This is a genomic window from Cohnella terricola (genome assembly GCF_007786475.1).
Classification (GTDB): Bacteria; Bacillota; Bacilli; order Paenibacillales; family Paenibacillaceae; genus Cohnella; species Cohnella terricola.
Genome location: NZ_VNJJ01000006.1, coordinates 115344 through 172373, shown reverse-complemented (window position 1 = coordinate 172373; position 57030 = coordinate 115344). Strand labels below are relative to the sequence as shown.

General features: G+C 51.6%; 58 protein-coding genes and 2 pseudogenes (2 of these 60 running past the window's edge). 39 read left to right on the top strand and 21 right to left on the bottom strand.

From position 1 onward, the window contains the following. The 5 genes from FPZ45_RS12765 to hmpA all read left to right on the top strand — a co-directional run. Positions 1 to 640: the end of a glycoside hydrolase family 3 protein gene (locus FPZ45_RS12765; protein ID WP_144702079.1), read on the top strand. 2150 nt of this gene lie to the left of the window's left edge; only the last 640 of its 2790 coding nucleotides appear in the window; its start codon lies beyond the left edge, outside the window; the stop codon is at positions 638 to 640. Between the two features lie 198 nt (positions 641 to 838). Then, complete coding sequence (locus FPZ45_RS12760) at positions 839 to 2248, top strand: ABC transporter substrate-binding protein (RefSeq protein ID WP_144702076.1); 1410 nt, start codon at positions 839 to 841, stop codon at positions 2246 to 2248. A gap of 63 nt (positions 2249 to 2311) precedes the next feature. After that, on the top strand, positions 2312 to 3286 hold the full coding sequence (locus tag FPZ45_RS12755) for a carbohydrate ABC transporter permease (protein ID WP_144702073.1): 975 nt from the start codon (positions 2312 to 2314) through the stop codon (positions 3284 to 3286). A gap of 12 nt (positions 3287 to 3298) precedes the next feature. Next, the gene (locus FPZ45_RS12750) at positions 3299 to 4144 is read left to right on the top strand and encodes a carbohydrate ABC transporter permease (RefSeq protein WP_144702644.1); all 846 of its coding nucleotides are present in this window, start codon (positions 3299 to 3301) and stop codon (positions 4142 to 4144) included. A 111-nt stretch (positions 4145 to 4255) separates the two neighbouring features. Continuing rightward, the gene (gene hmpA / locus FPZ45_RS12745; RefSeq protein WP_144702070.1) at positions 4256 to 5494 is read left to right on the top strand and encodes an NO-inducible flavohemoprotein; all 1239 of its coding nucleotides are present in this window, start codon (positions 4256 to 4258) and stop codon (positions 5492 to 5494) included. Here the strand turns inward: hmpA and FPZ45_RS12740 are convergent. Further along, the gene (locus FPZ45_RS12740; RefSeq protein WP_144702067.1) at positions 5437 to 5982 is read right to left on the bottom strand and encodes a Crp/Fnr family transcriptional regulator; all 546 of its coding nucleotides are present in this window, start codon (positions 5980 to 5982) and stop codon (positions 5437 to 5439) included. The genes hmpA and FPZ45_RS12740 overlap by 58 nt on opposite strands. 199 nt (positions 5983 to 6181) lie before the next feature. On the opposite strand from FPZ45_RS12740, the gene FPZ45_RS12735 reads away from it, so the two are divergent. After that, positions 6182 to 6661: a GAF domain-containing protein gene (locus tag FPZ45_RS12735; RefSeq protein WP_144702063.1), complete on the top strand. Its 480-nt coding sequence runs from the start codon at positions 6182 to 6184 to the stop codon at positions 6659 to 6661. Between the two features lie 14 nt (positions 6662 to 6675). Next, positions 6676 to 7194 (top strand): peptide-methionine (S)-S-oxide reductase MsrA, encoded by a 519-nt coding sequence (gene msrA, locus FPZ45_RS12730; protein ID WP_144702060.1) that lies wholly within the window; start codon positions 6676 to 6678, stop codon positions 7192 to 7194. A 62-nt stretch (positions 7195 to 7256) separates the two neighbouring features. Here msrA and FPZ45_RS12725 read toward each other — a convergent pair whose 3' ends face one another. Beyond that, the gene (locus tag FPZ45_RS12725) at positions 7257 to 7688 is read right to left on the bottom strand and encodes a MarR family winged helix-turn-helix transcriptional regulator (protein WP_144702057.1); all 432 of its coding nucleotides are present in this window, start codon (positions 7686 to 7688) and stop codon (positions 7257 to 7259) included. A 120-nt stretch (positions 7689 to 7808) separates the two neighbouring features. Here FPZ45_RS12725 and FPZ45_RS12720 point away from each other — a divergent pair, with 120 nt between their 5' ends. The 15 genes and pseudogenes from FPZ45_RS12720 (at position 7809) to FPZ45_RS12660 (ending at position 20643) form a co-directional block, all read left to right on the top strand. Continuing rightward, on the top strand, positions 7809 to 8396 hold the full coding sequence (locus FPZ45_RS12720) for an NAD(P)H-dependent oxidoreductase (RefSeq protein WP_144702641.1): 588 nt from the start codon (positions 7809 to 7811) through the stop codon (positions 8394 to 8396). A 106-nt stretch (positions 8397 to 8502) separates the two neighbouring features. After that, positions 8503 to 9492 carry an acrylyl-CoA reductase family protein gene (locus FPZ45_RS12715; protein WP_144702054.1) on the top strand — a complete coding sequence of 330 codons (990 nt, stop codon included), beginning with the start codon at positions 8503 to 8505 and terminating at the stop codon, positions 9490 to 9492. A 196-nt stretch (positions 9493 to 9688) separates the two neighbouring features. Then, positions 9689 to 10960, top strand: coding sequence for an ABC transporter substrate-binding protein (locus FPZ45_RS12710; protein WP_186438376.1), 1272 nt, complete (start codon positions 9689 to 9691; stop codon positions 10958 to 10960). 4 nt (positions 10961 to 10964) lie between these two features. Further along, positions 10965 to 11993 carry a FecCD family ABC transporter permease gene (locus tag FPZ45_RS12705; protein WP_144702048.1) on the top strand — a complete coding sequence of 343 codons (1029 nt, stop codon included), beginning with the start codon at positions 10965 to 10967 and terminating at the stop codon, positions 11991 to 11993. After that, positions 11990 to 12796, top strand: a complete 807-nt coding sequence (locus FPZ45_RS12700; RefSeq protein ID WP_144702045.1) for an ABC transporter ATP-binding protein — start codon at positions 11990 to 11992, stop codon at positions 12794 to 12796. Before FPZ45_RS12705 ends, FPZ45_RS12700 begins: the two co-directional genes overlap by 4 nt. A 38-nt stretch (positions 12797 to 12834) precedes the next feature. Next, positions 12835 to 13224, top strand: a pseudogene (locus FPZ45_RS25715) (ankyrin repeat domain-containing protein); the annotation flags it as partial. Positions 13225 to 13245: 21 nt separating this feature from the next. Then, positions 13246 to 13602: an antibiotic biosynthesis monooxygenase gene (locus FPZ45_RS25710; RefSeq protein WP_246120445.1), complete on the top strand. Its 357-nt coding sequence runs from the start codon at positions 13246 to 13248 to the stop codon at positions 13600 to 13602. A 121-nt stretch (positions 13603 to 13723) separates the two neighbouring features. After that, complete coding sequence (locus FPZ45_RS12690; protein ID WP_186438375.1) at positions 13724 to 15280, top strand: methyl-accepting chemotaxis protein; 1557 nt, start codon at positions 13724 to 13726, stop codon at positions 15278 to 15280. Between the two features lie 194 nt (positions 15281 to 15474). Continuing rightward, positions 15475 to 16188 carry a response regulator transcription factor gene (locus tag FPZ45_RS12685; protein ID WP_144702036.1) on the top strand — a complete coding sequence of 238 codons (714 nt, stop codon included), beginning with the start codon at positions 15475 to 15477 and terminating at the stop codon, positions 16186 to 16188. Between the two features lies 1 nt (position 16189). Then, the gene (locus FPZ45_RS12680; RefSeq protein WP_144702033.1) at positions 16190 to 17131 is read left to right on the top strand and encodes a sensor histidine kinase; all 942 of its coding nucleotides are present in this window, start codon (positions 16190 to 16192) and stop codon (positions 17129 to 17131) included. 84 nt (positions 17132 to 17215) lie between these two features. Next, complete coding sequence (locus FPZ45_RS12675) at positions 17216 to 18139, top strand: ABC transporter ATP-binding protein (RefSeq protein WP_144702030.1); 924 nt, start codon at positions 17216 to 17218, stop codon at positions 18137 to 18139. Next, entirely contained in the window at positions 18132 to 18830 is a 699-nt protein-coding gene (locus FPZ45_RS12670) for an ABC transporter permease (protein WP_246120433.1), read from the top strand. The genes FPZ45_RS12675 and FPZ45_RS12670 overlap by 8 nt, the downstream gene beginning before the upstream one ends. A 21-nt stretch (positions 18831 to 18851) precedes the next feature. Then, positions 18852 to 19025: a hypothetical protein gene (locus FPZ45_RS25330; RefSeq protein WP_186438374.1), complete on the top strand. Its 174-nt coding sequence runs from the start codon at positions 18852 to 18854 to the stop codon at positions 19023 to 19025. Positions 19026 to 19126: 101 nt separating this feature from the next. Continuing rightward, positions 19127 to 19750, top strand: a complete 624-nt coding sequence (locus FPZ45_RS12665; RefSeq protein WP_144702027.1) for a TetR/AcrR family transcriptional regulator — start codon at positions 19127 to 19129, stop codon at positions 19748 to 19750. Continuing rightward, positions 19747 to 20643 (top strand): alpha/beta fold hydrolase, encoded by an 897-nt coding sequence (locus FPZ45_RS12660; RefSeq protein ID WP_144702024.1) that lies wholly within the window; start codon positions 19747 to 19749, stop codon positions 20641 to 20643. Before FPZ45_RS12665 ends, FPZ45_RS12660 begins: the two co-directional genes overlap by 4 nt. Here the strand turns inward: FPZ45_RS12660 and FPZ45_RS12655 are convergent. Beyond that, positions 20633 to 21181: a LemA family protein gene (locus FPZ45_RS12655; RefSeq protein WP_144702021.1), complete on the bottom strand. Its 549-nt coding sequence runs from the start codon at positions 21179 to 21181 to the stop codon at positions 20633 to 20635. The genes FPZ45_RS12660 and FPZ45_RS12655 overlap by 11 nt on opposite strands. Before the next feature lie 15 nt (positions 21182 to 21196). Beyond that, the gene (locus tag FPZ45_RS12650) at positions 21197 to 22999 is read right to left on the bottom strand and encodes a DUF2207 domain-containing protein (RefSeq protein ID WP_144702018.1); all 1803 of its coding nucleotides are present in this window, start codon (positions 22997 to 22999) and stop codon (positions 21197 to 21199) included. Between the two features lie 177 nt (positions 23000 to 23176). On the opposite strand from FPZ45_RS12650, the gene FPZ45_RS12645 reads away from it, so the two are divergent. After that, positions 23177 to 23599 carry a MarR family winged helix-turn-helix transcriptional regulator gene (locus tag FPZ45_RS12645; protein WP_144702015.1) on the top strand — a complete coding sequence of 141 codons (423 nt, stop codon included), beginning with the start codon at positions 23177 to 23179 and terminating at the stop codon, positions 23597 to 23599. Between the two features lie 50 nt (positions 23600 to 23649). After that, the gene (locus tag FPZ45_RS12640) at positions 23650 to 24507 is read left to right on the top strand and encodes an alpha/beta hydrolase (RefSeq protein ID WP_246120432.1); all 858 of its coding nucleotides are present in this window, start codon (positions 23650 to 23652) and stop codon (positions 24505 to 24507) included. On the opposite strand, the gene FPZ45_RS12635 is transcribed toward FPZ45_RS12640, so the two are convergent. From FPZ45_RS12635 to FPZ45_RS12620, 4 genes are all read right to left on the bottom strand, one after another. Beyond that, positions 24508 to 25011, bottom strand: a complete 504-nt coding sequence (locus tag FPZ45_RS12635) for a stalk domain-containing protein (protein ID WP_144702012.1) — start codon at positions 25009 to 25011, stop codon at positions 24508 to 24510. It lies immediately after the preceding gene. A 96-nt stretch (positions 25012 to 25107) separates the two neighbouring features. Next, positions 25108 to 26175, bottom strand: a complete 1068-nt coding sequence (locus FPZ45_RS12630) for a HAMP domain-containing sensor histidine kinase (protein WP_186438373.1) — start codon at positions 26173 to 26175, stop codon at positions 25108 to 25110. Continuing rightward, complete coding sequence (locus FPZ45_RS12625; RefSeq protein ID WP_144702006.1) at positions 26172 to 26891, bottom strand: response regulator transcription factor; 720 nt, start codon at positions 26889 to 26891, stop codon at positions 26172 to 26174. Before FPZ45_RS12625 ends, FPZ45_RS12630 begins: the two co-directional genes overlap by 4 nt. Positions 26892 to 27063: 172 nt before the next feature. Beyond that, positions 27064 to 31041: a carbohydrate-binding protein gene (locus FPZ45_RS12620; protein ID WP_246120431.1), complete on the bottom strand. Its 3978-nt coding sequence runs from the start codon at positions 31039 to 31041 to the stop codon at positions 27064 to 27066. Positions 31042 to 31363: 322 nt separating this feature from the next. Between FPZ45_RS12620 and FPZ45_RS12615 the strand changes: the two genes are divergently transcribed. From FPZ45_RS12615 to FPZ45_RS12585, 7 genes are all read left to right on the top strand, one after another. Then, positions 31364 to 31750: a VOC family protein gene (locus tag FPZ45_RS12615; protein WP_144702000.1), complete on the top strand. Its 387-nt coding sequence runs from the start codon at positions 31364 to 31366 to the stop codon at positions 31748 to 31750. Between the two features lie 67 nt (positions 31751 to 31817). After that, positions 31818 to 32249, top strand: coding sequence for a BlaI/MecI/CopY family transcriptional regulator (locus FPZ45_RS12610; protein WP_144701997.1), 432 nt, complete (start codon positions 31818 to 31820; stop codon positions 32247 to 32249). Further along, positions 32246 to 33046, top strand: a complete 801-nt coding sequence (locus FPZ45_RS12605) for a M56 family metallopeptidase (RefSeq protein WP_144701994.1) — start codon at positions 32246 to 32248, stop codon at positions 33044 to 33046. The genes FPZ45_RS12610 and FPZ45_RS12605 overlap by 4 nt, the downstream gene beginning before the upstream one ends. Positions 33047 to 33106: 60 nt before the next feature. Continuing rightward, on the top strand, positions 33107 to 33895 hold the full coding sequence (gene lgt / locus FPZ45_RS12600) for a prolipoprotein diacylglyceryl transferase (RefSeq protein ID WP_144701992.1): 789 nt from the start codon (positions 33107 to 33109) through the stop codon (positions 33893 to 33895). Between the two features lie 223 nt (positions 33896 to 34118). Beyond that, positions 34119 to 35621 (top strand): malate:quinone oxidoreductase, encoded by a 1503-nt coding sequence (locus tag FPZ45_RS12595; RefSeq protein ID WP_144701989.1) that lies wholly within the window; start codon positions 34119 to 34121, stop codon positions 35619 to 35621. Positions 35622 to 35757: 136 nt separating this feature from the next. Further along, the gene (locus FPZ45_RS12590) at positions 35758 to 36372 is read left to right on the top strand and encodes a TetR/AcrR family transcriptional regulator (protein ID WP_144701986.1); all 615 of its coding nucleotides are present in this window, start codon (positions 35758 to 35760) and stop codon (positions 36370 to 36372) included. Beyond that, complete coding sequence (locus tag FPZ45_RS12585) at positions 36373 to 37599, top strand: glycosyltransferase (RefSeq protein ID WP_144701983.1); 1227 nt, start codon at positions 36373 to 36375, stop codon at positions 37597 to 37599. It begins immediately after the preceding gene. On the opposite strand, the gene FPZ45_RS12580 is transcribed toward FPZ45_RS12585, so the two are convergent. The 5 genes from FPZ45_RS12580 to FPZ45_RS12560 all read right to left on the bottom strand — a co-directional run bounded on the left by FPZ45_RS12580 (position 37600) and on the right by FPZ45_RS12560 (position 41755). Further along, positions 37600 to 38178 carry an NAD(P)H-dependent oxidoreductase gene (locus FPZ45_RS12580; RefSeq protein WP_144701980.1) on the bottom strand — a complete coding sequence of 193 codons (579 nt, stop codon included), beginning with the start codon at positions 38176 to 38178 and terminating at the stop codon, positions 37600 to 37602. It abuts the gene before it with no gap. Beyond that, on the bottom strand, positions 38175 to 38594 hold the full coding sequence (locus tag FPZ45_RS12575) for an SRPBCC family protein (RefSeq protein ID WP_144701977.1): 420 nt from the start codon (positions 38592 to 38594) through the stop codon (positions 38175 to 38177). Before FPZ45_RS12575 ends, FPZ45_RS12580 begins: the two co-directional genes overlap by 4 nt. A 68-nt stretch (positions 38595 to 38662) precedes the next feature. Further along, the gene (locus tag FPZ45_RS12570; protein WP_144701974.1) at positions 38663 to 39316 is read right to left on the bottom strand and encodes a TetR/AcrR family transcriptional regulator; all 654 of its coding nucleotides are present in this window, start codon (positions 39314 to 39316) and stop codon (positions 38663 to 38665) included. Positions 39317 to 39533: 217 nt separating this feature from the next. Continuing rightward, the gene (locus tag FPZ45_RS12565; RefSeq protein WP_144701971.1) at positions 39534 to 40421 is read right to left on the bottom strand and encodes an aminoglycoside 6-adenylyltransferase; all 888 of its coding nucleotides are present in this window, start codon (positions 40419 to 40421) and stop codon (positions 39534 to 39536) included. Positions 40422 to 40771: 350 nt separating this feature from the next. Next, the gene (locus tag FPZ45_RS12560) at positions 40772 to 41755 is read right to left on the bottom strand and encodes a GNAT family N-acetyltransferase (RefSeq protein ID WP_144701968.1); all 984 of its coding nucleotides are present in this window, start codon (positions 41753 to 41755) and stop codon (positions 40772 to 40774) included. 222 nt (positions 41756 to 41977) lie between these two features. On the opposite strand from FPZ45_RS12560, the gene FPZ45_RS12555 reads away from it, so the two are divergent. From FPZ45_RS12555 to FPZ45_RS12525, 7 genes are all read left to right on the top strand, one after another. Further along, on the top strand, positions 41978 to 42838 hold the full coding sequence (locus FPZ45_RS12555; protein ID WP_144701965.1) for an NAD-dependent epimerase/dehydratase family protein: 861 nt from the start codon (positions 41978 to 41980) through the stop codon (positions 42836 to 42838). A gap of 91 nt (positions 42839 to 42929) precedes the next feature. Continuing rightward, on the top strand, positions 42930 to 43853 hold the full coding sequence (locus FPZ45_RS12550; RefSeq protein ID WP_144701962.1) for a DMT family transporter: 924 nt from the start codon (positions 42930 to 42932) through the stop codon (positions 43851 to 43853). Between the two features lie 412 nt (positions 43854 to 44265). Further along, the gene (helD, locus tag FPZ45_RS12545; RefSeq protein WP_144701959.1) at positions 44266 to 46683 is read left to right on the top strand and encodes an RNA polymerase recycling motor HelD; all 2418 of its coding nucleotides are present in this window, start codon (positions 44266 to 44268) and stop codon (positions 46681 to 46683) included. 73 nt (positions 46684 to 46756) lie between these two features. After that, a complete protein-coding gene (locus FPZ45_RS12540) occupies positions 46757 to 47212 on the top strand; it encodes a GNAT family N-acetyltransferase (protein WP_144701956.1) in 456 nt (151 codons plus the stop codon). Between the two features lie 99 nt (positions 47213 to 47311). Continuing rightward, entirely contained in the window at positions 47312 to 47812 is a 501-nt protein-coding gene (locus tag FPZ45_RS12535; protein WP_144701953.1) for a MerR family transcriptional regulator, read from the top strand. 2 nt (positions 47813 to 47814) lie between these two features. Beyond that, positions 47815 to 48264, top strand: coding sequence for an SRPBCC family protein (locus FPZ45_RS12530; protein ID WP_144701950.1), 450 nt, complete (start codon positions 47815 to 47817; stop codon positions 48262 to 48264). Continuing rightward, complete coding sequence (locus FPZ45_RS12525; RefSeq protein WP_144701947.1) at positions 48261 to 48629, top strand: SRPBCC domain-containing protein; 369 nt, start codon at positions 48261 to 48263, stop codon at positions 48627 to 48629. Before FPZ45_RS12530 ends, FPZ45_RS12525 begins: the two co-directional genes overlap by 4 nt. Positions 48630 to 48782: 153 nt before the next feature. On the opposite strand, the gene FPZ45_RS12520 is transcribed toward FPZ45_RS12525, so the two are convergent. After that, positions 48783 to 49562 (bottom strand): GNAT family N-acetyltransferase, encoded by a 780-nt coding sequence (locus FPZ45_RS12520; RefSeq protein ID WP_144701944.1) that lies wholly within the window; start codon positions 49560 to 49562, stop codon positions 48783 to 48785. 35 nt (positions 49563 to 49597) lie between these two features. Next, positions 49598 to 50962, bottom strand: a complete 1365-nt coding sequence (locus FPZ45_RS12515; RefSeq protein WP_144701941.1) for a TrkH family potassium uptake protein — start codon at positions 50960 to 50962, stop codon at positions 49598 to 49600. A 218-nt stretch (positions 50963 to 51180) separates the two neighbouring features. Between FPZ45_RS12515 and FPZ45_RS12510 the strand changes: the two genes are divergently transcribed. After that, positions 51181 to 52539 carry an Nramp family divalent metal transporter gene (locus tag FPZ45_RS12510; RefSeq protein ID WP_144701938.1) on the top strand — a complete coding sequence of 453 codons (1359 nt, stop codon included), beginning with the start codon at positions 51181 to 51183 and terminating at the stop codon, positions 52537 to 52539. 32 nt (positions 52540 to 52571) lie between these two features. Here the strand turns inward: FPZ45_RS12510 and FPZ45_RS12505 are convergent. The 6 genes and pseudogenes from FPZ45_RS12505 to FPZ45_RS12480 form a co-directional block, all read right to left on the bottom strand. After that, positions 52572 to 52865: pseudogene (locus FPZ45_RS12505) on the bottom strand (Crp/Fnr family transcriptional regulator); the annotation flags it as partial. Positions 52866 to 52997: 132 nt separating this feature from the next. Further along, entirely contained in the window at positions 52998 to 53306 is a 309-nt protein-coding gene (locus tag FPZ45_RS12500) for a DUF2752 domain-containing protein (protein ID WP_246120430.1), read from the bottom strand. Between the two features lie 85 nt (positions 53307 to 53391). Continuing rightward, on the bottom strand, positions 53392 to 53730 hold the full coding sequence (locus FPZ45_RS12495) for a DUF4234 domain-containing protein (protein WP_144701933.1): 339 nt from the start codon (positions 53728 to 53730) through the stop codon (positions 53392 to 53394). 643 nt (positions 53731 to 54373) lie between these two features. Then, positions 54374 to 55438: an LLM class flavin-dependent oxidoreductase gene (locus tag FPZ45_RS12490; protein ID WP_186438372.1), complete on the bottom strand. Its 1065-nt coding sequence runs from the start codon at positions 55436 to 55438 to the stop codon at positions 54374 to 54376. A gap of 82 nt (positions 55439 to 55520) precedes the next feature. Beyond that, entirely contained in the window at positions 55521 to 56786 is a 1266-nt protein-coding gene (locus FPZ45_RS12485) for an MFS transporter (protein WP_144701930.1), read from the bottom strand. After that, positions 56761 to 57030: the end of a TetR/AcrR family transcriptional regulator gene (locus FPZ45_RS12480; protein WP_144701927.1), read on the bottom strand. The gene runs 384 nt beyond the window's last position; only the last 270 of its 654 coding nucleotides appear in the window; its start codon lies beyond the right edge, outside the window — the gene reads right to left on this strand; it ends in the stop codon at positions 56761 to 56763. The genes FPZ45_RS12485 and FPZ45_RS12480 overlap by 26 nt, the downstream gene beginning before the upstream one ends.

The following is a 57030-nucleotide window of genomic DNA, read 5'->3' as shown; positions in this document are numbered from 1 at the left end:
CTCGGGCATCGTAATGACCGATTGGTGGGCAAAACTAAACGACGTCGTCCATGGAGGTCACGGCAACTTTCAAAATACGCGTTCCATGGTTCGATCGCAGAATGATCTCTACATGGTAGTGACCAATTACGGAGCGGAATTTAACGTATTGGGCGACAATACGATAGAGTCCTTGTCGAACGGGTCGCTGACTCGCGGAGAGCTGCAGCGCAGCGCTATGAATATTTGCCAATTCTTGATGAAAGCCCCCGTGTTCGGAAGAATAGATGAACATATAGAGTCTGAAGTTGAGAGATTTACGGCAGATTCGGCGCTTGTACCGAATCATGCGCAAGTTCTATCGGAGGACGCGCGGATCAAAGTGTCGGCAGGCGATCCGGTTTACATGAAGGTGGACCATCCTGGTCCATATCGGATTATTGTCAAAGTCTTGTCCACAGAAGCGTTATGGGCACAAAGCGCTTGTAATGCGACATTAAACGGCCGATTGATGGCGACAATTCAATCCAACGGAACAGAAGGCCGATGGATCCAACAACGGCTTCAGAATATCGAGCTGGAAGCGGGCATGTACGAGTTAAAGCTGGATTTTATTAAACCGGGCTTGCAGATCGAATGGATCGAATTCAAACCATCATAAATCAGACGCGGAAACACCTTTACGCGAGTAAAGGTGTTTTTTCTTTGCAATTAACAACAAATATCGGATCCCCAACAATACCCAAAAATAATGGAATTTTACCCAATCGCAGGTTCCTTATGCGCTTACATGACAAACACTATAATAATGGTAGCGTTTACAAAAGGAATGTAAGCGTAAAAAAGGGAGGGTAAAGACATGAAACGCTATTTAACTGCGTCAACTGCAATTCTCTTGCTGACTTCCGTCCTGGCCGCATGCGGCGGAAACAACTCTTCATCCGGCAACTCAAGCCCAAGCCCAAGCCCAAGTCCAAGCCCGTCGAACAGCAATGCCTCGCCTTCTGCAAGCAACACTTCTAAGGACAAAGTCACCATCAATCTGTGGGCTTTTACGGACGAAATCCCGAACATGTCAGAGAAGTATAAAGCAACTCATCCGGACGCGAACGTCGAGTTCAAGACCACGATTATCGCAACGACGGATGGCGCTTATCAACCGGCGCTCGACCAAGCGCTTGCCGCTGGCGGCAAAGACGCTCCTGATATTTATGCAGCTGAAGCCGCGTTCGTCCTGAAGTACACGCAAGGCGACGCGTCCGACTATGCTGCTAACTATGCCGACCTCGGCCTTACCGATCAAATGGTGAAGGACGCCGGCATCGCTCAATACTCCGTTGACATCGGAAGCAAAGACGGCCAACTGAAAGGCCTCGGTTATCAAGCAACAGGCGGCTCCTTTATCTACCGTCGCTCGCTTGCCAAAGATACGTTCGGAACGGACGATCCGGCAACAATCAAGAACGAAATCGGCCCAGGTTGGGATAAATTCTTCGACGCGGCTGCCAAGCTGAAAGCGAAAGGGTACGGCATCGTATCCGGCGACGGCGATATCTGGCACGCGATCGAGAACAGCTCCGATAAGGGCTGGCTTGTAGACGGCAAGCTTCATATCGATCCGAAGCGCGAAGCGTTCCTGGATCTGTCCAAGAAGCTGAAAGACAACGGCTTCCATAACGATACGCAAGACTGGAATGAAGCTTGGTTCGCGGATATGTCCGGCACTGGCAAACAACCGATCTTCGGATTCTTCGGTCCGGCGTGGCTCATCAACTATGTTATGAAAGACCAAGTAAAAGACACGAATGGCGACTGGGCGGTTACCGAGCCGCCGACAGGTTTCTTCTGGGGCGGTACTTGGCTCCTCGCCAACAAGGACGTCGCCAAGAACGACGCCAAGAAAGAAGCGGTTGCCGAATTCATCAAATGGGTTACGCTCGACACTTCCGACACGGGCCTCCAAAATTACTGGGCTAACGGCACGATGAAGGATGGCGAGCAAGGAACGAAAGACAGCGTAGCATCTGCCGTAGTTATGGCGAAGTCTAACGGTACAATCGATATGCTCGGCGGACAAAACATGTTTGACGTGTTCGTTCCGGCCAACGCGAATGCTTCCGGCAAGAACTTGACCCAGTACGACGAATCGATCAACAGCCTCTGGCGCGACCAAGTACGCGAATACACCGCGGGCAATAAGAACCGTGACAAAGCAATCGCGGACTTCAAACAACAAGTCAAAGATCAGCTTAACATCGACAGCGAATAATAAAGCGCCGAAGGGGCGGGTGAAGCTCCCCGCCCCTTCATATTAATTGATGGGGTGAGAGTCATGCGGCGCAAAGGAGTCAACTATTCGAAATACGGCTATATTTTCAGTCTTCCTTTTATATTTGCGTTCCTGGTTTTCTCGTTGTATCCCATTTTATACACCGCAGCAATCGGGTTCACGAATTTACAGGGATTAATACCAAAGCCAATTCAGGTTCTGGATAATCCGTTCCAAAACTTTAAAGATCTCATCTACCACAACGTTGCATTTCGAACATCGTTAACCAATACCGCGATCCTATGGATTACGAACTTCATACCGCAGATCGGTCTCGCGCTCTTGCTCGCTGCATGGTTCACCAACCAGCGCCTCAAAATTCGAGGACAAGGCGCGTTCAAAGTTATGCTCTACATGCCGAATATTATCACGGCGAGTACGATCGCCGTGCTTTTCAGTACCTTGTTCGCCTACCCGATGGGTCCCGTGAACAGTTTGTTTGAGATGATGGGCTGGTCCGACGGGCCGATCTTCTTCCTTCAGGACAAGACGACAGCGCGCGGCATCGTGTCGTTCATCCAATTCTGGATGTGGTACGGCAATACGATGATTATTCTGGTCGCAGGCGTTATGGGCATCAATCCCGCACTCTTCGAGTCTGCGGCTATCGACGGCGCAAACGGGTTCCAAACCTTCTTCCGCATTACGCTGCCGAGTCTCCGTACGATCTTGCTATACGTTCTGATCGTGTCGATGATCGGTGGTTTGCAAATGTTCGATATTCCGCAGTTGTTCATTGTCCCTTCCGGAGGGCCGGACAACGCCACGCTCACCACGTCCGTATTCATCTACGGGCAAGCGTTCAAGGGCAGTTATTTGTATAATCGGGCGGCAGCAGCCAGTATGATCATGTTCCTGATCGCGGCGATATTGTCCGCGGTGCTGTTCTACATCATGCGCGACCGTGACGCGGCAAGAATCAAGAAGGAAGAAAAGAAGCTTAGAAAAGCTGCAAAAGCAGCGGCAAGGGGGGCGTAATTCGTGGCCAATATGGAAAGAAGCGGAACCGTCTCCCGGGGTATAAACAAGACGATGATTTACATCGTGCTCATCTTTCTGGCGCTGCTTAGTATCCTCCCGTTCTGGATCATGTTCGTGAACGCTACGCGTTCAACGCCGGAAATCCAAAGCGGCCTTTCATTGCTTCCGTCGACGCATTTGTCGACCAACTGGAATGTGTTGCTGGACAAGAGCTTCGATCCCATTCGGGGGTTCTTTAACTCGCTGATCATCTCGGGTGCCGCGACCCTTCTGACGGTTTATTTCTCGTCCCTGACCGCCTACGGGCTCACGGTATACAATTGGAAGATGCGCCAGTCATTCTTTACGTTCATCATGTGCGTCATGATGATTCCGGCACAAGCGAGCGCCATTGGCTTCTATCAGTTCATGTATAAGCTGCACTGGACGAACAACTTCCTTCCGCTGATTCTGCCAGCGATCGCAGCGCCGGCGGTGGTGTTCTTCATGCGCCAATACTTGCTTGCGACGCTGTCGATTGAGATGGTGGAGGCAGCACGGATCGACGGATCGGGTGAGTTCTACACCTTCAACCGTATTGTCATGCCGATCATGGTCCCGGCTGTGGCGACGCAGGCTATCTTTGCATTCGTGGCCAACTGGAACAATCTGTTCATGCCGTTGATCCTCCTGACGCAGAAGGATAAATATACGTTGCCAGTCATGGTAAGTTTGCTTCGAGGCGATATTTATAAGACGGAGTTCGGTTCGATTTATTTGGGCCTGGCGCTGACTACGCTGCCGCTGTTCGTGATCTACTTCCTGTTGTCGAGGTATATCATCGCAGGCGTGGCGCTAGGCGGAGTGAAAGAGTAAGATCTTCTTCACAGATCGTTTCTATTTGATGTGATCGTAATCACAAAAGGCATGACCCTCTCCTTTATATACTTGGTACATCCCAAGTGAATGAAAGCGAGGAGAGTATTCATGCTGAGAGAGCAAACGATACAAATCATAAAATCCACGGTTCCCGTGTTGGAGAAGCATGGCGTAGATATCACGAAGAGGTTTTATCAACTGCTCTTTACCGGGCATCCGGAGTTGCTGAATATTTTTAACCATGCGAACCAGAGCCAAGGCAGACAACAGACAGCTCTTGCCAATGCGGTATATGCGGCAGCCAAATATATCGACAAGCTGGAGACGATATTACCGGTTGTAAAACAAATCGCGCATAAACACCGCAGTCTGGGGGTTAAAGCGGAGCATTATCCAATCGTCGGACAAACGCTATTAGCTGCAATCAAGGAAGTTCTCGGTGACGCGGCTACGGAGGAAATTCTGAATGCATGGGCGAAAGCCTATGGAGAAATAGCAAATGTGTTTATCAGTGTAGAGTCCGAGATGTATCAACAATCGGAAGAGCAAAAGGGCGGATGGTCAGGATTTAGAGCATTCCGGTTAGAGCGTAAAGTAAAAGAGAGCGACGTGATTACGTCATTTTATTTGGTGCCGCAGGACGGAGGGGCTATCGCCGCTTTCGAACCGGGACAGTATGTCAGCATAAAGATGGAAATACCGGGCGAACAGAATACGCATATCCGCCAGTACAGCTTATCGGATGCTCCGGGTAAATCTTATTATCGAATTTCCGTGAAACGGGAAGACGCCATGCCAGGGAAACCGGCGGGAAAAGTATCCGTCCACTTGCATGAGCATGTCGAACACGGGGACATCCTATGGTTATCGGCTCCTGCGGGCGAGTTCACGCTGGATCGGCAAGACTCCAGACCGGTCGTCTTGATTAGCGGAGGGGTTGGATTAACGCCGATGGTCAGCATGCTTAATACGCTGGCCGAGTCTTATCCTGCACGTCTTATTACATTTATTCATGCCGCTCACAATGGGAACGTTCATGCTTTAAGACAACAAGTAGAAGAAATCGCCAGTCGTTCTCCACAAATATCTGCCTATTGGTGTTATGCTAAACCGACGGATCACGATAGACGGACGAATGCATTTCATAAAGAAGGCTATATCGACTTGCCTTGGCTCCGGGATGTAATTCCGACCCAAGAGGCCAGCTTCTATTTCTGCGGCCCCGTGCCGTTTATGAAAACGATAAACAGCTCCTTGAACCAGATGGGAATTGCTGCTGCCGACGTTCATTACGAGTTTTTTGGACCGGCGGACAATTTGGAACCTGCTAATGACGTCGTCGATTGATTTCGCAGCAACCGATTAATCGTCTCTCGACGAAGCCCTATAAACTGGCCGATCTCATCCTGCGTCAGCACATCCGTCAGTGTAGCCGGCGCGATATACGTATGGAACCAGGATTGAAGTTTACGGAGCTTTTCCGCGGGCGACACCTCGGTTAGCTGGTCGATCCGCTGCTGCATCATTCGTAACTTGTCCTGCAGCTGCAATGCCACGGTTCGGCAGCGGTCCGGGTCGCTTTCTAATTCTTGATACCACTGGGTTTCCGATATGACGTCAATCTCGCAGGTTACGAGGGCCACGGCTGTACCATAGTAAGGTTTGGGACTCATTAAAGAGTGATGAGGGATCGTCTCATTGGGTACAATCATATTCACTAAAAATTGCGATCCGTCTTGATGGACCCTAACGATTTTTAATAAACCGCTTCGCAGATGGTATAACGGGCCGGATTCGCCTTGTCGAAATAGTATCTCACCTTTGTGTAATAACATGTACAGCCTCCATATTACAAAAGCAAAGGCCGCCAAGTTGCGGCCTTGTTTTTTTTTACTAGCTGATTTATATTATAGCCCTCTAGAAGAACCTTATCATAAGGAATCGCAAGTTTTACTAGATAACCTGCGCATAAACATCAAATCAGGGTTTATAATGCTATTATGGAATCATCCGATAGCAAAGGTGGAATTCATCATGTTTCATAAAGAAAGCTATACAGGAACGAAAGAGGAGAACTATAGCCTAGTTACAAAACAACTTTCATCGCTGCTTGAAGGCGAAAGCGATAGAATTGCGAACTTGTCCAATGCCTCGGCGGTGCTGAATCAATTTTTAAGCGATGTGAATTGGGTCGGTTTTTATCTGCTGAAGTCCGATGAGCTTGTGCTTGGACCGTTTCAAGGCTTACCGGCTTGCGTTAGAATACCGATGGGTAAAGGGGTTTGCGGAACCGCTGCTCAGAAGAGGGAAACGATCAGAGTGGACGACGTACATCTGTTTCCGGGGCATATTGCTTGCGACGCCGCTTCGCAGTCGGAAATCGTGATTCCGCTGATTAAAGACAATCAGTTGATTGGCGTATTGGATATCGATAGTCCGAGCAAAAGCCGATTCGATGAGGTCGACCAAGAGTGCCTGGAGCGATTCGTCGAGACTTTGGTAAATAACATCTAAGGGGGATCAGAAACGTGCAAAAAGCGACCTTTGCCGGAGGGTGTTTCTGGTGCATGGTTACGCCGTTCGAAGAACTGCCCGGAATCGAGGGCATCGTATCCGGCTACACTGGCGGCTCGAAGGAAAACCCTACGTATGAAGAGGTGAAATCGGGCGAGACGGGTCATGTGGAAGCCGTACAAATTGCGTTTGACCCGGAGCTTTTCCCCTATGAGAGGTTATTGGAGTTATATTGGCAGCAGATAGACCCGACGGATGAATTCGGGCAATTCCAGGATCGAGGAACGCAATATTCGACCGCAATATTCTACCACAACGAACAGCAACGGGAGCTGGCGCTTCAATCCAAACAAGCTTTGGAATCGAGCGGTCGGTTTGATAAGCCTATCGTAACGAAAATATTGCCGGCCGCGACTTTTTATTTAGCCGAAGATTATCATCAAGACTTTCATAAGAAGAATCCTAAACATTATAAGGAAGACCGCGAGAAGTCCGGGCGTGATCGGTTTATTAGAGACAATTGGACCAAATAACAAAAAGATGAGGTGAGCGTACGGTGTAGACCGTTGCGCTCACCTCATCTTTTTTTCTCGACTTATTCATAAAACACTTTGGATTGAAGGACATCCAGCGCGCGATTGATCGTCTCCAGTTCTTCTGCGGAAGCATCCTTGATCCGATTCAGAAATCGACCGCCTATTTGTTGGAAGGTCTCGTCCATCATGGTTTGTCCTGCTGCCGAGAGCCGGATCAACTGCTTACGTCGATCTTCCGCAACGTCAAACTTCTCGCATAAGTTTTTTTCCGTTAATTTCTTGAGTTCACGACTCGTGTTCGGCATGGAGATATGCTTACAATCGCTAATCTGGCTCAGGGTAACGGGCTGGCTAACCGCAATATACTCCAGAATACTATATTGAACGGGTGTAATATCGTCCGGCTTAATATCTTTGGTTAGTTCATGCGTGACTTCGTGCACTGCCGCCGCAAAGGTCACGAATTTTTGGAACAATACTGCTTTATCCACACGTTTCACCTCTTACTGAGACAATACCAAATTGGTTATCCCAAAACAATTATCATTTGACAACAAAATGAAGGAAGTGATACCATTTAGTTATCAAATGATAATCAACGAGGTGTGGTTATGAAAATGTTAGTCATTTATACGCATCCGAATCACCAAAGTCTAAATTACGCATTTTTGGAGAAGGTCATTCAAGGGAGCAGCGAGAACAAGCATATATCAGAAATACAGGTGCTTGATTTATATGAAGAGCAATTTGATCCGGTTTTAATTTTTAATGAAAATAAACGTAGAAGGGATATGCATATCGATCCAAAACTAGGGAAGTATCGTGAACAGCTGCTTCATGCCGATAAAATCGTGTTCGTGTATCCCATCTGGTGGGGACGTCCTCCCGCTATGCTTCTCGGTTATATCGATCAAATGTTTGCCTCGAATTTCGCATACAGAGATAAGGGCGGTCTTCTGCCGGAAGGGCTCCTGAAAGGGAAGTCGGTGGTTTGCATATCCACGATGAAAGGGCCTGCGCTCTATCCATTATTCTGGTTGAATAATGCGCATAAAGTTCTGATGAGGAAAGCCTTGTTCCGGTATGTAGGGATAAAAAAAGTGAAATTTTTCGAATATGGAAGCATGGAAGGCCCGAATGGGAGGCAGGAAAGGAAATTAAATCGGATTTATCAATATTTCAAATCAGTGGGCTTGTGAAAAATATTAAAATTTTTATATTAGGTATCGTTTATGATCATTTCACACGAAATCATGGGAGGGGTACAATGGATCTGAGGCGATATCATATAAAGGAGACGATTTCATGGCTATGACATTTCAAGCATTGGTCGTCGAAAAAAACGATACATTTACAGTCGGCGTCAAAGAAGTTTCGTTCGATCAATTGCCTGCAGGAGAAGTATTGATTAAGGTCGTTTACTCCAGCGTAAATTACAAAGATGGTTTGGCAAGTATACCGGAAGGGAAGATTGTTCGTTCGTATCCTTTTATACCCGGTATAGATTTGTCAGGTTATGTCGTTTCGTCCACCGATCCAAGGTTTCATAAGGGTCAGCAGGTTTTGGTCACCGGTTATGAAGTAGGTGTATCGCACTACGGAGGATTTAGCGAATATGCGCGTGTTCCAGCTGATTGGGTTGTACCGCTTCCGGTTGGTTTAACATTAAGAGAAGCAATGATCTATGGAACGGCTGGCTTTACCGCAGCTTTATCCATCATACGTTTGGAGGAAAACGGTTTAACCCCTGAGAAAGGAAAGGTTTTGGTTACAGGGGCTACCGGAGGTGTTGGTGGTGTAGCTGTGTCCATGCTAAATAAGAAAGGCTACCATGTAGTAGCCAGCACAGGGAAGCCGGACGCTGCTGATTATTTGAAGTCGTTAGGTGCAAGGGAAGTCATTTCTCGCGAGGATGTTATCGGAGACAGCGGCAAGCCGCTCGATAAACAGCTATGGCAAGCTGCCGTTGACCCAGTCGGTGGAAATTCGCTCGCATCCATTCTGAGCAAAATCATATATGGAGGCTCAGTGGCCGTTAGTGGTTTGACGGGAGGAATAGGGGTACCGACAACCGTTCTGCCGTTCATCCTACGCGGAGTTAATCTTCTAGGCATTGATTCCGTTTACTGCCCTGCAGAGCGAAGGGTCAATTCGTGGAATAGAATGGTTCAAGATTTGAAACCGGAGCACTTGGAAACGCTAGTGGATCGCGAGGTATCCCTGCAAGGACTCCAGGAGGCGCTTTCGGATATTTTGAAGTCTAATACTCATGGTCGAATTCTCGTGTGTATGTGAGGGCTCTAAGAGCAATCAATCTGCCGAGGAATAGCATAGTTCAGTTGCGCACAGAAGGCACCCGGTTGGGTGCCTCTTCGTATTCGCTCTGATGATACGCTGAATCTAAATTGATGTTGACAATGAGAATCATTATCAATATAATGAAATCGCATTAGTGATAATGATTATCATTACCAATAGAGGAGAGGATCTTGTGTTTTACAAATCATTAACTCGGGGATTATTAGCTGCAGCGGTGCTGCTGACTCCCTTTGCATCAACGCAAGGAAACTATGCCAGTGCGGCAAACACGGCGATCACGGTGATGTTGGATGGAAAAACAATCGCTACAGAAGCAAGTCCGAAAGTTATCGACGGAAGAACGCTTGTCCCTTACAGCAGCATCGTAAATGCGCTTGGAGGGAAGGCGACATGGGATAGCAAAACCAAAAGCGTAACGGCCGATCAAGGCGGCGTGAATGTCAAGCTTACGGTTGGATCAAAGACCGCGTACATAAACGGCGTTAGCACGACTTTGGATGTCGCTCCGATCGCCGAGAATGGAAGAACGTTCGTCCCTCTGCGACTGATCTCCGAAGCGTTCGGCCGTTGGGTCACTTATAATCAAAACACGAATACGGTCGGGATCAGCAGCACGTTAACCGTGAACGCAAGCTCGGGGCCGTTTACTTTGAAGAAGCCGCCGCAACGAATCGTTACGCTTTCTTCTTCGGATACGGAGATTATTTACGCGCTTGGCGGTTCGGTTGTAGGCCGTCCAACGGCGATCGGCAACGTGTATCCAGAAGCAGCGAAGTCGGTACCCGAAGTTGGCAGCGCGCACGGCATCTTATTCGAGAAATTGGCGCAGCTTAAGCCGGATCTTGTGATTGCGAGTCCATCTCTAAAATCGCAGCAGGCGACCATTGAGAAACTAGGCGCTCAAGTCATGTTCCATTCGCATAACACTTACGATGACATTCAGGCCTCCATTCGCCTATATGGCCAGATTCTGAGCAAAGAGGATAAAGCGAAAGAGCTTATTCAAGACATGGATAAGAAGCTCGCATCGTTAACTCAGCCGCAAACCAAGCCGAAAACGCTAATCGTATATGGCGCCCCTGGCAGCTTCGTAGTTGCGCTTCCGACGAGTTATCCCGGCAACTTCCTGGAGCTTGCAGGCGGGAAGAACGTGGCCGCAGGCTTCCCTAAGATGGATACGATGCCGCAATATGCGGAGCTTAGTCTAGAGCGGATCATCGCAGCGAACCCGGACCTGATCCTGTTGATTACGCATGGCGATGCCACAGAAGTCAAAGCGAGCTTCAAGAAGCAATTCGAATCCAATGAGGCTTGGAAAAATCTGAGCGCCGTGAATAACGAACGCTTCGAAGTGCTTCCTTCGGATCTTTTTGCCGCGAATCCGGGTCTGAGAGCGCCTAAGGCGATCGAAACGATCAATAAACTGCTTCTTCAGGTGAAATAGCACGATGGCAACTACGTTAGCTAGGACAGCGACCAGAGGATATCTAAGCTCCAAACTGGTCCGGCACGGCACCCTGCTTCTGATAAGCATTTTACTTCTATTGCTCGCGACGCTTGCCGGATTGATGATAGGCGCCGTACCGATTCCGGCTCGCGAGGTGTGGGAATCCTTGCTGCATGCTTCGGATTCGGAGGCGAGGCAGATCATATGGAACCTGAGATTGCCTCGCGTTCTAACAGGGCTGTTGGTAGGCGCGTGCCTCGCAACTGCCGGCGCTTTCCTGCAAGGCATTTTCCGCAATCCGCTTGCCGATCCCGGCATCATTGGAGTGTCGTCGGGCGGAGGGCTGGCTGCGGTCGGGATTATGATCTTGTTCCCTAGCCAAATCGCATATCTTCCGATTGCAGCGTTTCTTGGCGCATTAGCAGCAGCGGTGGTCGTGTATGTCCTCGCTTGGAAGGGAGGAGCGTCTCCCTTGCGCTTGATTCTTGCCGGGGTTGCGGTCAACTCCTTGTTGGGCGCCGCCATGACGACTCTCATGATTCTGAACAGCGAGAAGGTTCAGTCCGTATTGCCGTGGATGTCTGGAAGCTTAAACGGGCGAAGCTGGACTCACTTTGAGACGCTGCTTCCGTATGCGGCGATCGGACTCGTCGCTTCGCTCTTCCTCATTAAGAATGCGAATCTCCTTGTATTAGGGGACGATGCGGCGAAGCTGCTTGGAACCCGCGTGGAAATCAGCAGGCTGCTGATTATTCTACTATCCACCTTCCTGGCGGGAGCGGCGATCAGCATTGTCGGCATGGTCGGTTTTGTCGGATTGGTCGTCCCTCACATTGTGAGGTTGATCGTAGGCAATGACTACCGGATTCTGTTTCCGATTTCCGCGATTGGCGGCGCGGCGCTAGTCGTTGCCGCGGACACGGCCGCGCGCAGTTGGTTTGACCCGATCGAATTTCCGGTAGGGATATTGCTTGCCCTTCTTGGTGCGCCTTTCTTTCTCTATCTACTGCGAAGGGGGATTAAAGGATGACAACGACCGCATTGCAGGCGAACAAACTGAAATACGGGTATCGCGCCAAAACGCCGATCGTAGACGGATTCAATCTGGACGTCGCATCCGGAGAATGGCTTGGCATCGTCGGACCGAACGGGTCGGGCAAGTCCACCGTTCTGCGGATGCTGGCCAGGTTATCTTCCCCGCAGCAAGGGACCGTAAGCTTGAAGGGGCGGAACTTGGCCGGCATGAGCAGTAAAGCCGTCGCCCAGCAGATGACGATGCTCACCCAAACGCAGGAGTCATCGTTGGATATTTCGGTTCGCGACCTTGTGCGCAGAGGGCGCAATCCCCATTTGAAATGGTATGAAGAATGCAGGGGGAGTCACGAAGAGGTGGTCGATTGGGCACTGAAGGTCACCAGCATGTCGCAGCTTCAACACCGTTCGCTGATCGAACTCTCGGGAGGGGAACGTCAGCGAGCGTGGCTTGCCATGTGCCTGGCGCAAAAGCCGGGAGTCCTTCTGCTGGATGAACCGACAACGTACCTCGACATCGCGCACCAGTTGGAATTAATGGAGCTTATTCGTCTATTAAACCGGGAACAAGGAATTACGGTTGTGATGGTGCTCCACGATCTGAACCAAGCAGCCCGGTATTGCGACCGGATCGTAGCCATGAAACAAGGCAACGTCGTGCGGGAAGGAACGCCTTCCGAGGTGTTCCAGGCCGATTTTTTCCGCGAGGTATTCGGCATAGAGGCTAAGGTGCATAATGATGGGGGCGTCCCCGTATACTTGCCTTGCGGAGTGGCAGGCGGCAGCCGATCGACGAATTAAAGGGTCATCATTCGGATATCCGTTCAAAGGAGGAGCTTATGAAAAAAGCCCCTATTAGCAACGAACTTGTAAGAGAGTTCGTAGGAGCCGCCCATGCGGACCTGCCTAAAATTCAAGAAATGTTGGAGCAAGAACCGGGACTGTTGCACGCCGCGATGAACTGGGGTGGCGACGATTGGGAGACGGCTCTTGGCGCGGCATCACATGTCGGACGAAGGGATATTGCCGAGTGGCTGTTGTCCAAGGGAGCGAGACTGGATCTGTTCGCTGCGGCCATGCTGGGAGAATTCGAGATCGTGAAAGCCACGCTGACGAAATATCCGCAGCTGATCCATGCCGCCGGACCGCACGGCATTTCGTTGATGCAGCATGCCTTCATGGGCGGCGAACAAGCGAGAGAAGTCATTGAATACTTGAAGTCATTAAGCAAAGACGAGGTGAATAAAGGGATGATCGTTGTCGAGAATCGAATTGAAGTAAAAGCCGGATTTGGAGTAGGGGTCATCGAGCGGTTCCGTACGCCGAAGAGCGTGCACACTTTTCCCGGATTCGTTCGTATGGACGTTCTGCATTCCACTAACGAAAGCGGGAATGAGGAGGTCCGCGTCTGCACGACTTGGGAGAAGGAAGAGGACTTCCAGGCATGGTCGAATAGCGACTCTTTCCGTCATGCCCATGCGAAGAGAGCGGAAGCCGCGGCATCCAGAAGCGAAGAGGAGGCGGCGAACAATCCGATCCTCGGCAACAAAGTGACGATCTATCAAGTCGCGGTTACGCATTTGCCGCAGGCTGCCGTGCAAGTTTAATAGCGGAATTGTTGGCAAAAGAAAGGATACAACCACTCCAGTATGCGGAGAGGGGTTGTATCTTTTTCTTTTCAGAATTTGTTTAGTTTCAAGTGTCATAATTAGGGGTGGTATGTCAGAAATGCAAACTAAAGGCAGGCGCCGTTCCGGGCGTTGTCCCCAAAGGATGATCATGATGATACGTCAGAAGAATAAGTTTATGCTCGGATTAACATGCGGTACGGTTCTGATAAGCCTTGTGGCGCATTTATTACATCGAGTGTATCAGGTATTTGATCATCAAACGGGAATGGCCCATGCCACGGTTCACTCTTCTGCATGGCTGCTGAATATCATTTTGCTTATTCCCATTGCGTTTAGTCTCTTCGCTTTTATTCAATATCGAAGAGATCAGGAGCATCCAGTCATCCCCTACTTGAATACGTTAGCGATGACGTTTGCTTCCATGTCGATGATCGCTGGCGCAGGCGGTATGGTTGAATTTCATTTTTCAATCTTTATGGTTGTTGCGATTATTGCTTACTATGAAGATTGGAGACTCATTTCATTATCGACCGCGCTTTTTGCCATCCAACATGTCCTCGGATTCTTTGTGCCGGAGTTGGTCTTCGGCGTAGCTCATTATCCCTTCTCCATGATTTTGTTGCATGCTATTTTCCTGCTTTTGACCTCAGGGGCCACGCTACTTCAGATGCATTCGAAGAAAAAGGTTACCGCGGCGTTAGAGGCCGAAAAGGCCAAAAAGCAAGAAGACTTATTATCGGTCCTGGAGAGCGTAAAAGTCCTCTCGCAGGATTTACAACAAACATCATCCCACGTCTCCATAAAGTCCGAGCAAGCGGTTCAATCCAATACGGAGATGCTCACTTCGTTTCAACAGGTTTCTGCCGGCTTAGAAGACCAAAACGAATCGATCCTTACGATTGAAGATAACTTGCAAGGGATCCATCAAATGATCCAACAGACGTCCTTGTCTTCTCATCAGATGCAAGAAAAGGCCGTTCATACGGAAAACGTATTATCCGACGCCAAGCAATACATCGAATCCTTATTCGAGCAAACGTTAGTCGTATCTAAAACCATTCATACGGCAACCGAGACGATAATGGCACGCAATCATTCTTCTCAAAAAGTGGAGGACATCGTTTCTTCGATTCAAAATATTAGCGAGCAGACCAACTTGTTAGCTCTTAATGCTTCCATTGAAGCTGCAAGAGCTGGCGAGTATGGCAAAGGATTTGCCGTCGTGGCAAGCGAAATCCGCAAATTAGCGGAACAAAGCCGCCAAGGCACCGATGAGATCGGGAACATTTTAAATACGATTCGAATAGAGAGCGAAGCATCGGTATCCCAGATGGAAGCGGGTAAACAAGCGGTCGACCAATCCGTGGGCAAGGCGGAATCCGCTGCTTCGAGTTTTCAATTACTGATGGAATCTATTCGCGAGATGGGTTACCTTACTCAACAATTGAATCAATCAATTGGACAAGTTGAAATCAAATCGGACGGTATAGCCTCCGAAATGACGAATATCTCGGCGGTAACCGAAGAAAGCGTGGCTGCCGTACAACAATTGTACGGCGTTTCGGAAACGCTGATGACTTCCGCGAACCAAATCGATCAGGAGTTAAGCCGGTTGGTCGATATTTCTCAAGCTTTAAAACAGAAATTTTCTTAATCACTTATTTTGCTTAGGTTCGCCTCAGAGAATCTCTATCCCAACAACAGGGTGCCCGATGCGGGCACCCTGTTTTTTGCGCCTTTGAGATAATGACCATGATCAAGGATTCTTCTAACAATTTTAATAAATGTTGGTTTATGATATGAATAAGACAACCCGCATTTTTCAGTATGGATTGAGGAGAAAACATCATGCCGCACAACGTATTGCTGATCGAGGATGATACCCAAATCGTCGAAATGCTGCGAAATTATCTGGTCAAAGAAGGCTGCGACGTCTCGGCGGCGTGTAACGGACTGGACGGAATCGCCCTATTCAAGCAAAGCGACTTCGATATCGTCATTGTCGATATGATGATGCCGAAGCTGGATGGCATCGAGGTGATTAAGCTGATCCGGGAAAACAGTTCGGTGCCGATTATCATCATGTCGGCGAAGGACAGCGACGTCGATAAGGCGATCGGACTCGGTTTCGGTGCCGATGATTACATCGCGAAGCCGTTTTCTCTCATAGAAGTGTCGGCCCGGATCAAAGCGGCGATTCGCCGCGCGACCAAGTATTCGAATACCGGGCCGGCCGCAGATCAGGCGCCTCCGGTGCCTCAAGTACTGACGTTCGACGCGCTGCGCATTGATCTGGACAATTTCTCGGCATCGAAAAACAATGTCGATCTGAAGCTGACGGCCAAAGAATTCGAAATCCTGAAGCTGTTCGTTACGAACCCGAATCGCGTGTTCACGAAAGCGCAGCTGTACGGATTTATATGGAACGACGAATATTACGGCGACGAAAACGTCATTAACGTCCATATCCGTCGACTACGCGAAAAAATCGAAGACCAGCCGTCCGAACCCCGGTATATCAAGACGCTGTGGGGCATCGGCTACAAGTGGGAAGGACAATAACATGGTCATCGCGCTAGCTGTGCTTATCGTTATTTTGATTGTCGTGATCGTTCTTCAATATCAAGCCTATCGGGCTAGAAGCGCTAACCTGGCGCAAATCCATACGACATTAAACGAAATTATCGCGAGCGGCACAAGCGAGAAGCTGCTCGTTTTTACGGATGATCGCGCATTGATGCCGGTCTTGATCGAAATCAATCATTTGTTGGAGCACAATCAGCAACGGGCGGCGAATTTCCTGAAGATGGAGCAGTCGATGCGGAAGATGATCTCCAACATTTCGCACGATTTGAAGACGCCGCTTACCGTCGTGCTCGGTTATATCGAAACGATTAATCTGGACCCGAATATGAATGCGGAAGAAAGAAAGATTCTGTTGTCCAAAGTGCACGCCAAGGCCAATGAGGTGCTTGAACTGATCCGCGAGTTCTTCGATTTGGCAAGGCTCGAGTCGGGGGACAAGCCGATTCCGTTATCCCGGATTCACATGAACGATATTTGCGGGAAAAATATGCTGGCCTTCTACGATACGCTGACGATCAAAGGTTTCGAAGTCGCCATCGAGATCCCGGACAAGCCGCTGCTTGCGTGGGGGAACGAGGAAGCGCTGGATCGCGTCTTGAACAATTTGATCGCCAATGCGATTCAACATGGCGGGGAGGGAATGGCGGTCGGATTAACATTGCGGGGCGACGGCGAGTTTGTGTTCGTGGACGTATGGGACCGGGGCAAAGGGATCGACGAGCTTCATCAGGACCGGGTGTTCGAACGAATGTACACGCTGGAGGACTCCCGCAACAAATCTTATCAGGGTAGCGGTCTCGGACTGACGATTACGAAGAGGCTAGTCGAAGCGCAAGGAGGAACGATCCGCATTCATAGCAAACCTTATGAAAAAACGGTGTTTACCGTCAAACTGAAACGAATCGCCTTCGCGGATTAAGAAATTTGTAAGAATCAAGAAAGAAAAAAGCATAATTCGATGCTTACAATAAAGCTTGTAACGAACGAAGGAGGCATCGAACGAGTGACCTATATCGTAAGAACGAAACAGTTGACCCGAGCTTACAGGGGCAAGGAAGTGGTTTCGAACGTCAATATGAACATCAGCCAAGGCGAAATATACGGGATGCTTGGCCCGAACGGAGCGGGCAAAACAACGGTCATGAAAATGATCACCAACCTGGTGAAGCCGACGGCGGGCGAAATCGAAATTTTCGGCGAAACGCTGACCGATAAGTCGTACCGGCTGCTGGGAAGGATGGGTACGATCATCGAAAACCCGATTTTCTACGATAAGCTTACGGCCCGTGAAAATCTGGAGCTGCACTGCGAATACATGGGCTACCATAACAAAAAGTCGATCGACGAGGCGCTTGAGCTGGTGAATTTGAAGGGAATCGACAAAAAAGCGGTTAAGGAGTTTTCGCTGGGGATGAAGCAACGGCTTGGTATCGCGCGGGCGATCACGACGAAACCGGAGTTGCTTATTCTCGATGAGCCGATTAACGGTCTCGATCCGTTAGGCATCAAGGAGCTTCGCGATCTATTCAAAATGCTATGCAAGCAATATGGCATCACGATTCTCATATCGAGCCATATTCTTGGGGAAATCGAGCTGATCGCCGACACGATCGCCGTCATGAACGACGGCAAGCTGCTGCAGGAGGTTTCGATGGACTATATTGCCAAGGAAACGGCGGAATATATCGAAATCACGACGAACGAAAGCAGCAAAGCGGCTTTCGTGCTTGAGAATCACTTGCATATATCCAATGTTCGGGTCATCGACGAGGGTCAAATCCGTATTTACGATTGCCGCATTCCGCAAAGCGAGCTGATGAAGGCTTTAGTACTGCACGATGTCGCGATCGAAGCGGTTCATAAGAAAAAAGGGACGCTCGAAGATTATTTCCTGTCCATCCTGAACGGGGGTGGCGTCGTTGCTTAAGCTCATGAAGCTTGAAATGCGAAAGTTTCGCATAGGGTCTTATATCCGGGCGGCGATAATCGCCAACGTCTTGATTTTAGCTCTAATCTGCTTGATCGGCCTTAATGAGGAAGTGACCGACGGGACGATGCCTTTTACAAGCTACGATATGGCGTTCTCCGTCATCGATACGCTCGTTCGGGGGACGTATATCGTGTTCGCGTCGGTTCTTATTTCAAGGATTGTCATTGACGAGTTCCGCAACAAATCGATCACGGTGCTGTTCATGTACCCGATCAATCGCAAAAAGCTCATCGTGGCCAAGCTGCTCGTCGTCGTGTTGTTTACGCTAGTTGCGGATATTGCGGCGAACCTGTTTGTTGGCGTTGGCTTCGGTATATTGAATCTGTTCGAGTCCGTTGTTACGGAGCCGTTCACGTGGTCCATTGCAGTCAAATCGCTGCTGTCGGTTGTCATGGGCGCGCTGGCGACCAGCTTCATGAGCCTGATTCCGCTGTACTTCGGCATGCGCAAGCATTCCGGCGCGGCCACCATCGTATCGTCTCTTATCGTTGTGGCGATCGTCTGCCAGAATAACGATGGCTTCTCGTTGTACGATATTATTGCGATACCGATTGGTTTGACGCTCCTCGGCGCGGCAGTTGCGTATATGTCGATCCGCAACATCGAGCATGTCGACGTGCTTAAATAGCGGGGCGGGGGAGTAGACCGGATGAAGAATCGCGTATTAAAATGGGTCATTGTGCTTTGCGTCGTTTCGTTGGCGGTGAACGGACTGCGGTATTGGGGAACGGGGAAGTGGGAAACGCTTATCAACATATACGGGGCATCCGGATTAGGCGTCCTATCCGCAATCGGGTTATTGTACACGAGGAAGAAGCGGTAAGCGATAGGATTGTCGGGAAATCCCTTGTAAAAACGAGAACACTCTCGCTATAATAAGCGAGAGTGTTCTCGTTTTAATTTCAAGAGGAGCAGAACCGAAACATGCCTAAAATCACGCAACAGCAGAAAGAAGCCGTTCGTTCGGATATTTTGAAGGCCGCCCGAAGCGTTTTTATCGAGAAGGGATACGAAGCAGCCTCCATGAAGGATATTGTCGCGCGTTCCGGAAGGAGCTTCGGCGGCGTCTATCTGTATTATTCCAACAAAGAAGATGTCTTTCTCGACTTGCTACGACGCCAGTTTGAGGATATGGCGGAGAACTTCGCACCGGATAAGCCGATGAGTGCTTGGGAAGCGTTCGAACGCTTCTTGGGGGAACAAGAGAAGCGCGCAAGGGAAGCGGTAGGCGGGCTAGCGCCCTGTATGTTCGAGTATCTAATCGTGGGCAGAAGGGATGCAAACCGTCGTTCGTTGATCGAAGAGCGTCATAGAGCGGTGTATGGCAGTATGTTTGCCTTGGTGCAGGACGGGTTACGGCGGGGCGAGTTCCAACCTTCCAAGTCGGTAGAAACTTTCGTTCATTGGCTCGTTTCCTTTTTGGACGGGATTTTCCTGGAAAGCATCATGACGGGAGCGGAACGGATTGAGCTAGCCGGGCAGTTCGAACTATTACTGTCTGTTTGCAGGTCTATTCTTATGCCGCTAGGCAAGGAGGAATCGAAGTGACTGACGCATCGTTCGATTATTTGCCTGTATTCAAAAGCGAATCAGGATCTCAAGCCTTTATGCAAGCTTACGATCGACTCATGGATCATTGGCCGGTCGCGTATGAGACAATGGAGGCTCAGACCGAATTCGGTTCCTGTCATATCATCACGAGCGGTCCCGAGGAGGGGGAGCCCGTGATGATGTTCCACGGCATGACGTGCAATTCGGCGATGTGGTACCCGTCCGTCGAAGCGCTTAGCGGCTTCCGGGTTTACTGCGTGGACGCGCCCGGAGACTTCGGCAAAAGCAAAGCCGCGAAACGGATTCGTACAACCGAAGATGCCGTCCGTTGGATCGATCAAGTGCTAGACGCGTTGGGATTGGCGAAGGCCAACTTCATCGGCCATTCGATGGGCGGCTGGTTCTGCTCGAATTATGCGGTAGCGCGGCCGGAGCGAATCGCCAGGTTGGCGCTGCTGGCGCCGGTGGCCACTTTTATGCCGCCGCCTTTTCGCAAACTGCTCATGAAAGTGTATCCGGCCATGTTGTTTCCGAAGCCGAGCCGAATTCGGCAAGCGTGGGATTGGTTTTGCGCGAAGGGATATTCGCTTCCACCGCATATCATGGACTTAATCATCGCCGCGTACTCGCATGGACGCTCGCAGCTTCCCGTCGTTCCTCGAGTGATCGAGAAAAAAGCTTGGAGCAAATTGTCGGCCCCGGTTCTATTCCTTGTCGGGGACGAGGAGAAAATATACGATGCCGAGCAAGTCATCAAACGCGTCAGCGAATCGTTGCCAGGCTCCACGATCCGCACGATCCATGGAGCTGGGCACTGTTTAATATTGGAGCAACAAGCGTCCGTTAACGAGAACATTCGCGGTTTCATGCTGAAGCCGATCAAAACTTGACGCGCGGGGCGGACTTCTCCGCCTCGTCGATGTGGAAGAACGTTTCCTCGCGAAAACCGAACATGCCGGCAACGAGATTGGCCGGGAAGCTCATGATCACGGTGTTTAGAGCTTCAACGGTGTCGTTGTAGAATTGCCTCGCGAAACGGATTTTTTCTTCAATTGCGGTCAATTGCTGTTTGAGATAAAGAAAATTTTCGTTCGCCTTCAAATCAGGGTAGCTTTCTGCAACGACCATCAACCTACCGAGTAATCCGGCCATTTCGCCGTTTGCTTCCGCTTTCTCCTGAACGGACCCTGCGGAAACGTATTTCGTTCTCATCTCGGTGATTCGGCTGAGCGTTTCTTTCTCATGTGCCGCATATCCCGCAACTGTCTCTACAAGGTTGGGTATCAGATCGAACCGGTTTTTTAACACGACATCCACCTGAGACCAATTGTTGCGGACCCGATTTTTTAGCTTGACCAGCCGGTTATAAACGGAAATGAGCCACAATAACAGCAGAACAACGATCGCAATTCCAATATAAATACCCATGATCAGAACCTCCCCTTAGAATGCCCCGCGGCCTCCGCCTCCGCCTCCGCCGCCACCACCGGAAGAAAACCCGCCGCCGGAACCTCTCGAGGATGGCGCATGGCTTCTTGCCGTCGATACCGTCTTGTTGAAAGAATCGGCAAAGTGGTCATAATGGCGCCCGAAGTCGCCATGGGTGACCGTTGAATAAACGGTGTAATGCTCGCTTCCCGTCTGCGGGAGATTAATCCGAGAGATGGCGATCATCCTCTTGGCCTCGCCGAGAGATATGGCGTAGACGAAGTAATGCTCCCATAGATGAACGGCCAGCGGCTCCCTCGATGCAATCTGGCTATAATCGTGCAGAAACCGTTTGAACGCCTTCCATTTCGAACGCTCGGTCGCTCCGAATTTCGTTCGTCTTTTGATTTTCATTCCGCAGAGAAAGAGCGGAGCCGCACAAACTAACAGCCATTTCACATCATCCGGCGCGAAGATTAGGAAGCCGGCAATTTGTACGATGGCGGCGGCCAAGGCGATTCTGGAACCCGCTTTGGAAGTATCGAAGTATCCCAGCTGCCGGGCTTCTTGAACAACTTTCCCTTGCCATTCGCTCCATCGCGCCAGGAATTTCCCTGCATTGGCCTTTTTGCCGGCGTATTGGCGGATTTCGAACAGGGACACTTCGCCGTTATGGCCTAGCTGTCGGAACAACCAATCGATCACCAATTCCTCATGAGGCTTCAATCCGTCCGTCAGTTCGTTGATCAACCTGAATGAGTAATCCTTTTGATCTCGATGGAATAAGCCTCCTTCCTTAGTGACGGCCTGCATATCGACGTACTTTTTTCGGACGAGATCGACCAGCGTAGCCATCAGATCCCTGGGCTCGATCTTGTAGTCCATCAAATAGCTAGCAACGGCAGGCGTCACGTCGCCGGGAAGCTCACGATAATATTTCTCGTTCCAATCCGGCTTCTGCTCTCTTCCGAATCGAAAGTAGAGAATGACGGCGGCAGCAACATTGGCGGCGAGCAGAATGATGGCGTAAACGAGAGTGCTCCCCCAAGGGTGGGCAGATGCGTCCCGTGAGTTGTCCGAATCATTCGCCCACTTGAGTTCCTCTTGCATGATTTTCTCCAGCATCGGGGAATGATTGACTTTTAAGCTGTTCGGAACGAAGGAAGCGGGAAATAGGATTCGAACTTCTAGGTTCTGTTCGGGCGGCAGAGGACTTACTCGGTACTGAACGGTTCCGTCTCCTGCGATTTCAACCGTTCCCGATAATGGTCCGTGCCCGAACGCCTTAATGTCTTCTTTCGGTATGGCTTCTCCATCCGGCAGCTTGATGTCAATTTGCACCGCGCCCAGCGTGCTCGGATTCGTGCTGTCGAAAAACTTCCAGTAGAGTTCGGCGGTATCGGCATACACTTGCACCGCATTTTTGACTTCATAAGTAAATCGAAACACGTTCGTTTCATCGTGAGCCTGATGATAGACTTTGTACTTGATTTTCTTTCCTTTGCCCGAAGCAGCTTCAACAACGAGCGGAATTTCTTGTTGCGACGTTACCTCGAAAGCTTGGAAATTGTCTATACCGTCAGAACCGGAAGTGTCTAGTTGTACGACGATCCCGTTAAAGGACCCATCGAAACGGTACGTGTCCTGTTCGGTCACCCACATGTTGCCCTCCGCATCGATGCGGGCGTTGATCCCGACTTCACTGATTTCAAACGAACGTTCCTTCGCAAAAACAGGAATAGCGGAAAAGGTCAGACTAGACGAGCAAATGAGTCCTACGAAGAACAGCAGCACGAATGGTCTTCTAACTGCTTCCATAGGCAGTCCCCTTCCACGATACGATACCTATAAGTCTCTCGAAATTTATTCTTACGATTAGGTACTTATGCATAAAATGCTTGAGCACACTGCAATATTAACTTAAATTGGGAAATTGTACAATGAATTGGTCTGCAGTAATTTGACAATTGTTTGGTATCAAACTATATTGGGATTATGGAAACCAGAGACGTTGCTTCGTTAATTTCGAAAATCAGAGAGAAAGTGAATCGCTTCATCGTAACAGAGATGGCGAAGAATGGAGTAGACGGGATCGGCACATCGCATGGGGATATCATCTATGCGCTGTTTAAGGCCCCAAGACTCACGATGGCGGAGATCTCCAAGAGGATTCGCAAGGATAAATCCACGGTGACGGCGCTTGTCGACAAGCTCGTGCGGCTTGGATACGTGACAAAGGAAAGGGACATCGAAGACACGAGGGTCGTACACGTTGCTGTAACCCCCAAAGGGAGGGAACTGGAACCGATCTTTGAATCCATCTCCCAAGAAATGTTGAGCGTGTTCTACTCTAGCGTTTCCGATCAAGAAAAAGAAGATGTCCTTAGAATACTAAAAAAGATTTACGATAACTTTTAATTTTTTATCCAAATAGTTTGATATCAAACTAAAATGAAGAGGTGGATTTCATGATGAAGGATTATACGAAAGATTTACCGGATCATATGGAGAAATACGTCGGGGTGAATGATCTGTTCTTGGAGGTGTTCGAGGGAAAGAACCTTAAAGATGCAGCTTCTAACAGGCCGCCTTTGCTTTTTGTGCACGGCGCTTTCACCGGAAGCTGGATGTGGAGCAAATACATTTCCCATTTTGTCGGCGAAGGCTGGAAGTGTTATGTCATGAATATGAGAAGCCACTATAAAAGCAGGGCGCTGGATATGACCGTGATTACTTTCGAGGATTATCTGGAGGATATTAAAGAGATCATCGCGGAATGCGGAGTGCCGCCGATCCTGATCGGATTCAGTATGGGAGGTATTTTGAGCCAGAAGCTGGCCGAGACCGTTCCGATCGCCGGCCTAGTGCTGATCGATTCTGTCATCAGTAGAGAGGTCCATGAAGAAGTGCCTTATCCGGAGTTAGGCCAGATGACGACCGATCTCGTCGTGCCTGCCCCGGTTCGCGATGAGCAGATTAGCATAGATGAATCGGCAGAGGATATTGAATTTCAAAGAAAGTATTTGGCGATGGAGTCGTCGAAGGCGTTTAATGCATTTATTTTTACGGCTGAATCGAAAGGGATATCCATCAACAGCGGCTCCATTACTTGTCCGTGTCTGGTAATCAAAGCCGTAAATAGCGAGAATGACGACCGTCAGGGAAGGGTGGCGGCGGAGCACCTACGCGGCGAATATAAAGGGCTATGGAACACCACGCATACCGGCGTGCTCATCGGGCAGAGATATAGGGAATCGGTAGAAACGATATTGGACTGGTTGAAGAAATCGCCCCCCTCATCCTCGAGGAAAGGCGATCACGTCTAGTTACTTCATCATCTTACCGTTTCCGGCAAGGTACATTTCGACGAACGATGTGGATACATAAGTCTTGTTGTTCATGATGACGGGCGCATCGTTCAGCATTTGCTTCTTCATGTCGACGGTCGCCGTTTTGCTGCCGATCATGACTTTTACCATGTACTTATTGTCCATCGATGAATCCATCATGCCCTTATCGGTCATCGAATTATCCATCATACCCTTGTCTGTCATCGAGTTATCCATCATGCCGCTGTCTCCGTCGCTCATCATCATAGTGCTGGTCAGAGTCACCGACATATCCATCTTGTTCCACATCACGGAGTATCCGAGAGACTCGGCAATCTGCCGGAGCGCAACCAGTTCCATGCCGTTCTTTTTCATCACATCGGCCTTGCTGTAGTCGATCTTCTTCATCATCATGCCCGCATCATTCGCCGATGCAACCGTGGGCGCCGCTACTGTTAATGCAAGCGCGGATACCGCCATCCATCGTTTCAAACCGTTCATTCTTTTCGTCCTCCTCCAAAGGAATATGGAATAGCTTCCGACATTCAGCTTAGAGGAACGGTCTTAACTAAGACTAACGTATATCTTACGAAACCATTAAATCTGGCTATCATATTGGTTAGCTTCAGAAGCCGTCATTACCGTGAACCAAAACCGGCTGCCGCCCCCTTGCCGCGGCTCTACGCCGATATCGCCCCCGTGCAGTTGAACGATGGATTTGGCGATGGCGAGGCCTAATCCGCTTCCGCCGCTCGCCCGCGTCCGCGAACGGTCCGAGCGGTACAGCCGTTCAAAGATGAGCTCACGTTCTTCCCGAGCGACGCCTTCCCCTTCATCGTCGATCGTAATGCGAACATAGCGTTGATCGGGAAGCAGATTTGCTTCCAACTCGATCCGGCTGCCCGCAGGGGAGTGCCGAACCGCGTTCTGCAATAGGTTGGAGAGCACTCTTTTTAATTCATACGGCATAGCGTGCAGAGGGGGCAGATCGTCCGGAACGCGCACGTGGACATCCAGCCGCTTTTCTTCCAGCTGTAACTCATGACTATGCAGAACATCTACGATCAAGCTGTCGGAGTGGCATGGTTCCGGCGTCCATACACGTGCTCCGGCGTGAAGCTGCGATAGTTCGAACAAGTCGTCGATAAGTCGGCTAAGGCGCTGGGTCTCATGGCGGATGGTCCGCAAATACCGTTGGAATGTCTCTTTGTCCTGCACAATGTCGTCTTGCAGCGCCTCGACGAACGACTGCACGGATGCGAGCGGCGTGCGTAAATCGTGGGACACGTTCGCCACAAGCTCGCGGCGGGACGCCTCCGAGGAACGAATACGTTTGAAGCTGTCGCTCAGTTTGATCGACATTTCATTGAATCGTTCCGCCAGGCGGCGGAATTCTGCCGGTCCTATGACCGGAGCCATGCCATCGAAATGGCCTTTCGCAATGTGCTCCGTTTCCTCCGTTAACCGCTGCAGCGACTTTTCCAGCCGCTGGGTCAGCGCGAAGTGGACGATGAACGATACGGCGGCGGCCCCTAGCGTAACGCTGACGAGCAGCATCGTCTCCGGTCCATTAAGCAGCATATATCGGTAACAGACGAACAAGCTTAGCAGAATGATGCCGATACTGACTCCGTTGGCCAGCAGCAGGTATGCCCGCAGTCTCATACGCGATCCCTGCTTTCGAATTTGTAGCCGATGCCCCATACCGTTTTGATATATCGGGGCTCGGATGGGCTCGCTTCGATCTTTTCCCGCAGCCTTCTGATATGAACGGTGACCGTTGTCGTATCTCCGAAATAGTCGGCATCCCATACCATATCCAGAAGCTGGTTGCGCGAGAATACTTGTCCCGGCCGGCTTGCCAATAGCGAGAGCAGTTCGAATTCTTTGACCGTCAACTCGACGGATCGGTCGCCAATCCTGACGCTACGATGAAGCAAGTGAATTTGCAGCCCGGGATAACAAAGCTCATGTACCCCGTTTGCCGACATCTCGGTCATTCGTCCTTCACCGGCGCGGCGAACTCTACGCAGAATCGCCTTTATCCGCAGGACAAGCTCGCGCGGACTGAACGGCTTTGTCATGTAGTCGTCGGCTCCCATTGTCAGTCCCATCAGCCGGTCCGTCTCCTCCCCGCGCGCGGTCAACATGATGATGGGTACGTCCTGTTCGTTAAGAACGGTTTCGCATACTTCCCAACCGTTTTTCTTCGGCATCATAAGGTCAAGCACGATCAGATCGGGCGATTCACGGCGCCATTTCTCAAGGGCCTCGTCCCCGTCCGATGCAGTTACTACCCGATATCCTTCCCGTTCCAAATAACGCGCGCATACGTCGGTAATATTCGTTTCGTCGTCCGCAATCAATATCGTCCAGTCCACAAGGGGGTGCCTCCTTGATTTGGTTCTCCCATTATAACGTAACGAAACGTAACCGATCCTTACAAAACTATTAATTCAGCATAACGTTAGGCCCTTTCGACCGAAACAAACGACAAGGGAAAAGCCCCTGCCATCTCGTTACGATGACAGGGGCTTCTTTCAATAGGGATGATTACCAGTTGTTGCCCGATACTCGAATGACGGTAAAGTTCGGACTTTTACTTTCGCCGTAAATGGCCGTGACGCCGGGGTTGTTGATTTTGACATTGGTGAAGCTCGCTGATCCGACGACCGGTCCTTGCCCGTTCTCCGCCTTGGCGACGAGCTTAATGCCGTAGCGGGGCGGATTGTTGATCGTGATGTTCTCCAGCCGGATGTTCTGCATCGCTAGGTTCTCGGGAGATTTGGTTTGGAACATCAGTCCGAAGTAGACCGGATTATTGATATCGACGTTCTTCACGAGGATGTTCTTGAAATCCCTGTCGCCGCCGAAGAACCAGATGGCTCCGAAGTTCTGGTAATCGTTGATCTTGTCGTCGGCTCCGACGCTGGTCCAGAAATCTCCTCCCGTGCGGTCCAGCGTGATGCCATCGAAGACGGTATCCTGCGCTCCGAATCCGAGCGTGTTGTATCCGAAGCTTAAGCTGCTGATGGTCACGCCCGGATAGGTCAAGGTGTCCGCGGCGTACAGGTTCTGGAACAGGTTGTTCTGCCCGCCGTAAGCGGCGAAGGCGGCCGCGCGTCTTACGTTGGTGGCGGTGAGATTCGTGTACTTGTTGCCTACGTTGTAGGAGCCGCCCGAATCGATCGCGCTGAACAAGGCGAACGAATCGTCCCCGGTTGCTCTAGCGTAGTTGTTGTCGATGACGTTGTAGGACGAACCGTTGGTCATATTGATGCCGTCTGCGAACATGTTCTTAATTCGGTTGTTCTTGAACGTATTGTACGAGGAGTTGACTCCCCAGTACAGGCAGATAAAGTGCTCGGCCCAAATATTGTCGATGGTCACGTTCTGCATGCCGTTACCGTCAATGAATTTGCCCGGTCCGTCTGTTCTGTAGACGTAGTTGCCCCATGCGGACATGTCTTTGATGGTCGATCCGTTAGCGGTGGAGCTGATGTTAAAGCCGACATCGGTATTCGTTTGGTTCTGCGGAGCCATCAGCTTGGTATGCCATGGGCCTGCGCCGATGATTTCCGTAGCCCGGCCATACAAGAAGATCTTGGATGAGATCGTCCATTCACCGGCCGGGATGAAAATTCCCTTCTTGGATGAATCCTGTCTGAATTCGTTCAACGCTTGCTCGATCGATTTGGTGTTCGACACTTGCACGTATTTGCTCGGATCCGGATTCGAAGCGGGCGGCGCTACATTCTCCGTCTCGAGCAAGTCGACGTAGATCCAAGGCACGTCTCCGGCGTCTTTCTGAATCTTGATCTTCGTTCCGGCCGGATAGACTTGATCCAGCATAAGCTGAGCGTCTTCGTAGAGCCAGTACGCTTTAGAACCCGAGTTATTGTAGCCGAGTTCTCCAAGCGTACTAGGAGTTGCGTATACGTAAGAGAATTTGGACGTGACGTTAAACTTGCCTTTGCTAGCGCCGTTCACGTATAAGCTGATCGTTCCGGAAGTGTTGTCCGCTATCGCGTTGCGAAGAACGAAAGCGTTAGCCGGAGACGTCAGCGTGAACTCGACGTATTTGCCGTTCGAATCGAGATAAACGGCCGAACGTCCGGAAGCTTCGCCCGCGAAGTCGCCCGGCGTAAAGTTCGGAGCCAATCTCGTGCCGTTGGTGCTGTTGGAGAGAGACTCGGCTTCGAGAATGGTAAACGGCATGTTGGCGCCTCGGCCGGAATAAAGGCTGGACGTGCTCACGTTATTCGCTTGTTTGATGGGAACTTCGTTGGCGTCCGCCGCTATCGTTGTCGTGACCGTGTAGCTGCCGTTGACCGCCGTCCATGTGCCGAGCGTGACGTTGGTCGACGCTCCCGCGGCCAGGGAACCGTTGTAAGACCCGCTTAAGGTTTGAACAGTGGCGCCCGCCGCATTCTTCAGCACGAGCGTAATGCCGTGAGCCCCTCCGGCGGAAGCAATGTTTCCTTGGTTTTTGAGGTTCACGGTAAAGGTCACGGTATTGCCAGCGCTCGGATTGCTAGGCGTCCAGGACGTCGTCCCGATCAAGTCGGAGCTCTGCACTTGACCGACGATCAGAGAGGACGGATTGGTGTAACTGTTGTTAGACCTGTCCGTCTCGATCACGGCGCCGTTCTCGTTAACCTTGGCGGTAACGGAATAAGATCCGGCATCCTTCGCGCCGATGTTCGCGGAGACGACCGTCGATGCGCCAGCGGCGAGAGCTCCTACGGAAGCCGTTCCGACGAGGGAGCTGCCCAGATAGAAGTTGACGTTCGTAGCCGAAGCGGCGAGAGATCCGATATTCTTTACGGTTGCGCTAAGCGTAATGGCATCAGTCTCGATCGGAGAGACAGGCGACCAAGTAAGGCCGGTTACTGTCAGGTCCGGATTGGGAGCCGGCGTGCCGATGATTTGGAATTCCGCGACTTGCCCGCCCGGAGCTCCGGAGTTGGAAGTGAACCGAAGCTGTACGCTGCTTGCCGTCGCGCCTACGGGAATCGTAACGGTATTCTGCGTGGCCGGGTTGAACGTATACGTGGCGGCGGAGACCAGATTCGAGAAGGTCGTGGAATTCTGATCGTGTCCCAGTACTTGGATCGTCTGCGTTCGTGTCGACCATGCGCTGGAAGGGTTCAGCTTGATGACGACGGACGTGACGTTGGCATTGGCACCAAGGTCTACGGTGAGCGTGCCTGGATGGCCGCTAGCTTCCCAGTAAGTGTTAATGTCGTTATCGTTGGCGTTCGTCGCGACGAAGGTGAAGGTTGACGAGGATGCCGTAATCGGTTTGCCGACGGCAAGGTTCGTATCGTTGCCGCCGCCCGAACCGTTCCGCGTGACCGAGTTGCTCTGAGCGGATACGTTGCCGGCGGCATCTTTGGCTACGACGTAGTAGGTCACCGTAGCGGTAGAAGGTTGGTTGTCCGAATAGGTGAGCGTCGATCCGTTCACGCTGCCGCGAAGCTGGCCGTTCGCGTAGATGTCGTAGCCGGTCACGCCGACGTTATCCGTCGAGGCATTCCAGGTCAGGTTAATCGTGTTCGGGGCTGTCTGTGTAAAGGCGAGATTGGACGGAGCGGTAGGAGGTTGGGTATCCGTTGCGGTACCCGCGATGAAATTAAGCCAATTGATATTAAAGTTGTATCCGCTGGCGTAGAGGCGCAGCGTCTGTTGCCCCGCGCTAAGCGTCACGTTCGCCGTGACGGTCTGCCAATTCTGCCAGCCCCCGGTGTTCGGCACGTTCGTAGTGGCAAGAGTCGTCGAGCCGGAGCGAAGCTGAATTTGACCCGTCGTGGCAATGCTGGCTACCCGATACTCGACGGTATAAGCGCCGGCGGTTTGCACGTTCACGTTGTAATCCAGCCAGTCGCCTACGTCGATCCAGCCCACGTTAAGGCCGCCGCCGACATCCGATGTCGGCTCGGTCTGGATTCCGTTCATCGCGCTGTAATTTTCCGCTTCTATCTTGCCGGGTATGGTTAACGGAGCGACCGAAGCGGCGCCGTAAACCTCAAGCTCGGAGAGCTGACCGGCAGGCCAACCCGTGTTGGCGGTGAAGTTCACCCGCACGTAACGCGCGCTAGCTGCGGCGAAATTGATCGTGACCGTATTCGCCGCGTTCGGATTAAACGTATAGCTGGCCGATGACTTAAGATCCGTGAAGCTGGTGCCGTTGGTGCTTCCTTGGATGGATAACGTCTGCGAGCGGCTTTCCCATCCGGAAGGCAGCTTCAGCACGACTTGATCGATGGAGACCGCGCTGCCAAGGTCGACCTGAACCCACTGCGGGAAGGCATTGTTGACACTCTCCCAATACGTGCCTGCGTTGCCGTCCGTGACATTGGCCGAGACATAAACGTCGGCATGACCGGACTCCGCCGTGGGTTTGCCTGCGGCCAGGTTAGGGCCTCCGGCCGCTTGAACGGGGGCAGGCGATCCTAGCGAGGATAGGAGCGTCCCGATCGCTAGAGTCAGGATGCACACCCAAGAGACAATTCGTCCTTGCCTTCTCATAAACTTCATTCTCCCTTCAAATTAAAGTGCTAGAGTGCGTACCTTTCAGTGTGGTTTGCTCATCCATTCCCTTCTGTTGTTTTCTTCTTTTTACCAATGTAAGCGATACCACAAAGTTCGACATCCCTCCTTCGTTTTGGAAGATTTTAAAGTGGTGCATTGTAATCATACGACAGGGAGTGTTTCCGGTTGAAGGAGTAATTCTATTCATATCGTGTGCGTAATTATGATTCGGGAAATGGAGGAATTTGGAATCGAATCGCGAATAATTTGTATGTCTGCCTGCTCAAGCGATATTCGAAAAAGGAGCGATCAACCGACGATGGAGAAGAAGAAGGCAAGAATCGAAAATTCCCTAACCGTGCTGTTAGTATCCGATTTGGAGAAGTCGATGAAATATTACGGAGAGGCTTTGGGATGCGACGTGAACGAGTTTTGGGCCATTCGGGACGATTTTGGGCTCGGATTTAAATTGATTCAGGCCCATGATGTAGAAGACGTTAGACCCAATAAAGGCACTTGGAATACATACGCTTATGTGCAGACTCACGACGAGCTCGATACGTTATACGATGAGTTGAAAACAAACGGCGCGATAATCGTATCCGAGCCTACGGTAACCGAGCATGATTGGGGAGCTTGGAAAGATTTCTCCGTTCGGGATTTGGACGGTTATATCATCGGCTTCGGATCGGGAAGAAAAAGCTGATCCTGCCCAATATTGACAATCTGCATCCGATCACACTACAATATGTAGTATATAAGGGCGTGATGGATTGAAGATTAAAAAGCTAAACGTGAACGGAGAGGGACTGAATCGTTTTTTCGGGCCGCTTGAAGCGAGAATAATGGACCTTTTATGGTCTTCCGAGGGCATGAGCATCAAGGAAGTGCAAACGATTCTTAACCAAGACCATCCGATCTCGATCAACGCGGTAACGACGGTCATGAATCGCCTGTTGGATAAAGGCCATCTAACCAAAACGCTGGTCGGCACCGGCAGAACCCAAGCGGCGCGATTCAGTACCGTGCAGTCGAGGGAGCAATTTCTCTCGGAGCAGACGAAAGCGGTATCTCAGGGGCTCATTCAGGAATACGGGAGCTTGATCGTGAGCCACATGATCGATGCTCTTGAAGACGCGGATCAAGAGATGATCGCGAAGTTGGAACGGAAATTAAGCGAGATTAAAAAGAGGAACAAACCATGAGTCCTTCGGCTAAGCTGAAATGGATCTATGCGACGATGATTGCCTTTATTGTATTATTCAGCGTGCAACTGGCAATATATCTCGCTTGCTCTACCGGAAGTGCCGGGCTTCGGCATACGGATGCGGCATACATCGGAGTCGGAGTGGTTGCCGGATACACGTTAATTCGAATGATCTGGCGAATCGTCGCCCAGGCGTATTTGTCGCGGAGATGGCTTGGGCGTTTTCGTTCTAACCAGCACCTGAAACTATCAAGACGCCTTGCCTATAAATACCGGAATCTCGGAACGGAGATTATCGTGGTGAAGGACAAAGCGTTCGTCGCGCTGTCATTCGGACTCCGAAGACCGGCCATCGTCGTTTCGAGCGCCGTTCTCGAGATGTTCACCGACGATGAGGTGAAGGCGATCGTGTTGCACGAATGGCATCATTGCCATAATCGCGACAATGCGAAATGGTTTCTGGCGAGAATGTTGACCGAAGGATTCGGATATTTGCCGATCATGAGCCCGGTACTTCGCTACTATCATACCTGGATGGAGCTTCTGGCCGACCGCTTTGCGATTCGTCGAATGGGCACGGAGCTGCCTTTGGCCAGCGTGCTTCTGAAATTGTCGAAGCTCGGGAACCAGCGGCGACTTGCGGCTGCCGTTCATTTCGGGGCGACCGCCATGAACTATCGAATCGCTCAGGTTCTTGATCCCGATAAGACGGTAAAGGTTAAGGTTGCCTGGGTTAGGCCACTGCTGATGTCCGTTTCGATGCTGCTGCTTTTGATGCTTAGCGGGGATTCATAATCCCCCCTTTTTTTAATCAATTACACTACACAATGTAGTTCAATCAGGGAGGATCAGCAAATGAGCGTTGTATTGTTTACGATTGGAGATTTCCACATTTATACGCACGGGGTCGTTTCGGCATTGGCTGCGTTATTGGCGCTGGGGGTAGCGCAATACTTGGCCGCGGGTACGCCATACCGGGACCATATCTCGAATATGCTGCCTTACTTGTTCGTCGGAGCGATCGTGTCGGCGCGCTTCTGGCATGTTTTCTTTTTTCAATGGGAGTATTATTCAAAGCATCTGATCGAAATCCCGGCGATCTGGAACGGCGGAATATCGGTCCAAGGCTCTTTGATCGGCGGCTTCGTCGCCATGCTCATCTACACGCGGAAGCACCGCTTGTCGTTCTGGGAATTGGCGGATCTATTGGCTCCGGCCATCGTATTGGGGCAATCGATCGGCAGAATCGCCTGCTTTCTGAACGGGGACGCCTTCGGTTCTCCGACTGGACTCGGTTTCGGAATGGTTTATCGGGAAGGTACTGCTGCTTTCGATACTTACGGATCCCAGCCGCTGTGGCCGGCGGAAATATTGGAAAGCCAGTGGGATCTAATCATTTTCGTCTTGCTGCTCCTGTTAAGAAACAGAAGATGGACAACGGGGATGCTGTTCTTGGCTTATAATGTCCTGTATTCGTTCGGGCGGTTTAATCTGGAATGGCTGCGGGGGGATTCGCCTCGTTACGCGTTCCATTGGACGGCCGGCCAGTGGACCGGTTTTAGCGTTATCGCGGCCAGCTTGTGCATGATGATCTTGCTTTACGTACGCGACCGGCGCCGGCTTCGGAACGAGTTGACGCCATGAGCGGAACTTTCAGGACCGTCACCCTGAAATTTACCGGTTCTTATATCGTGTATATCTATTGTATAATAGTAAGTATCTTAATCTATGAATATAAATAAGTGCTATACTATAACAGATGAACGCGAAAAGGTGTGTGACGTGGTCGCACGCTGCCTTGCTATGTGGCCAGAGTGGGTGCGCCTACATCTTTTCCTCAAATATCAGCATGTAAGGACGGTATAGAATGAGCAACAGACAACCTACAACAGACGTTATCTTGATTGGTGCCGGCGTCATGAGCGCGACTCTGGGGACGCTGCTGAAAGAATTAGTGCCGGAATGGAAAATCACGGTGTTCGAGAAGTTGGCCAGCGCAGGAGAGGAAAGCTCTAACGAATGGAACAATGCGGGCACCGGGCATGCGGCGCTATGTGAGCTTAACTACACCACTGAGAAACCGGACGGCTCCGTTGATATCAGCAAAGCGATAAGCATTAACGAGCAGTTTCAAGTCTCGAGACAGTTCTGGTCTTATCTTGCCGACCGCAAGCTGATCAGCAACCCGAATGACTTTATTATGCCGCTGCCCCATATGAGCTTTGTGCAAGGGGAGAAAAACGTATCGTTCTTGAAGAAACGTTTCGAGGCATTGTCCAACAATCCCCTATTTCAGGGAATGGAATTCTCCGATGATCCGAATAAGCTGAAGGAATGGATTCCGCTAATGTTGGAGAACCGGCTATCGAACGAGCCGATCGCGGCAACCAAGATCGACTCCGGAACGGACGTCAACTTCGGTGCGTTAACGCGCATCTTATTCGATCACTTAACGAGTCAAAACGTCGGCATAAAATATAAACATCAAGTGGATGATATTAAGCGTAATCGCGAAGGCCTGTGGGAATTGAAAGTGCGGAACATCGATAGCGGCAGCGTAGAACGCCATACCGCCAAATTCGTCTTTATCGGAGGCGGGGGAGGCAGCTTGCCCCTATTGCAGAAGTCCGGTATTCCCGAAGGGAAAAATATCGGGGGCTTCCCGGTTAGCGGGTTATTTATGGTGTGTACGAATCCGGATATCGTCGAGCAGCATCATGCCAAAGTATACGGCAAAGCGCCGGTCGGCGCTCCTCCGATGTCCGTTCCGCATCTGGACACTCGATTTATCGATAACAAGAAGTCGCTGCTCTTCGGACCGTTTGCCGGGTTCTCGCCTAAGTTCTTAAAAACCGGTTCCATGTTCGACCTGATCGGTTCCGTGAAGCCGAACAACGTCATGACGATGCTGGCGGCGGGCGCGAAGAACATGTCTTTGACCAAATACCTGATCCAGCAAGTGATGTTGTCGAAAGAAAAACGTATGGAAGAGTTGCGGGAGTTCGTCCCGAACGCCAAAAGCGAGGATTGGGATCTTCTAGTGGCCGGTCAACGCGTGCAAGTTATTAAGGATACCGATGCCGGCGGCAAAGGCACGCTTCAATTCGGCACGGAAGTCGTTAGCGCGGCAGACGGCTCGATCGCGGCCTTGCTCGGAGCATCTCCAGGCGCTTCCACTGCTGTCTCCGTTATGCTGGAAGTGATGAAAAAATGCTTCCCGCAACATATAAAAGAGTGGGAAGCTAAAATCAAAGAAATGATTCCTTCCTATGGCGTGTCGCTCGCGAAGAATCCCGAGCTGATCGATGAGATCCATACTTCGACAGCACGGGCTCTTGGTCTGAATCGCGAACTGCAAACCGTCTCTTAAGAAAATACTCGCATATGAAGCGGCCTCCGTCCTGAATGCCATGGGATGGAGGCCGTTTCGCTATGCCCATTGACTTGACGAATATTTGATGTTAGTGTGATTAACATGAATATGCAAGAAAGCGAAGGAAACCCAAGTGGAGAACGATAAGGAACCGTCCGAGACCGCCACGCGATCTTACCGAATGCAAGCAAGAGCACAGTCGGCGGCCGAGACGGGCGAGCGCATTCTCGATGCCGCGGTGCAGGTTTTTTACGAGAAACCGATGGATCACATCGCTCTCGATGAGGTTGCGCGCCGAGCGGGCGTCTCCGTGCAGACGGTGATCCGACGTTACGGAGGTAAGGAGGGGCTATTTACTGCGGCCGCCGAGCGCGAGTACAAGCGAATTGCTAGTCACCGCGACCAACCGGAGGCAGGGGACGTGGCAGAGGCCCTGCGAATATTGCTCGATCACTATGAAGAAGTAGGTAATGGGGTGCTTCGCATGTTGGCTGAGGAGCACCGAACGATTGCCGTGCGCGAGCTTGTCGACCAAGGCCGCAAATATCATCAGATGTGGTGCGAACGAGTCTTCTCCCCGGTTCTAGCCGTACTGCAAGGCGAAGAACGGGAAAGACGCCTCGCACAATTGTTCGCCATAACCGACGTCTACATTTGGCAGCTCTTGCGCCGGCATCGGGGCATGAGCCGGAGTCAAACCGAGCTCGCTCTACGCGAGCTACTTCAACCCCTAATAGGAGGAACGTAGATGGCTCGTATACTTGCCTATACTTCGCCTGCTCGCGGACACTTGTATCCGCTGATTCCGATTCTGGATGAGCTTAGAGCAAGAGGCCATGACATCATCCTGCGCACGTTGGCTTCGCAGTTGGACCTCGCCCGGGCGCACGGCTTCGATGCCGCGTCTATCGGCAACCGGATCGAAGCGATGCCCCACGATGATTACAAGGCGCGCACGGCCCGAGGAGGGCTTCAGCGTTCCGTAAGTATGTTCAGCGCCCGTGCGGAATATGACGGCCCCGATCTTCAGCAAGCGATCTCGGCAACGGCTCCCGATGCGGTCATCGTGGATATCAACTGCTGGGGCGCCGTTGCGGCCGCCGAGGCTTGGGGCGGTCCATGGGCGACGTTCTGCCCTTATCCGCTCGCGGTAACTTCTCGCGATGCTCCGCCTTTCGGACCCGGCCTCCCGCCTGCTCGCGGACCGATGGGCAGACTTCGCGATCGCGCGTTAAAGCCGTTGTTCGTAGGTGTTTTTGAGCGTACAATGTTGCCGCCGCTTAACGGAATACGCGCAAATCTCGGACTTGATCCGGTCAGCAGTGCCGACGAAATGTTCGGTCGACCGCCGCTCCTTCTCTACCTTACAGCCGAGCCTTTCGAGTATCCGCGCTCTGATTGGTCGCCGAACGTTGTCATGGTCGGCCCGTGCGCATGGGATCCTCCCGCCGAACCTCCAGAGTGGCTGCAGAAAATCGAACGGCCTATCGTACTAGTCACGACCTCCTCGGAATATCAGAATGACGGCCGCCTCATCGAAGCGGCGCTCGATGCCCTTGCGGAAGAGAACGTCCACATCATCGCAACGCTTCCCTCTCAAGATTCAGCAGCATTCCGTGCTCCAGCCAATGCCAGTTTGTTACCATTCATCCCGCATGGACTCATCCTAGATCGAGCAGTATGCGCCATTACGCATGGCGGAATGGGGGCAACCCAGAAAGCGTTGCTTTATGGCGTACCCGTATGCGCGGTGCCTTTCGGCCGCGATCAATTGGAGGTAGCGCGGCGCGTCGAAGTAGCCGGAGCAGGTACGCGTCTGCCGGCCGGCAGACTCACCCCGGATCGCCTGCGTTTCCAAGTGCGCGAGGCGATGAAGCGCGTTGAAGGCGCTCGTAAAGTATCCGAGGGATTCGCATCGGCGGGCGGACCTGTTGCGGCAGCGGCAGCCGTGGAGAAGCGACTCTTAGGGTGGTGACTAAGCCCGGCTCATCTCGGCAAACATGCGTTTTCTCGCAATGATGGGATTAAGGTCGGGAGACGAGATATGTTGAACATAACTTGAAGCGCTATTATTGATCTGGAAGTCCGTTGCCTTCATCGCGCCATATAATTTATAATGCGGCAGGAAAGTCATGCCGATTTGGTTGGAGAAGACTTGAAGGGGGCGTACCAGTTCGCTGATCGTATATCCAATTATGCCGCCTGACTGGTAGGTAGATTCGTCTCCTCCGATCGACATGGCCAGGACGAGTTCTTTCCCCGCCACGGCTCTGCCGCCGGCTCCGAACAACCAGGTTGTCGTGAACACGTCATCCAGCCACATCTTGAGCAATGCCGGCACGCTGTACCATTGGATCGGGAATTGCAATACGATGCGGTCATGCTGCGCAACGAGGTCTTGCTCCTTCTGGGCATCGATTGCAAAGTCGGGGTAGGTCTTGTATAGCTCATGAACCGTTATAGTATCGGGGGATCGACGCAATTCCGCCAACCAGCACTGATTGACGCGCGACTGTTCAATGTGTGGATGAGCCGCCACGACTAGAATTCTCATCGATTTCCTCCTCGCACTTCGGTCTCGATCGTCTCTTTCATAACCTCTGCGCCTCGATTGATACGCGCTTGTATCTCAGCGGCAAGAAGATCGGGAAGGAAATCGGTGATCCATACGAGCTTGGCGGAGTTGCCGTCATGAGGAAGTACTTGCAAGGAGGCATGATGATGCGTCAGCGGTATTCGGCCTTCTTTGACCGCATAGGCCATGCGCCGTTCGTTGGGGTCGATGGATACGATAAGTTCCCGCACGCTTCCGCCGCCGGGCAACATGAGTGTTCTTTCGTGCCCATCCATCATCGTGTTCTCGGTGTATCCGGGGACTAGGCGAGTATGGACGGCGCCTACGTCGCTAACTGCATCCCATACTTGCTCAGGTGAGGCACCAATCAAAATTTCCTTATGAATCGTTGGCAAGTTATCACGCTCCTTGCGATCATTATATTTTTGACTGAGTTAACAGTCAACCAAAAAAACAAGAAAGATTACTCTTGTTTGAAAAACAAAATTGCCGACTCAGCAATCTGCCGGATTTTAGCGCGGACTTCATCATTCTTTTTCGTTGCCGTCAGATCTTGAGTCTCGAGGTCTTGAACGAATTGGTCCAGATAGTTCATGCCCTGGGAGACGGCTCCCCAAAATTGCATAGCCATCAAATAGGCATCACCCCGGCGGATAACTCCTTGCTCAATCCCTCTGTCAATTGCCTGCGTCATGGGCTGGATGAAATTCTTCATCCAATCGAAGGGCGACAATTCCCCAGGCTCGTACAGATGATGCAGGTCCAAGACGATTCTCATATAAAAGTGCTGAGTCTCGGGATCCTCAATGACGCGTTCGCAGATAAGTGCGGCGTACTTTTGAAATTGTTCGAGCACGGGCACGTCCTGATCGAAGTACGCTGTCGTATAGCGTAGAGATTGATCCATCATATATTCGTAAAGCTCCCGAAAGAGCTTTTGTTTGCTTTTGAAGTAGTAATACACCAGTCCGTTCGCTAGACCGGCCCGCTCGGCAACATCGCTCAACGCCGCAGCCGAATAGCCCTTGGCTGCGTAGACTTGGATGGCCGCCCGCAAAATCTCTTGTTTGCGCTGTTCTCGAATAGACTCGTTCTGTTTTTTGGTACGGGGAGACATGCCATCACACCTTGCATGGAATTTTATTAATAATATACGACACGGCAATCAAGACGACAAGCAGGGCCGGTCAATTGAAATCGAACGAGGAGGGGCGACGGCAGATGACCCGGGCATCGGGCCGGAGCATAGCCATCTAAAGGTGACGGGACGGCGGAAAACGCGGTCAGATCTTAAGAGCTGCCGTGATCCCGGCCGCGGACGAGTTAATGGTCTGTCAGAGATCGGCTAACTGCAGTCCGATGTCTTTCGCATCCGCCGGGAGGTCGTGTATCCGACGGAGATAAGCGGATACACGCTTGTCTTCGGTGGCCGGGTACGCGAAACTGAAATGTTCGGCTGCCGCTTGCGCCAGATCGCGGAATAAATTCCCCATCTCGAACAGAGCTTGCCAGACCCGATCGTAATCGCCATCCGCATATGTCCTAGTGAACGAGATCCACTTTGAAGAGTCCAAGTATTTCTCGAAATATTTGCCCTCTTTGCCCGTTTCTACTTGAAAGCCGGTATTCGCTCCGATGTACCATACGCTCATGAGCATCAGCATGTCGCGAACCGGTCCTTCGTACATCCGCATCGCATACGGCAACTGTCGGCGCCAAAGGCCCTTCGCCACATAAGTGGAGACCCACCAAAACTCGTTGCAACAATGATAGAATTGGTTGCCGTCGGGAGGAGACGGAATGTAATCGAGATTGCTCGGCAGGGGCACATGCCCGAGAAGCCCGTCCTTATCCAGCAGAACGATGGTCTGGCTATCATGGATATACTGATCTAACCGATTCGACGGATAGAAAGTCAGGTCGATTCGATTCCCGTCCGTAAAAATCATGAGATAAGCGAATTTATCGAACCGCTCCGCGTGCGGGTGATCCATCCGGTCAGGCGTCTGCATGATCAGAATGTCGCCGAAGCGGGAAATCCAGCTTGGGTCGTCGACAAAAGACTGAACGGAGTCCACGAAATATACGATATCGTAATCTTGGAACAGATCGCGAGGCGCGTCCCGATTCGCCCGCGAGCCGTTCAAGACAGCGGCGCGGATTTGCTCGTTGTTCGCTGCGAAGTCGCGGATCGTTTGCATCATTTCAGCTTCTGTACGCATTCATCATTCACTCCTGTTGTTGTGATTATAACGTAAATCCAATTCGCAACAGCTTCGAGCGTGTCGTTGACTCGAAAATAACGTTGAAAATCATCGCTATTGAGCGAACCTGCCCCACTGCGCAAGCCAATACCGATGAGAAACATCGTTATTAGCATCACATTCGCGAGCTGGTGGGAAATCTCTGGTAAGTAGCGATGAATAACATCACTATTGAGCAACAAAACAGTAGAAGTTAGTGGAGAAGCGATGAAAAACATCGTTAATCATAGATTTGCCGGTAAACGAGCGTGCCAGACGGCCTGGACATTGATGAAGACACCCGGAAAAGGGTGCCTTCGTCGCGCCCGCTAAAGCTCGCGGATCATTTTGTAGTTGCCCGGCTCCGCACGGAAACCGAGCAAATCGCGGTTAATGCGTAGCATAGGGGCGTTCATCGAGTCGTTGTGCGTTTTTAAGTAGGGGGCTCCGCTCGCAAGCGCGGATCGTATGCCGAGCAGCTTCAAGGCAAGCGCGATCCGACGGCCGCGGTATTCCGGCAGCATCCCTGTGTACTCGTGGTACATCGCCTGCGTCTGCTCGTTATGCAGTAGTGCGACGACGCCGACGTAGCGATCTCCGTCTTTGGCGATGTGGATCCATTCGGGGCGAATGCCCGGCGGGTCGAGATTCCACTTTTTCCACTCCTCGAACCAAGGATAATCCCCGGTAAAACCCGGAATATCGAAATGTGTAACTTTGTACAGTTCGTGCAGCTTTCTCTCATTCTCTTCGCCGGGTTCCTCCGCAAGTGTCACGAAACGAATACCGCCGCGTTCCGCATCGGCGATTGATGCCTCCAGCTTCTCGTCGAAACGGAACGTCTTCAGCTCGAGCACCGATTCGAAGCTGTGCCGTTCTGTGGCGTAACCGCGGCGTTCCGCGAACGCGATCGACTGCTCGTCCGACTCCCGTATAAAGTCGATCAGCCTAGATGCTCGGACTTCCTTCGCCCACTCTAGAAGCGTGGCGTACAATGCTCCTCCGACTCCGTTCCCCCGGGCGTCGGGGTGGACGACGAGGGTATGGACCAGCTCTCCCGGCGTGAACCAAGGCGCTCTCCAGGCGATCGCGTAGGCAACGACTTGGCCTCGCTCGTCTTCCGCGACCCACTTGGGCCGATCCCATCCCATCAGCTGTCCGTCCTCGTTATAATGCAGCTGTCCCGGAGGGATCTTCTCTTCGTCCTCCTGCAGCCTTTCGGCCGTTGTAGGCTCAGACCAGATCAGATTAAGAAGCGGGGCTACGTCTTCGTAATCGTCCGGGTGGCGCAGCTTGCGAATCGTATAGTTCATTTCGTCGGCACCTCCGCCCTTTTTTCATATCGTAATTATCGCACACTCCTTCTCGCCAATCACGGGATTTTTTGGTTATAATTGACAACTCCCGCGGATCAAGGAGCTGCGGAATAATGTAAGTAGACTTTTCTCGCGGATGAACATTATACTTCTAAGTATCTGGACAGAAATTTCTAAAATGATGAATCTAACATCGGAGATACGGAGGGAAAGATGGCAATGGCTGATCAAACGAAAAAAGTAGTCGTGACCGGCGGGAGCGGCATGCTGGGACGATGGGTCGTCAAGCATTTCGTTGAGAGCGGTTACGAGGTGCTTAATGTCGATACGCGCCACCCTGAGGAGCCGCTGTGCCCGACGCTTATCGTAGACCTTGAAGATTTGGGCCAGACTTACGGCGCTTTGGCCGGGGCCGACGCGGTCGTTCATATGGCGGCGATCCCAAGAGCGGGAATGGTACCGCCGGAAGTCACATTCCGCAATAATGTGATGGCGACTTACAATGTTTTGGAAGCGGCTTCAGGACTAGGCATCAAGAAAGCAGTCATCGCTTCCAGCGAATCCTCGTACGGGATTTGCTTCGCCGTTCATCCGTTCGGACCGCAATACGTGCCGATGGATGAAGCGCACCCGCAGTTGCCGCAGGATAGCTACGGCTTATCGAAGGTCGTGAACGAATTGACCGCGGACATGTTCCATCGTAGAACTGGCATTCAGGTCGTATCGCTGCGTCTCGGCAACGTGATTCCTCCTGAATGGTACGAGCGATTTCCATCTTGGATCAACAATCCGGAAGAACGCGAACGGATTCTGTGGAGCTACATCGATACCCGCGATGCCGCGGAAGCCTGCCGTCTGGCGATTGAGACGGATGGACTCGGTTCTGTCGCGCTTAATCTCGCCTCCGACGAGACGAGTATGGCCGTTCCGAGCCGCGAGTTGATGGCTGCGCGTTATCCTGAAGTGACGGATTTCCGTGCGCCCCTGGAGGGGCACGAATCGTTGCTTAGCAGCGAGAAAGCTATGAAACTGCTGGGCTGGACACCGAAGTACAAATGGCGCGAGCAACTCGGCAAATAATAGATTCATAGGAGGTTGCCCCTGCCGTAGTCGTTCAAGGGGGCAGCCTCTTTAGTTTGTTTCCTGATGCGATCGAAGAGGGTGAATCATCTTGAGTTATATACTACTCCTGCTGGCGACGCTGGCTTGGAGCTTCGTTGGCGTGCTTGTCAAAACGGCGTCGACGATGGTGGACAGCGCCATCATTTCGTTCGCTCGCTTTTTTTTCGGAGTGATCTTTCTTGGCATCTCCCTGTATATTCGTGACGGCCGGCTTCAAATTCGCATGGGGATGAAATGGATCTGGATAGGCGCCATCGGGAAAGCGGCCAATTATACGTTCGAGAATATCGCTTTGAAGATCGGATACTCCTACGGCAATATTCTCGTTCAGCCTGTTCAGACCGTCGTATTGCTGTTAGCGGCCGGTTTGCTGTTCAAAGAAAAAATATCGCCGAGGGGCTGGGTTGCCGCGGCATTCTGCGTTGCCGGCGTCATCGTCGTGGGTTGGAACGGCACGCCGCTCGGCGAATTGGCAGAAGGCAGCGGGTTGACGACGCTGCTGTTCACGTTGGCTGGGATCGGTGCCGCAGTGCATGTCCTTAGCCAGCGTATGCTGCTGAAGACGATGGATAACGGCAATATGAACTTGTCCGTTTTCCTGTTAAGCACCATAATCGTCGCCGCACCGATTCCGATCCAATCGCACGGGTTTATCGGTCCGGTATCGGCTTGGGCGTGGAGTGCTTTAGTCCTTCTCGGGATTATCACCGGGCTCAGCTTTTTCTGGTTCGCGGAAGCGATCAAGCGGGTGCCGTTCGCGATCGTCGCGATCGTCGGCAATTGCACCGTTATTTTTGCGATCGTCTGGTCGTATTTGTTCTTCCGCGACCCGATTACGATCTACGTAATCGGCGGAACGCTCATATTCGTCATCGGCTTTCTCATACTTAGTTTCGCGAAGCCAGGGCATAAGGAAAAACCAGCGAACACTCCTGCCGCTTCTAGCCGGATCGATAACTCGGTCGGGACATAAACTGGTTGTCTGTGTAGAATCGGCAGCCTTGGGCGAGGTAGTAGAATTTTAGTACGGTTTCGTCGGACTACAGGCGCGTGAGAGGTGGGTTCGAGCGATATAGTTCGGTTTCGTCGGACTACAGGCGGCGTGGATGTGGATTCGAGCAATTTAGTTCGGTTTCGTCGGACTACGAATGGCGGAGAAAGAATAACAAATAAAAAGAACCCGGCAGGTTTGCCGGGTTCGGTCATTTAAAAATAATTGCACGCAAAGACGCGTTGTGTTAAGATGGTAAAACCTCTGGAGTTTTTCTTGAAAAGGACAAATTTAATGCATTTTATTTACACTTTAATCTTATCACATGGCCGGACGGTTTGTCAAACGTTCTTTTCCCCTCCAGAAACGATCGATAAGGAGCGTGTTCAGAAGGATGACGAGCGCAAAGGATTGGCGGCAAGAGCAGGATCGGTTGGATCGGGTCACCGTAAAGCTAAGAGCGAGAATCGCCGAACTGGAACCCGAAGCCGACTTGCTTCGCGACCAAGCGGCCGACATCCGCAAGCGATTCTGGGAAGAAGTTACGGTGAATACAAGCACGCAGGAAGATTTCGAAGAGTCGTACTTCACGATTCGGCAGCAGGCCGCGGTGTTGTCCGAAAGGGAACGCAGGCACCGGCAACTGCAGCAGCAGTGGAAAGGGCTAAACCGGTTGCTTCCTTCTCCTTATTTCGGACGGATCGATTTCCAGGAGAAGGGTTTGGACTCCCAAGAGCAAGTCTATATAGGCGTATCGAGCTTCGTCGAGGACGACGGGTTGAGCTTCCTGATCTATGATTGGCGCACGCCGATTGCGAGCATGTACTACGATCATTCTCCGGGAGCGGCCTTCTTCGAGACGCCAGGAGGATGCGTCGAAGGAACGATGACGCTGAAGCGACAATACCAGATACGCGATGGGCAGCTCCGCAACCTGTTCGACTCCAGCTTGACGATCGGGGACGAGTTGCTGCAGCAAGTGCTCGGCAAGGGTGCGGACGCGCAGATGAAAAGTATCGTGGCCACCATCCAGAAGGAGCAGAATGCCATCATCCGCGACGATAATAGCCGGATGCTCATCGTGCAGGGGGCTGCCGGCAGTGGGAAAACATCGGCGGCGCTACAGCGGGTCGCGTACTTGCTATACAAACATCGCGAGAAGCTTAGAGCTGACCAAATCGTCCTGTTCTCGCCGAATCCGATGTTTAACAGCTATGTGTCTACGGTCCTCCCCGAGCTCGGGGAAGAGAATATGCAGCAGACGACCTTTCAGGAATATTTGGAATACGGACTTGGATCGGATTTGCGACCGGAAGACCCTTTCGACCAGTTGGAGTACACACTGACCGAAGAAGGGGCGCCAGGATACGAAGCGCGGATGAACGGCATCCGGTATAAGTCGTCGGAAGAGTACCTTCAAGCGCTCCGGAACTATGCGTTATGGCTGGGGCGGGAAGGCATGCGATTCCACCCGATCCGGTTCAGGGATCGCGATCTGATCTCCGCCGAGCGGATCAAATCGCAGTTTTACGGTTATGATCCGTCCGTTCGCTTGAGTAACCGGGTCGTTCAACTGCAGGAGTGGCTGATGAAGGAGCTAACCTTGCTGGAACGCAAGGAGCGGGAAGAGCTCTGGGTACAGGAGGGGCTTAATTACCTGGATAACGATCAGTACGCCGAGGCATACCGAGCGTTGCATAAAGAGGAAGCGGTCTTTGATTTTGCCCAGCAATATGTCGATATCTACGGCGAACCGGATAAGATTAGCCGCCAAGATGACGATGTTTTCGACTTTGCGGACCGAGAGGAAGATCATCTTCGCCGCATGGTTTTGAAGGAGCAATTCAAGCCTTTGCGGCGCGGCGTGAAGCGTTTGTCGTTTATTGATATGGTCGGATTATACGGTCAATTGTTCGAAGACGAAACGGCGTACCGGGAGATGACGAATGGAGCCGAAGCTCCCGGGTTATGGCCGGAAATATGCCGGCATACGAGAGAGAAGCTGAGCCGCGGGGAATTGCTGTACGAGGACGCGACGCCGTATCTGTATCTCAAAGAGCTCGTAGAAGGGGTCCGAACGAATACGGAAGTGCGGCATGTATTCGTCGACGAAGGCCAGGATTACTCGATGTTTCAGTACGAGTTTCTGAAGAAGCTGTTTCCCCGTGCCCGCATGACGGTACTCGGCGATTTCGGCCAAGCGATCTTCGCGCAGGCGACGAATTTGCAAGACGCGGCTTCGCCGCTCGTTCGGCTTTACGGCGAAACGGAGACGACCCGGTTTGCGCTCGACCGCAGCTACCGCTCGACTCGCGAGATCGTTGAGTTCACGAAAGCGATACTGCCGGGCGGAGAGGCGATCGAACCGTTCGATAGAAAGGGCGCAAAGCCGCTGCTTCTGCAAACGGCAGACGGCGAGGCTCGGGCGGAGCGGATTGCGCTCGATCTAGCGCAGCTGAGGGCGGAAGGTTACGCCTCCATCGCTGTCGTAACGAGGACGGCATCCGAAAGCCGGGAAGCCTATGAGAAGCTTGCGGCTCTAGGGTGCGAAGAGCTAAGGCTCGTCACGAAAACGACGCCCGTCTTCGAGAAGGGAACGTTGATCGTTCCCGCGTATCTCGCGAAGGGAGTCGAATTCGACGCGGTACTGATCTACGACGCTTCATCGCGGACTTATCGCCGGGAAAGCGAGCGCAAGCTCTTCTACACGGCATGCACGCGCGCGATGCATCGCCTTCTGCTGTACGCCGCTGGGGAGTGGACGCCCTTCATACGGGCGTTGGACTCGTCGTTGTATGAGGTTGGACGCTAAGATAGAGCCCGCTCTTTTGAACCCATTTTTGGTACAATGGAGTTCGAAGATATAGAGATGAGGAGGGGTTGCGGTGGAGATCAGAATCGATGATTTAACCGGTACTAAAGTGCAGGACTTAATCAAGGAACATCTTCAAGGCATGTTCGAGCATTCCCCGCCCGAAAGTGTGCATGCGCTCGATCTGAGCGGGCTGAAGAAGCCGGATATTACGTTCTGGAGCGCTTGGGAACAGGATGTGCTGCTTGGCTGCGGGGCACTGAAAGAGCTCGATCCCGAGCATGGCGAGCTCAAGTCGATGCGCACTGTCGTGCAGCACCTAAGGAAGGGCGTCGGTCGGAACATTCTGGAGCACATTATCGCGGTTGCGAAAGAGCGCGGTTACCGGAGACTAAGCCTGGAGACGGGTTCCATGGAAGCTTTCGAACCTGCGCGGCGGATGTACGAGAATGCAGGATTCCGCTACTGCGGTCCATTCGGGAGTTACGCAGAGGATCCGAACAGCGCGTTTATGACCATGGAATTATAGACGAAAAACTCTAAAAAATAATGCTTGAACCTTACGTAACGTAAGGTTTTATAATCGAGTTACCGGTATAAAGCTAGCTCCAAAGAATGGAGATGGTTCATGAACAAACGTTGGAAGGTCGGGGACTTGGCCAAGCTGACAGGACTTACGGTGCGAACGTTGCGATTCTACGACCAGATCGGGCTGTTTTCGCCGTCCGAACAGACGGAATCCGGACACAGGCTGTACGGAGAGTCGGATTTGTCGCGTTTGCACCAGATTGTATCGCTGAAAGAGCTGGGCTTAACCCTCGAGGAGATTAAGTCGGCCCTGACCGGTGGGCAGATCGGGCCGCTGGAGATCGTAAGCCTGCAGATCGGCCGGATCAAAGAGCAGATCAAGCTGCAGCAGCAACGATTGGAACTGCTCGGTCATGTGTCCAAGCAGTTGCAGGGCCAAGGACAATTAACGGTTGAAGATTTCGCTAGCATGCTGCAAGCAATGAAGATAGAGTTCGAGAAACCTGTCCTTGAACGGAGAACAACCTGGGAGCGGCATCTGGATTCGTTGGGAGAGTTTCTCGCTGAGGGGAAAAAGAGAACCGAATCTAAGGAGGAATAACGATGAAAGAACGATTCGTGAAACATGCGACCTTCGTTGTCGAGCGGACGTATGCCGCTTCGCCGGAGCGGGTGTACCAAGCATGGGCCGACCCTGAAACGAAGGCCAAGTGGTATTCGAAGCCTGATATTTTCGAATTTCGGGTCGGCGGACGGGAGTATAGCAGCGGCGGACCGCCGGGAGGGCCGGTATTTACTTTCGATGCCAGTTACCAAGAGCTTGTTCCGGAGCAGCGGATTGTTTATACGTACACGCTGGACGCCGACGGCACGCGCATGTCCGTCTCGATTACAACGATCGAGTTGATCCCGTCGGAGGGTAGCACGAAGCTCATTTTTACGGAGCAAGGCGCCTTTTTGGACGGACACGATACGCCGGAAATCCGGGAGCATGGGACGAAGGAAATGCTGAACGCGCTTGGGAAACTGCTTGAAGAGGAGGCCGGGGAGTGAGCCGCGGCGATAACGAAGTGATTTCTTCGCGCGAATTCGATTTCCCAAGAGAGCTCGTGTATCGAGCTTGGACGACCCCCGATTTGCTGGCGCGTTGGTGGGGGCCGCGCGGCTTTACGAATACGTTTCACGAGTGCGACATCCGGCCGGGCGGTACATGGCGGTTTACGATGCACGGACCGAATGGCGCGGATTACCCTAACGAAAGCGTTTTTGTCGAGATCGTGCCGCATGAGCGAGTCGTGATCGATCATTTGTCCGGCCCTGAATTCCGGGTGAATGCAACGTTTGAAGATCTGGGAAGCCGAACGAAGTTGGTTTTTCGCCAATGTTTCAAAAACAAGGAAATGTTCGAAAAAGTCTAAGTCTATTGCGCGGAAGCCAACGAACAGAACTTCGACCGACTTGGCGAGTTGCTGTGTGAAATGACTTCCTAGCTTTCGCAAGGCACCCTAGGGGTGCCTTTTTTGCTGTGCGGGCTTTCTATCTAGCCTTCCTGTAAAGTTCAATATATTTCATCAACTCAGCTGTGCCGGCGAAACGCAAGGATAAGAATAGCCAAGGAATTCGAACCCGTGTTTCTCCAGGATCGGGCGGCTCAGAGGGCTGGCATCCACCGTTAATAGCCGGAATCCTTTATGCCAGGCGGCTTGCGCTCGTGCGGCAAGCAAGGAAGTGTAAAGCCCTTTGCGACGATAATCCGGCAGCGTAGAGCCTCCCCACAGACTGCCGAACGAAGTGCCATGATGCAGATACATCCATGCTGCGCTAACGACTTTACCGCCCGCATAAGCAGCGTAAATCGACAGGTCTTCGCTATCGTCTCGAAGGTCGCGCTTTAAACGCTCGCCGAGATCTTCATGCGGCTCGTTCCATATTTCTTCTTCCAACAAGATGATGTCGTCAATGCCGGCATCCTCCGTGACCTGGCGTATCTCAGTTGGAATCGGCCAAGTTAGAAGAGGGTGCCCTTCATGCAGCTGCATAACCAACAAAGCCTCGGGATCACCGATCTCGAAGCCATATGCCCGCAAAATATCGACCAGGTTATCGGGCTTGTCGTAGTCATACGCTTTCCACTCGAACGTCTGGTTCAACTTTTGAAAATAAGCTAATTGTTCGCGAACGACCTCTTCGACCGTTCCTTGTTCCAGATCAGAGTAGAGGACAAAGCCATCCTCACCTTCAAGGGAGACCTGCCGGACGACCTGTCCGACTTCTTCGCGCCGGAAACCCGGATAAGTGATTTCGATTCGCTGTTCTTTATTGAACAGGTGAATGACTTCATCTTTTGTCATATATGATTCCTCCAGATCGTAGGCGACCGATCAAGTCACCCCGTAATGACCCTCTCGACGGGATAATGAATCTTCGTGTCCTTTTTCTCGCCTCCGATGATATATAGGAAAGAGGTCAGGCCAATTCTCCCGATGAACATTAGCGCCATCAGAATGCACTTCGCGAAGATGCTCAGATCCGGAGTAATTCCCGTCGACAATCCGACGGTGCCGAAGGCGGAGCACACTTCCAAAAATATGGCGATCAACTGATGGCGGTTGTCGGATATGCTGATCGCTACGACTGATGCGCAGCACATTACGATCGCTAGCAGCGTGATGGCTAGAGATTTCATCACGTCGTCTTGATGAAGCTGCCTGTTAAACACCTTGATCTCGCGATTTCCTCTGGCAAAGTGATAAATGAATAATATATTCAGCGCCAGCGTGGTCGTTCGGATTCCTCCGCCGACCGAATTCGGCGACCCACCGATAAACATGAACACGCTCATAACCAGAAGCGTCGGATGCGAGAACTGGGTAATATCCATCGTCGTCAGCCCCGCGCTTCTTGTCGTCGTCGCTTGAAAGAAGGCATAGAAGAAGCTCTCGTGCCAGCTCAAACCTTTGAAATAATGATGATACTCGAACAGCAGAATCAAGACGGTCCCAATGACGAGCAAAATCCCATACGTCGAAGTCGTGAGCTTGGCAAACAGCGAGAAACGGAACGGCGCTTGAATCTTCTCTTTTCTGCGGGATAAGAATGCCTTCGCCTCGATGAGCACGGGAAAACCGATCGCTCCGAAAATGATTAACACGATCGTAACCAGTTGCACGAAATAGTCATGCGCAAAAGGGGTGAGCGACTGTCCCGTAATATCCATTCCGGCGTTCGTTGTCGCGCTTACGGATGCGAACAGGCCTTGCAGGAAGGCTTCTTTCCACGTAGGAAAATAGTTCAAGAAGTGAAAGCCGAATATCACCGCCCCGATCAACTCGGTCGCGATGACGATTTTCAGAATCTCCTTAACCAAATGCACAAGTCCCGATAGGGCGAACTGATTATTGTCGACCATGATTAGGCGGCGCTCGCGCAATCCGATTTTGCGGCCCAGCAAAATCCAGAAAAACGTGCTCATGGCCATAATGCCGATGCCCCCGAATTGCAGCACGAGCATGATGACGAAGTATCCGAACGTGCTATACGTTTCCGAGACGTTAAAGACGCTCAGCCCCGTATCGCTTACGATGCTGACGGCCATGAAGATCGTGTCGAAGAAAGATACCTTTACCCCGGGCCGATGAACCGCCGGGATGCTGAACAGCAAGATTGAGGCGGTTACGGCAAGCAAGTAATATCCGGTAATGACTTGCGCGGGCGATCGTTTCTCCAGCCAACTTCTTATCTTACCCCACATGGACGTGCATCCCTTCAATCTTACACGGAGAATTAGCGATATGAATAGAGATCATCATACGACTTACCTTTTCGCTTGTAAAGGGAAGGTGAGGTCGCTTTGACGTTCAAAAAAGACTTGCAATTTATTTCGCTAAGGAATAAAATTTGCCTGTTACAAATAAAGTTTACCTAGTGCAAAAATAACTAACTATGAGCATTCTCAGGAAGGGTGAGACAATGAGCAGTCAAATCGAGTCGGAGGCGGAAAAAACGGGATGGCTTCGCCAAAGCTCCAACATAAGTCTAGAGGAAGTAAATAACTCCATTAAAATTCCGAACAAAGCTGGTTTCTGGAGAAAGTTCTTCGCTTTTGCAGGGCCGGGTACTTTAGTGGCCGTAGGTTATGTCGACCCGGGAAACTGGGCGACATCGATTGCGGGAGGGGCACGTTTCGGCTATACGCTGTTATCCGTTATACTCATATCTAATTTGATCGCGATGCTGCTTCAATCGCTGTCGGCAAAACTTGGGATCGTGACCGGAAGGGATTTAGCGCAGGCTACGCGGGATGCGGTCGGCAAAAAAACGGCATTCATTCTTTGGATTCTAACCGAACTAGCGATCGTTGCGACCGATTTGGCAGAAGTGATCGGATCTGCCATCGCCCTCAACTTACTCTTTGGAATTCCGCTATTGTTGGGCATATTGATTACCACGCTCGACGTTCTGCTTTTATTGCTTTTGCAGAAAAAGGGATTTCGGATCATCGAATCGATCATTATCGTGTTAATGGCGACGATATTCGTCGTGTTCGCTTTTGAAGTTATCGTTTCAAAACCTGAAGTGTCCGCATTGCTGGGAGGATACGTTCCGAAGTTCGAAATTGTCTCCAATCCCGAAATGCTGTTCATTTCATTAGGTATTCTGGGGGCGACGGTCATGCCCCATAACCTATATTTGCACTCCTCGATCGTGCAAACGCGGCAGTACAAACGCACGAAAGAAGGGCGTAAGGAAGCTTTGAAATACTCCGTCATCGATTCGAATGTTTCGTTAACGTTCGCCTTTTTGATCAATTCCGCCATTTTGATCCTGGGTGCCGCCGCTTTCCATGGAACCGGATTAAACGTTTCCGAGATAGAAGGAGCGTACGAACTGTTGAGTCCGACCGTTGGCGTAGGGATAGCGAGCACCTTATTCGCGGTCGCCTTGCTGGCATCCGGTCAGAACTCGACCATTACCGGTACTCTAACGGGACAGATCGTCATGGAAGGGTTTGTGCATTTAAGAGTCTCCCCTTGGCTTCGTCGGATTATTACCCGCTTACTTGCCGTGGTGCCTGCTTTTATCGTTACGTGGATAGCCGGATCGAGGGGGACGGGGGATTTGCTCCTTTGGAGCCAGGTCGTGCTCAGCTTGCAATTGCCTTTTGCTGTTATTCCGCTTGTGTTATTCACAAGCGACAAAAGAAAAATGGGCGAATTCGCAAACCGAACGTGGGTTAAAGTATTATCTTGGTTGTCTACGGGCGTCATTCTGGTCCTTAATGTTTTCCTGGTCGTCTATATCATCGTTACCGGCCATGATTTGGGCTGATCGAACGGGTGCTAACATCGCGCACGCAGAGCCAGACAGGTTAAAGAGTACGCGGAGGACTTGTCCTGTTTCTGACGGTTAAAGATCGTAATGGCTTGCTCTTCCGTGAAGAAGTTGGAAGTGACCTCTTTGCCCGATTCGTCCACGGAATATTGCCTGACGCATCCCTGCAATACGAAATAACAGCTATCGGGAACATCGCCTTGTCTAAGGAGCGTTGTTCCTTTTTTGTATTCTTGAACGACGATGTCGTCCAAGACGGAGAGTTGGTCCTCTTCGTTAAAAGTCGTAAATATCGCCATATACTTCTGAAGGAGGTTTTTCATGTCCATTGCTTTCATGTCCGCTCTCGCTCTACCGGCGCTAAGCTTATTTTTGGTGACCAGTCCTTTCCTTTCAAATCCGACATTGACGTCTACGCGTTGACGAAAACAAAAAAGCCTGCCGAAGGGCAGGTTTCATATGCGAATTACTGTCGGGGCAAGCCAAGCAAATTCCGGAATATTCCGCAATATTCCGAACGCGAGGGTCAGGACGAGCATGGCGGTCATCATGACTTTGCTGAGTGGCCGCAACCGGTTCTTCTCGGCCGCGTAGTAGACTGCGTACATGGGCAGTAGGAAGAACAGGATGGAGTTGTAGCGGAAAGCTTGGGGGAAATCCAGGTTCAACAAGGCCGTGGCGGCTCTTGTAGCGCCGCATCCCGGGCAGTACAGTCCCGTTATCTCGTGAAAAATGCAGGGGATGCCTATCTTGGTTAAAGGCAACCAGACCTTCAGATACAATAACCCCCCGACACCAAGCGAGACGCCCCATATGACATGGGGGCGTCTCTTGTGGTCGAGCTTTGCCTTAAGCCAGTCGGTTGACATCGGATTGGACCAAAGCGTACGTCACGATACTCAGGCCAAAAAACGTCAATATAATGTACATAACCGAATTGTCCGTAGTCGCTAATCCGCGTTGCCGCTGCGCCGCCGCGACGTGCTGGCCGATCTGGTAGGCCCATACGAAGCTCCAGATTCCGCAAGTGACCAAGGTCAGCAGGAAATGCTTTCCTCCCGTGAACGAGTAATCCCCGCTCAGTTTGCCGACATCGTTGGTAAGCACGACAAACCAGTAGATGCCGTAAATCCCGCAGGTGATCAAGGTCAAAATAATTGCAGTCGCAATGCTTCTTTGTTGAATCATTCCACACCGTCCCGTTAGATTGTGTACTTGAAGCATAAATTCGAACAATCGATTCATTCTTTGTCAGTTCAACAAAATAAAAGAAAAATCGACATTGCTATCTTAATCAATCAAATGATTAGATTCAAGACAAATTTTACCATTGAAAAGCCTTGATCGCACGATCGATCGTCACTTCTCCCTCGGCTGATAGGGTTACAGGCATTACCATTATAGATCACGACCGGAAAGTGGGATAGATAAAAACCGTCAGGGAAGATCGTCCTGATGGTGCTCGAACAGCTGACCCCCGAATAACGTTGTGTAACATCGCTAATCTATTTATTGGCTCGTTGTGGTGCCACAATAGCGATGTTCTTTATCGTTGTTCGTCGAAAACGTGTTCATTGACCGCTACTATCCAGCTAAGCACGATGTTTTGGATCGCTAATCGCTCAGCTATCACTCCGATTTCATACAATAGCAATGATTTCTATCGTTATTGGATTATGCGGGTCGATAAAAACAGCTGAGGAGTCTGCAACAATACCGATAAAGGCACACCGTGAAGTCTATTCCTCCTGAAAGAGATATCCATTCTTAACACTAAAAAAAACTGCGATTGCGTCGCAAGGACGCAATCGCAGTTCTCATGGCTGAATCGCTAGGCTTCGATACGCGCGATTTCTTTGCGCACGATCGGCGCGACTTTGGTGCCGAGCAGTTCGATCGTACGAAGAATTTCGCGATGCGGAATATTGCTGACGTCGACATGCAGGAAGAAGCGGTTGACTCCCAAATGCCGGCGCAGCAGTACGATTTTCTCCGCGACGAACTCGGGATCGCCGACATAGAGCGCGCCTCGAAGGCTTCGCGCCGCGTCGAAGGAATCCCGGCTGTAGGGAGGCCATCCCCGCTCGCGGCCTAACACGTTCATCTGCGATTGTACGGACGGGTAGATCAGGTCTGCGGCCTGTTCCGTCGTATCCGAGATGAATCCGTGCGAATGCGTGGAAATCGGCAGCGTGGCCGGATCGTGACCGGCCTGCGCAGCGGCTTTCTTGTATAGGTCAACTAATGGAGCGAACCGTTCCGGCATTCCGCCGATAATGGCAAGCGCGAGCGGGAGACCGAGCGCTCCTGCCCGGGCGACGGATTCCGGACTGCCGCCGCTGGCAATCCATACTGGAAGTGGATCTTGGACAGAGCGCGGATACACGCCGAGGTTCTGAATGGCGGGGCGATGGCCGCCCGGCCAAGTCACCTTCTCCGACTCTCGAATCTTTAACAGCAGTTCCAGCTTTTCATCGAACAGCTCGTCGTAATCGTTCAGGTTGTAACCGAACAGGGGGAACGATTCGATGAATGAACCCCTGCCCGCCATAATTTCCGCCCGCCCGTTCGAGATGCCGTCCAACGTTGAGAAGGACTGATAGACGCGGACGGGATCGTCCGAGGATAACACGGTCACGGCGCTAGAGAGCCTGATCCGTTTGGTCATGGCTGCCGCGGCGGCCAATACGACGGCGGGCGCGCTGCTCGCATAATCGGGACGGTGATGTTCTCCGATTCCGTAGACGTCCAAGCCGACCTGATCGGCAAGCACGATCTCTTCGACCGCTTGGCGCAGTCGCTCCGCGTGGCTCGTCGATTGACCGGTTACCGGGTGTTTCGCCGTCTCTAGAAACGTACTTATTCCTAACTCTATATTCGGTGTCGTGTCGGCCATGGCAATTCGCCTCCTTATGTAAATTCATTTTACTATATAAATTAATGTTTCTCAACTTTAGTAAGTTAAAGATGACGATTCGCTAAGATTGAACGGCAGAGGAAGTCCCGGATAGATTGTCCTTCCGCACCAATCTGGATAAGGAAATCGCGTAAAACGCGAAAGCTAGGATCAATATGACGCACAAAGACCCGTAAATAAAGTTGAGTCCGATCGTACGCGGATATAGCCATGCAATCAATCCGAGCGCCGTAGATTGGCCTAGCATGAGCAGCGGATCGTTCCAGGCCGAGACGCGCCCCATCTGGCGGGGCTCGACGAGCGAGGGCAGCCAGCCGCCGATCGCGATATTAACGGGCGCCATCGCGATGCCGATCAAGAGTACTAAGCTGAGATAGATCCACGGATTATCCACCCATAACAGCCCGAATGCGAGCAATCCCGAAACCAGCAGACCGTACGCAATCATCGCGTGAGGTTTTACCTTCTTCACGATCGTCGTGCCGAGCACGCTGCCGATCAATACGCCGATCCCGAAGAAGACGGCGAACAACGACGAGTAAAACGTATAATGGTCTGGCGCCAGTTTGTATTTCATCGTATACAAGGGCAGGACGGCGAATCCTCCATTAAGTAACCCGAAGAGCAGGAATCCACTGACGAGCGCAAGCAGAAGCGGCTTGCTCCTGATATAGCGCAGCCCTTCCGTGAAGTCGCTCTTAATCTCGCTGAAGCGCAACGACTTCAACGTAGCGGGACCGTTCGGTTGCGTCACGTCCTTGGAAATTCGGCATCGCCGGATTAGCATCGCCGACAAGGAAAGCCCAATGCCGTCCATGAGCACCGCTCCCATAATGCCGATCGTGTGATAAGCGGTCGCGCCAAGGCCGACGCCGAATAGCATAAATACGCCCATGAGCATCTGATTCAGTCCAGAAGCCTGCTCGTATTGCTCTGGCTTTAGTATACCCTGCAGCAATGCGGCTTCCGCCGGCGCATAGAATTTCGAAACCGCGCTTCGTAGGAACAGCAAAATGAAAGCAAGCGGCAGCAAATCGACGTACAGCGCCGCGATCAGCAAAGCCGTGATCCCGACCCGGATCCATCCGGAGTGTTCCGCGATCTTCCGGCGATCGAAGCGGTCGGCTGCAACTCCGACCAGCCAGAAGACGAGCAGAGTCGGCAACGAATACATCAATTCTGCGAGCGACGCATAACCGGGCTGGGAGGCGAAGCGGTCCAGGAGATAAAAAGCGAACGCCATATTGCCTACGATTGTACCGAATTGGGAGGCGATCGTGGCGAGGAACATGTTCATGAAATTACGATTTTTGAATAATTCTTTCATTGGGTGTTTCCTCCTCGGTTATACCTAGCAAATGCTTGAACGCTTGCCGAAAAGCGTCGATTTGTTTCTTCGTCCGCGCATGCTCTGCTCCAAACTGAATGGCCTCGACCATGATACCGTCATTCAGCGTAATGAACATGCGGGCCATCGTATCCACGTCGACGAGCGGGCGGAATTCGCCCCGTCGGATGCCTTCCTGCAGCATTTCCGCGATTCGAACCACGGCGTTCGCATATCGGACGTT

What these genes read in the sequence shown, in the direction of transcription:
- FPZ45_RS12760 (WP_144702076.1), top strand. Translation starts at nt 839, where the DNA reads ATGAAACGCTATTTAACTGCGTCAACTGCAATTCTCTTGCTGACTTCC.
- FPZ45_RS12755 (WP_144702073.1), top strand. Translation starts at nt 2,312, where the DNA reads ATGCGGCGCAAAGGAGTCAACTATTCGAAATACGGCTATATTTTCAGT.
- FPZ45_RS12750 (WP_144702644.1), top strand. Translation starts at nt 3,299, where the DNA reads ATGGAAAGAAGCGGAACCGTCTCCCGGGGTATAAACAAGACGATGATT.
- hmpA (WP_144702070.1), top strand. Translation starts at nt 4,256, where the DNA reads ATGCTGAGAGAGCAAACGATACAAATCATAAAATCCACGGTTCCCGTG.
- FPZ45_RS12740 (WP_144702067.1), bottom strand. Translation starts at nt 5,982, where the DNA reads ATGTTATTACACAAAGGTGAGATACTATTTCGACAAGGCGAATCCGGC.
- FPZ45_RS12735 (WP_144702063.1), top strand. Translation starts at nt 6,182, where the DNA reads ATGTTTCATAAAGAAAGCTATACAGGAACGAAAGAGGAGAACTATAGC.
- FPZ45_RS12720 (WP_144702641.1), top strand. Translation starts at nt 7,809, where the DNA reads ATGAAAATGTTAGTCATTTATACGCATCCGAATCACCAAAGTCTAAAT.
- FPZ45_RS12715 (WP_144702054.1), top strand. Translation starts at nt 8,503, where the DNA reads ATGGCTATGACATTTCAAGCATTGGTCGTCGAAAAAAACGATACATTT.
- FPZ45_RS12705 (WP_144702048.1), top strand. Translation starts at nt 10,965, where the DNA reads ATGGCAACTACGTTAGCTAGGACAGCGACCAGAGGATATCTAAGCTCC.
- FPZ45_RS12700 (WP_144702045.1), top strand. Translation starts at nt 11,990, where the DNA reads ATGACAACGACCGCATTGCAGGCGAACAAACTGAAATACGGGTATCGC.
- FPZ45_RS25710 (WP_246120445.1), top strand. Translation starts at nt 13,246, where the DNA reads ATGATCGTTGTCGAGAATCGAATTGAAGTAAAAGCCGGATTTGGAGTA.
- FPZ45_RS12690 (WP_186438375.1), top strand. Translation starts at nt 13,724, where the DNA reads ATGCAAACTAAAGGCAGGCGCCGTTCCGGGCGTTGTCCCCAAAGGATG.
- FPZ45_RS12685 (WP_144702036.1), top strand. Translation starts at nt 15,475, where the DNA reads ATGCCGCACAACGTATTGCTGATCGAGGATGATACCCAAATCGTCGAA.
- FPZ45_RS12680 (WP_144702033.1), top strand. Translation starts at nt 16,190, where the DNA reads ATGGTCATCGCGCTAGCTGTGCTTATCGTTATTTTGATTGTCGTGATC.
- FPZ45_RS25330 (WP_186438374.1), top strand. Translation starts at nt 18,852, where the DNA reads ATGAAGAATCGCGTATTAAAATGGGTCATTGTGCTTTGCGTCGTTTCG.
- FPZ45_RS12665 (WP_144702027.1), top strand. Translation starts at nt 19,127, where the DNA reads ATGCCTAAAATCACGCAACAGCAGAAAGAAGCCGTTCGTTCGGATATT.
- FPZ45_RS12655 (WP_144702021.1), bottom strand. Translation starts at nt 21,181, where the DNA reads ATGGGTATTTATATTGGAATTGCGATCGTTGTTCTGCTGTTATTGTGG.
- FPZ45_RS12650 (WP_144702018.1), bottom strand. Translation starts at nt 22,999, where the DNA reads ATGGAAGCAGTTAGAAGACCATTCGTGCTGCTGTTCTTCGTAGGACTC.
- FPZ45_RS12645 (WP_144702015.1), top strand. Translation starts at nt 23,177, where the DNA reads ATGGAAACCAGAGACGTTGCTTCGTTAATTTCGAAAATCAGAGAGAAA.
- FPZ45_RS12640 (WP_246120432.1), top strand. Translation starts at nt 23,650, where the DNA reads ATGATGAAGGATTATACGAAAGATTTACCGGATCATATGGAGAAATAC.
- FPZ45_RS12635 (WP_144702012.1), bottom strand. Translation starts at nt 25,011, where the DNA reads ATGAACGGTTTGAAACGATGGATGGCGGTATCCGCGCTTGCATTAACA.
- FPZ45_RS12630 (WP_186438373.1), bottom strand. Translation starts at nt 26,175, where the DNA reads ATGAGACTGCGGGCATACCTGCTGCTGGCCAACGGAGTCAGTATCGGC.
- FPZ45_RS12620 (WP_246120431.1), bottom strand. Translation starts at nt 31,041, where the DNA reads ATGAGAAGGCAAGGACGAATTGTCTCTTGGGTGTGCATCCTGACTCTA.
- FPZ45_RS12615 (WP_144702000.1), top strand. Translation starts at nt 31,364, where the DNA reads ATGGAGAAGAAGAAGGCAAGAATCGAAAATTCCCTAACCGTGCTGTTA.
- FPZ45_RS12605 (WP_144701994.1), top strand. Translation starts at nt 32,246, where the DNA reads ATGAGTCCTTCGGCTAAGCTGAAATGGATCTATGCGACGATGATTGCC.
- lgt (WP_144701992.1), top strand. Translation starts at nt 33,107, where the DNA reads ATGAGCGTTGTATTGTTTACGATTGGAGATTTCCACATTTATACGCAC.
- FPZ45_RS12595 (WP_144701989.1), top strand. Translation starts at nt 34,119, where the DNA reads ATGAGCAACAGACAACCTACAACAGACGTTATCTTGATTGGTGCCGGC.
- FPZ45_RS12585 (WP_144701983.1), top strand. Translation starts at nt 36,373, where the DNA reads ATGGCTCGTATACTTGCCTATACTTCGCCTGCTCGCGGACACTTGTAT.
- FPZ45_RS12580 (WP_144701980.1), bottom strand. Translation starts at nt 38,178, where the DNA reads ATGAGAATTCTAGTCGTGGCGGCTCATCCACACATTGAACAGTCGCGC.
- FPZ45_RS12570 (WP_144701974.1), bottom strand. Translation starts at nt 39,316, where the DNA reads ATGTCTCCCCGTACCAAAAAACAGAACGAGTCTATTCGAGAACAGCGC.
- FPZ45_RS12565 (WP_144701971.1), bottom strand. Translation starts at nt 40,421, where the DNA reads ATGCGTACAGAAGCTGAAATGATGCAAACGATCCGCGACTTCGCAGCG.
- FPZ45_RS12560 (WP_144701968.1), bottom strand. Translation starts at nt 41,755, where the DNA reads ATGAACTATACGATTCGCAAGCTGCGCCACCCGGACGATTACGAAGAC.
- FPZ45_RS12555 (WP_144701965.1), top strand. Translation starts at nt 41,978, where the DNA reads ATGGCTGATCAAACGAAAAAAGTAGTCGTGACCGGCGGGAGCGGCATG.
- helD (WP_144701959.1), top strand. Translation starts at nt 44,266, where the DNA reads ATGACGAGCGCAAAGGATTGGCGGCAAGAGCAGGATCGGTTGGATCGG.
- FPZ45_RS12535 (WP_144701953.1), top strand. Translation starts at nt 47,312, where the DNA reads ATGAACAAACGTTGGAAGGTCGGGGACTTGGCCAAGCTGACAGGACTT.
- FPZ45_RS12530 (WP_144701950.1), top strand. Translation starts at nt 47,815, where the DNA reads ATGAAAGAACGATTCGTGAAACATGCGACCTTCGTTGTCGAGCGGACG.
- FPZ45_RS12520 (WP_144701944.1), bottom strand. Translation starts at nt 49,562, where the DNA reads ATGACAAAAGATGAAGTCATTCACCTGTTCAATAAAGAACAGCGAATC.
- FPZ45_RS12515 (WP_144701941.1), bottom strand. Translation starts at nt 50,962, where the DNA reads ATGTGGGGTAAGATAAGAAGTTGGCTGGAGAAACGATCGCCCGCGCAA.
- FPZ45_RS12510 (WP_144701938.1), top strand. Translation starts at nt 51,181, where the DNA reads ATGAGCAGTCAAATCGAGTCGGAGGCGGAAAAAACGGGATGGCTTCGC.
- FPZ45_RS12495 (WP_144701933.1), bottom strand. Translation starts at nt 53,730, where the DNA reads ATGATTCAACAAAGAAGCATTGCGACTGCAATTATTTTGACCTTGATC.
- FPZ45_RS12490 (WP_186438372.1), bottom strand. Translation starts at nt 55,438, where the DNA reads ATGGCCGACACGACACCGAATATAGAGTTAGGAATAAGTACGTTTCTA.
- FPZ45_RS12485 (WP_144701930.1), bottom strand. Translation starts at nt 56,786, where the DNA reads ATGAAAGAATTATTCAAAAATCGTAATTTCATGAACATGTTCCTCGCC.